The organism is Aeromonas sp. RU39B (genome assembly GCF_900156095.1).
In the GTDB taxonomy this organism is placed as follows: Bacteria; Pseudomonadota; Gammaproteobacteria; order Enterobacterales; family Aeromonadaceae; genus Aeromonas.
The window spans coordinates 1-57671 of the sequence record NZ_FTMJ01000001.1 but is presented as its reverse complement, the minus strand read 5'-3'; the positions used below and the strand labels follow the sequence as shown (position 1 = coordinate 57671).

Genomic DNA, 57671 nt, shown 5'->3' with positions numbered 1-57671 from the left:
CTCGATGACGACGAGACGGCGCTCAACATCGAACCGCGTAATATCCTCAAATGGCAGTGGGAGTCCTTGCTAAGCTGCGGGATCCGCCCCGTGATCGCCGTCGAGCTGGAGTTCTATCTCATCGACCGGGAGCGTGATGAAAACGGCCGGATTCAGCCACCCTGCTCACCGGTCACCCAGCGCCGTGATGTTGGTGCCCAAGTCTATTCGGTGGACAACCTCAACGATTTCGATGACTTCCTGCAAGAGGTCAACGCGGTGGCGGAGCTGCAAGGCTTACCGCTCGAAGGGGCGGTGGCAGAAGCGGCGCCCGGCCAGTTTGAGATCAATTTGCTGCATACCAGTGACGTGCTGGCCGCCTGCGATCAGGCTCTCTCGCTCAAGCGGCTGATCCACGGCGTCGCCGAGCGCCACGGGATGGAGGCCACATTCATGGCCAAGCCCTATCCCGACGAGGCCGGCAGTGGTATGCACATTCATATCAGCATCGTCGATGAGGCGGGCAACAACCTCTTCTCTGACGGGGATGGCGGCGACTCACCGCTGCTACTCAATGCCGTGGCGGGGATGATTGACCTGCTCCCCTCCTCCATTGCACTGCTGGCACCTAACGTCAACTCCTATCGCCGCTTCCAGCCGGGTATGTATGTCCCGCTGCACGCATCATGGGGCCATAACAACCGCACCGTGGCCCTGCGCATCCCGCGTAGCGAAACCCAGGATCACCGCATCGAGCACCGGGTGGCCGGCGCCGACGCCAACCCTTATCTGGTGGTCTCTGCCATTCTGGCCGGTCTGCAGCACGGTCTGGATCACCAGCTACAACCGCCACCACCGGTGGTGGGCAACGGCCTTATCGTAGAAGGCGACAGCTTCCCGTTTCGCATGAGCGATGCGCTAACCGCATTTGAAGAGTGCGACGTGCTGAAACGCTATCTGGGTGAGGAGTTTTGCCAACTCTATTACGTCTGCAAGAACGATGAGCTCTTGCAGTTTGAACGCCATGTTACCGAGCTTGAGCTCAACTGGATTTTGAAAACTACCTGAGGTTCTCCATGTCACAACCCTCTCTGATCAAATCGCAGGCTTATATTGACGGTCGCTGGTGCGATGCGGTGTCCGGGCGCCACTTCGAGGTGCGCAATCCGGCCAACGGAGTGCTTATCACCCAGGTTCCGGACATGGATGCCGCCGACACCCGCCGCGCCATCGAAGCGGCCAAAGCGGCGCAACCAGCATGGGCGGCGCTCACCGCCAAAGAGCGCAGCAACCGCCTCTATGCCTGGTATCAGGCGATCATGGATAACAGCGACGAGCTGGCGCGGATCATGACCTGCGAGCAGGGCAAACCACTGGCCGAAGCCAAGGGCGAGGTGGTCTATGGCGCCAGCTTTATCCAGTGGTTCGCCGAAGAGGCCAAGCGCGCCTATGGCCGAACCATACCGGGCTTCTCCGGTGATCGCCGGTTGACCACCATCAAGCAGCCGGTGGGAGTGGTCGCCGCCATCACTCCGTGGAACTTCCCGATTGCCATGATCACCCGCAAAGCCGGCCCGGCGCTGGCCGCCGGTTGCAGTATCGTGATTAAGCCTGCCGCCGAGACGCCGCTGTGCGCACTGGCGCTGGCAGCGCTGGCCGAGCAGGCCGGCATTCCGGCTGGCATCATCAATATGGTGACGTCGCTGCAAGCCGCGGAAGTGGGCGGCGAGCTCACCGGCAACCCGCTGGTGCGCAAGCTCTCATTCACCGGCTCGACCCGTATCGGCAAGCTGCTGATGCGCCAAAGCGCCGACTCGGTCAAGCGCCTGTCGCTGGAGCTTGGTGGTAATGCCCCCTTTATCGTCTTTGATGATGCGGATCTCGATGCCGCCATTGCCGGCGCCATCGCCTCGAAATTCCGTAATGCCGGCCAGACCTGCGTCTGTGCCAACCGCTTTCTGGTGCAAGAGGGCATCCACGATGCGTTTGTCAGCCGTTTTGCCAAGGCCATTGCCGCCCTCAAGGTGGCCGATGGTCTGACCGACGGCGCCCAAATTGGACCGCTGATCACCCCGGCCGCCGTCAACAAGGTGGAAGGGCTGGTTGCCGCCGCCGTTGCTGCGGGTGCCGAGGTGGTGTGTGGCGCCACTCGCCACGAGGCGGGCGCGCAGTTCTACAGCCCAACCCTGCTGACCGGCGTTAAGGAAGGCAACCCGATCCTCGCTGAAGAGATCTTCGGCCCGGTGGCTCCGGTGGTGCGCTTTAGCAGCGAAGAGGACGCCATTCGTCTGGCTAACGACACCCCCTACGGCCTTGCCAGCTACTTCTATGGCCGCGATATCGCCCGGGTATGGCGGGTGGCCGAGCAGCTGGAATATGGCATGGTCGGTATCAACGAGGGTCTGATCTCTACCGAACTGGCGCCGTTTGGCGGCATCAAGGAGTCGGGACTTGGCCGCGAAGGGGCCGCCGAGGGGATGGAAGAGTACCTCGAAACCAAATATCTCTGTTTTGGCGGCATTCGCTGATGTCAGCGATGCCACCCGTATCCGTCTTTAACATTGGAAACCAGGGCGTAGTGTGCCCTTCATGGAGGAAGAGATGAACAATCAGTCTTGGCAGGCCCGTCGTGAAGCCGCAGTGGTTCAAGGGGTGGGCACCTTGCTGCCGGCCTTTATCGAGCGGGCGTCCAACGCCGAGCTGTGGGATATTGAAGGCAAGCGTTATATCGACTTTGCCTCCGGCATTGCGGTACTTAACACCGGCCACAACCATCCCAAAGTCATTGAGGCCGTGCGGGCCCAGCTGGAAAAATTCAGCCACACCTGCTTTCAGGTGACCCCGTACGCCGACTACATCGAGCTGGCCGAGAAGCTCAACGCGCTGGTGCCTGGCCCGACGCCCAAGCGTGCCCTGCTGCTCTCAAGCGGCGCCGAAGCGGTGGAAAACGCCATCAAGATCGCCCGCGCCCACACCGGTCGCTCCGGCGTTATTGCCTTTAAGGGGGGCTTTCACGGTCGCACCATGATGACCATGGCGCTGACCGGCAAAGTCGTGCCTTACAAGGTTGGCTTTGGTCCCTTCCCGGGCGAGGTTTATCACGTTCCTTACCCGGCCGAGTACCTCGGTGTGAGCGAAGATAGCTGCTTCAAGGCCATTGAAGCCCTGTTTGCCGCCGATATCGATCCGGCTCGCGTGGCCGCCATCATTATCGAGCCGGTACAAGGGGAAGGCGGTTTCTACCCGGCACCGCCCAGCTTCCTGCAGGCGCTGCGCCGGTTGTGCGACCAATATGGCATCGTGCTGATCTGCGACGAAATTCAGAGCGGATTCTGCCGCACCGGCAAGACCTTCGCCGTCGAATACGCCGGTATCGAGCCGGACATCATGACCCTGGCCAAGAGTCTGGCCGGTGGCTTCCCGCTCTCAGCCGTGGTCGGTAAGGCAGAGATCATGAACGCTGCCAAACCGGGCGGTCTGGGCGGCACCTATGCCGGCTCGCCGATTGCCTGCGCCGCCGCGCTTGCCGTGCTCAAGCTTATCGATGACGAGCAGCTCAACCAAAAAGCGCAGGCTCAAGGCGAGCTGCTCAAGAGCAGCCTGCAACGTCTGGCCCAGCGCTTTGACTGCATCGGCCAGATCCGCGGCCCAGGCGCCATGGTCGCCATGGAGCTGGTGAAGGGGGGGGATGCCAGCCAACCCGACCCGGATTTGACCAAACGTCTGGTGGCCGAAGCCGGCAAGCGCGGCTTGATCCTGCTCTCGTGCGGGGTGCGCGCCAACGTGATTCGCTTCCTGGCGCCGCTGACCGCACCGACGGCGATCATTGAGGAGGGGCTGACCCTGTTGGAAGCGTCACTCGAAGCCGCCATCGGCTAACGCCAGCTTAGTCGCCTGCGCTGCAAAAATTTGCACATTTGCCTGCTCTGACCTCTTGTCAGAGAAAGCGGACAAATGCACAATGCGCGCCATTGAAAGGACCGATGTTGACTGCAGCATCGGTCCTCTCTTTTGAACGTCAAAAAATCCATAACCGAGGCCGGAATCCCTCCGGAAAAGATAGCGAGATTGGCAGCAATCTCCCGACATTAAGAGGAAGCCAAATGGGGCATCTCCCTGCTTTCATGCCGGTTTATACCGGTCAGCGCCCACTGTGCGCACCTGTAACCCGCTACGCTCTTTGCGTGGTGATCCCAAGGAGTGATCGCACGGCGATCACAGGTCAGGAGAAAGCGTGATGAGTGCTCAACCTGTCGGTCTCAAGAAAACCCTGCGGCTGTGGCAAGTCGTAGTGATGGGTCTTGCCTATCTCACGCCGATGGCCGTGTTCGATACTTTTGGTATCGTGACCGAGATTACCGACGGCCATGTGCCGACCTCCTATCTGATGGCACTGCTCGGTATCCTCTTTACTGCGCTCAGTTATGGTCATCTGGTGCGCCAGTTCCCCTCTGCCGGGTCGGCTTACACCTATGCCCAGAAGATTTTCCACCCCTACATCGGCTTTATGGTCGGCTGGTCTTCCCTGCTCGACTACCTGTTTATGCCGATGATCAACCTGCTGCTGGCCAAGATTTACCTCTCGGCCCTGCTGCCGGGCGTCGAGCCCTGGGTCTATATCCTAGCGCTCGCCAGTATCATGACCATTCTCAACCTGCGCGGCATCGATCTGGTGGCCAACTTCAATGGTCTGATCGTGGTCATCCAACTGGCGATTATCCTAGTCTTTATCGGCCTCATCGCCTGGGGCGTCAGCCATGGTGAGGGGCTGGGCGATGTCACCAGCAGCCGTCCGTTTGTCTCGGATTCGGCCCACATGCTGCCGCTGCTGACCGGCGCCACCATCCTCTGTTTCTCGTTCCTTGGCTTTGATGCGTTAAGCTCACTGTGCGAAGAGACGCCGGATGCCAGCCGGGTGATCCCCAAAGCCATCGTGATGACGGCGCTGATCGGCGGGGTGATCTTTATTGTCACATCCTATTTCCTGCAGCTCTACTTCCCTGACATCTCCCGCTTCCAGCATCCGGATGCGGTCCTGCCGGAGATCGCCCTCTATGTCGGTGGCAAGCTGTTCCAATCGGTGGTGCTGGTCTGCACGACGGTGGCAGTGCTTGCCTCCGGGCTGGCCTCTCACGCCGGCGTGTCGCGCCTGCTCTACGTGATGGGCCGCGATCGGGTGTTGCCGGAGAAGGTGTTCTCTTATGTGCATCCGAAGTGGCGCACTCCGGCCATCAACGTGCTGCTGGTGGGTGCTTTGGCGCTGTCGGCGGTCTCGTTTGATCTCGACGTGGCGCTGGCGCTGGTCAACTTCGGCGCCCTGATTGCGTTCACCTTCGTCAATCTGTCAGTGATCGCCCACTTCTATATGAAGCTCGGTCACAACAAGACTCTGGCCGATAACCTGCGTTATCTGCTGCTGCCGCTGCTCGGCGCCGCCAGCATCGGCGTATTGTGGCTCAACCTCGAGCCCACCTCCCTGCAGCTTGGCCTGATCTGGGCAGGGATTGGTGCTCTTTACCTGTTCCTGCGACTGGCCCTGTTCCGGGTTCCACTTCGCCAATACGAAGAGATTCAAGCGCAGTAATCACTTACCTCCCGCCATCTGGCGGGAGGTGTCTTCGACACGGGGTCGTCACTGGCCGTGGGTTATGTCACCGGCCTCTTTTTTGCCTTGCCCGGCATGATGGTGGTGATGGCTCGCTAACCGCGTCAGGCAGGCTAGTGGCAGCTTGCAAAAATCGGGTCAAAATTGCATGAGACCGGGGCTGCGAGTACAATCTCGCACCCCTTATGTACCGCCATCAGGTGGCAGTGCCCTGATTTGCAATCAGACCAGAGAGAACCCCATGTTTAAGCCAGAATTGCTCTCCCCGGCCGGGACCCTGAAAAACATGCGTTACGCCTATGCCTATGGCGCCGACGCCGTCTATGCCGGTCAGCCCCGCTACAGCCTGCGGGTGCGCAACAACGAATTTGATCACGAAAACCTGCAGCTCGGCATCAACGAAGCCCATGCCCTTGGCAAGCAGTTTTATGTGGTCGCCAACATTCAGCCCCACAACTCCAAGCTCAAGACCTTCGTGCGCGACATGCGCCCGGTGGTGGAGATGAATCCGGACGCCCTGATCATGTCTGACCCCGGTCTTATCATGATGATGCGCGAAGCCTTCCCGGATATGCCCATTCACCTCTCGGTGCAGGCCAATGCGGTAAACTGGGCCACGGTAAAATTCTGGCATCAGATGGGACTGACCCGCGCCATCCTGTCGCGCGAGCTGTCGCTTGATGAGATTGAAGAGATCCGCATGCAGGTGCCGGAGATGGAGCTGGAAGTGTTCGTTCACGGCGCCCTGTGCATGGCCTATTCCGGCCGCTGCCTGCTCTCTGGTTACATCAACAAGCGCGATCCGAACCAGGGTACCTGCACCAACGCCTGCCGTTGGGAGTACAAGGTTCACGAAGGTAAAGAGAATGACGTGGGCCAGATCGTCCACCGTCAGGAGCCGATTGCCGTGCAAAAGGTCGATCCGACCCTCGGCCTTGGCAAGCCCTCCGATGCGCTGGTGCTGCTGGAAGAGTCCAATCGTCCGGGCGAATTCATGACCGCCTTTGAAGACGAGCATGGCACCTACATCATGAACTCCAAGGATCTGCGCGCCATCCAGCACGTAGAGCGCCTGACCAAGATGGGCGTGCATTCACTGAAAATCGAGGGGCGTACCAAGTCCTTCTACTATTGCGCCCGTACGGCTCAGGTCTATCGCAAGGCCATCGACGATGCGGTCGCCGGCCGGCCGTTCGATCCGACCTTGATGAGCACCCTCGAAAACCTGGCCCACCGTGGTTATACCGAAGGTTTTCTGCGCCGCCATACTCACAGCGAATACCAGAACTACGACTATGGCTACTCGGTCTCCGATACCCAGCAGTTTGTCGGCGAGATCACCGCCCGTGACGGCGAACTGGTGGAAGTCGAGGTCAAGAACAAGTTCCTGGTCGGCGACAGTCTGGAGCTGATGACCCCGCAAGGTAACCTGCGCTTTAATCTGGAGCAGCTGCAAAACCGCAAAGGCGAGCAAATTGATACCGCGCCGGGCAACGGTCACGTGGTCTATCTGCCGGTGCCCAAAGAGGTGGATATCAACTACGGCATCCTGCTGCGCAATCTGGGCGAGCGTCAGGATACCCGTAACCCGCACTCAGTGAGCTAATTGATGGCACTGCTCATCACCGACAAGTGCATCAACTGCGACATGTGCGATCCGGAGTGCCCCAATCAGGCGATCAGCTTCGGGCAGAAGGTCTACGAGATCGACCCTCATCGCTGTACCGAATGTGTCGGCCACTACGAGCAACCGACCTGTGTCAGCGTCTGCCCGATCGACTGCATCATCAAAGACCCGGCCCACATCGAGAGCGAAGCGCAGTTACTGGAAAAGTTTGTCAGACTGCACGGTTAAACCACGCCGTTATGCCAATGAGGGGCGCAACCATGTTGCGTCCCTCTTGCTTGATGTCTAGCTGCTCACCGTGGCCAGCATGATGCGCTGGGCCGCAGAGACCCCGCCCCGGAACCGAATACGGATGCGGTACTGCCCATCGGCAATTTCCTGGCCGGCGCGCAGTTGCTCGCGGCCGCCAATCATCTGCACATCGGCCCACACTGGCAGTGAGGCCACCCACTCATCGCGCGGCTGACCAATCTCATTGCGAACGGTAGTGCGAGTCAGCAGCCTGATGCGATCACGTAATCGACCTGCAGGCATGAGTCCTCCGACAATAAAAAACCCCGCCGAAGCAGGGTTATGAATAAAGAGCGGTGATCGCTGTGAACAGCGATGGCGCTTGCCTTACGTTAAAAAACGCCGCCCAACAATGCGACCCCGATGAGAGATGAGAGCAGACCAATTACACGCGCGGCAGGCTGCTTCCAGCGGGCATTCAGCAAGCCATAACCGATAGCAAGACCACCAACGTGGATCAGCGCAGTGGCAATCACCATTCCCGATAAGGCGGAGAAGGCGTGGGTCAATTCACTGCCATGCGCGACACCGTGGAAGAAAGCCATCGCGGCAACAATCAATGCACCATGCAGGGGTTGCAGCTTCATCTGCAATGCAACCATCACCCCAACCACGAGTAACGACGAGGCTACGAGATATTCTGTTGCAGGCACGACCAAGCCACTCATGCCAACCAACGCCCCCAACAGCAGCACAGAGGCAAACGAGAGCGGCGCAATCCACCAACGGCGTGTATTCATCGCACTCCAGATACCGACCAGCAGCATGGCGCAAAGGTGATCAACGCCACTGAAGGGGTGCACTAACCCCTGGATAAAGCCAAGATGATGAATACCGGCGTCATGACCAACGTGTGCAAACGCAGCTGAAGGAAGCAATCCGAGCAGGATCAACAGGGGATTGATACTTTTTTTCATATTAATAGGGCTCACATTATGAATAAGCGGGGTGGCGGTCACCACGCTACGTGTTGTAGCACCCATTTGAGGATGTGTGTATTGCGCCAAATCAACAGAAAAATTGGTCATCGAATAGACACCCAAACAGTGACTGTACTATCAAACAATCACCGGGGTGTGGGGTGTCAGTAACAAAGCAGCCAGCTTGATATCCTCTTGATAGGGCTGACTGCCGGCAGGCACCGCGTCGGCCGGAGCGTACCAATGCGGTGCTCAATATGGCGCACAGCCGCTTTGATATAGACATCGAGAAGCGGATCATCGTCATCGGCGTGCAGCTCTAGCCGGCACAGCCTGCTGCGCCATCAGGCGCTCGGTGCTCTACTGGCGGGCAACAGTAGCTCTGGTCTGGTCAGCTTTCTGCTCAAGATCAGCAAACTGAGGGGAGCAACCATGTTGCGCCCCTCTTGCTTGTGGCATCTTCTTGTTATCTTCCCTTGAGCGCGCTGCCATGAGATTCCTTGCTGTCCTGCTGTTGCTGCTGACCCACACCGCACTGGCCGATGTCATCTGGCTGAAAAATGGCGATCGCCTCACCGGTGAGGTACACGCCGATGAGAAGAGTCTTACCCTGACCTTTGCGTTTGGCGGCAGTGTGACCGTGCCACGCAGTGAAGTCGCCCGCTGGCGCGCCCAGTTAGCCCCAGCGCCCACCTTGAGTAAAAAAGGGGTGACCCTTGCCAGCGACACGGCAGAGCATGGCTGGCATCTGACCGGTAGCGGCGATCTGAACATGAAGCTCAAGCAGAACACCAGCCAGACCAACAGCCTCGGCGCCAAAGGAAAATTGGGGCTGGAGAATCCCGATTGGCGCAATACGCTCAGCGCCAGCTATGACTATGACACGACTAATGGTCAAACCACCGAGCACAAATATCACATCGAGCCCAGCATCGACTATTTCCTGTCGGATCGCTGGTTTTGGCGCAACCGCATCGACTATCAGTACGACATGCTGGCACTTGGCTATCTGGAGGTGGATATCAACAGTGGCGCCGGTTATCGCGTCTGGAAGGAAAAGCAGCGCCAACTGGAATTTCTGCTGCTAGGCGGTGCGCGCCAGGCTTACTGGCGTCCCGATCCCCGCATCCAGATGCTATTTGGCAGCAACCAAGCAACCTATCCCATCATCAGCGCCGGCTGGGACTATCGCCAGCGCATCATGGATAGCCGGCTTGAGATCTACAGCGAAGGACAGTACATCGACTATCTGGACCAGCCCTCCCCTTATCTGGTTTTTGACAAGACGGTCGATACAGAGGTGGGCCTGCGCTACTACCTGAGCGATCACCTACGCCTCTCCTGGAGCTCGCAACTGGAGTGGGATGATGCTTATCTGATGTGGCAAGGGCAAAAATATCCTATCGACAGCAAAGAGTGGCGCCATTCCTTGAGCCTCGGTGCCAGCTTCTAGGTCCTGTTATAGCCAAAGCACACCAAGCAAGCCGTGCAATATGTTGGCACGTCAGTCCTTGTCCCATTGCTGGCAATAAAAAAGGCGCTATTGGGTCCGAATTTGTGATGACAACCCGTTGAAAAACCAGCGCTAAACGATTCCCTCGCGCTGGGGAAGAAACAAGCAGTCCATGCTCTGACTGCTGGCCCGGCGCTCGGCGGCTGCTACCCTGCCAGCATGAAATGTCCCATCACGCTGGCGCTGTTTGCTAGCTTGCTCCTGCTCAACGCCCACCCCGCCCGGTGTGACGTGATCTGGCTGAAAAATGGCGATCGCCTGACTGGCGAGATTGTCGCTACCCACGATGCATTGACGTTAAGCTTTCCGTTTGGCGGCAGTGTGACCGTTCCGCGCAGCGCCATCAAACGCTGGCGAACCCAACCTGATGAAGCACCGGCGCTGAGCAGTGAAGGCGTCGATCTGGCGCTGCTCGGTATCGAGCAAGAGAAGTGGCACCTATCGGGCAGCAGTGACGTTAACCTGCGCATCAAACAAAACACCCAACGCAGCAACAGCATCGGCATCAATGGCAAGGTGCAGATGGAAAATCCGAGCTGGCGTAACGGGTTGGAGTCGGAATATGAGTACGACACCGCCAGCGGCGCGACCACCGATCACTACTACCGCGTCAATCCACGTATCGACTATTTTCTGGGTGATCGCGGCTTTTGGCGCAGCACGGTCGATTTTCGCTATGACATGCTGACGTCGGGCTATCAGGAGATCGACTACAACACCGGGTTTGGCTATCGCTTCTGGAAAGAGAAGAACAAACGGCTGGAATTTCTGCTGCTCGGCGGGCTGCGCGAGATCAATTGGTATCAAGACCCGGATAACTGCCCGCTCTATCAATCCGGTGGTGCCAGCTACCCGACCCTGACCTTCGGCTGGGACTATCAACATCGCCTAGAACAAAGTCGGCTGGAATTCTTCAGTGAAGGCAAATATTTACACTATCTAAACCAGAGTAACCCCCATCTGGTATTACGCCGCAGCGTCGATGGCAACATTGGTCTTCACTACTACTTAAGCGACCATATGCGGCTCTCGTGGGCCACCGAGTTGGTATGGGACGATGGATATTATGATGATGGCGGTCGGCGCGACGCCCTTGGTAACAAGGAGTGGCGTCAGAAACTCAGTATCGGTGCCAGCTTTTGAGCGGTCACGCTCTGACGTGATCACCCTATTTCCTCCCCCTTTCGCCACCCGAGTCTGTCCAAACTATTGCCAAATTGACCCGTTTCGGCTCAGATCACCATCTTTGTCGCCATGTGGCCAAGACTCGCTCCTACCGGATACGTGAATATCATGAAGAAGTTGATGGCGCACTGGCGCCTGCTGCTCTGCCTGCTGCTGATCGCCGGGTTGCTCACTTGGTGGTTCTGGCCGCAGACCCCGCCTCCGAGCTATCTGACTGCCAAAGTCAGCCGGCAGGATATCGAACAGTCGGTGCAAGCCAGCGGCGTGTTGCAAGCACGCGAACAGCTGGATGTGGGCGCTCAGGTCACCGGTCAGGTGGTGCGTCTGCTGGTCGATGAAGGAGAGCGGGTCAAGAAGGGTCAACTGCTGGCCGAAATTGATCCCACCGTGGCACAGAACAAACTGCAGCGCTCCGAAGCCGATCTGGCACGCGCGCGCGCCGATCTGGAGATGAAGCAGGCGCTGCTGCGCCAGCATGAGCTGGGGCTGAAACGCCAGCAGGAGATGATTCGTGATCAAGCCACCTCGCGGGCCGATCTCGAACAGGCGCAGGCGCAGCTTGCCACCAGTAAGGCAGAAGTGGCCAACGCCCGCACCGCTATCACCACCGCCCAGATTGATGTGGCCACGGCCCGCACCGAGCTTGGCTACAACCGCATTGTGGCACCGATGGATGGTACCGTGCTGTCGCTGGTGACCCGGGTGGGCCAGACACTGGTCTCCTCGCAAGTGGTTCCGACCCTGCTAAAGCTGGCCGACCTCGATACCATGACGGTCAAGGCGCAGATCTCCGAAGCCGACGTGGTCAAGATCCAGCCCGGCATGCCGGTCTATTTCACCCTGATTGGCGACCCGGATACCCGCTATGATGCCAAGCTGCGCAGCGTGCAGCTGGCCCCGACCAGCATCAATGATAGTGGCGCCGCGACCAACAGCGCGGTGTACTACTACGCCATGTTCGATGTGGCCAACCCCGAGCACAAGCTACGGGTCGCCATGACCGCGCAGGTCAGTATCGTGCTGGGCCAGCGCAAGCAGGTGCTCACTATTCCGCTCACCGCCCTCGGCAGCAATCTTGGCAAACATCAGGCGCAGGTTGATCTGCTCGACGACAAGAAGCAGAAGGTAAGCCGGACCATTACCACCGGCCTGCGCGATGAGGTGAATATCGAAGTGGTCGACGGTCTCAAGGAAGGGGATGAAGTGATCCTTGGTAGCAGCACCGCCTCCACACCCAGCCCTTGGTGATAGCATGACCTCTCTTATCGAGTTGCAAGGTGTCAGCCGTCGTTTTATGAGTGGCGAGCAGGAGGTCACCGTCCTGCATCCCCTTGATCTCACTATTGATGCCGGTGAGATGGTGGCGATTGTCGGGGCCTCCGGCTCCGGTAAATCCACCCTGATGAACCTGCTGGGCTGTCTGGACCACCCGAGCGAGGGTCGCTATCTGTTTCGCGGTCAGGATACGGCAGCGCTCGATACCCTGGCCCAGGCACGCCTGCGTAGCGAGCACTTCGGTTTTATCTTCCAGCGCTATCACCTGCTGCCGCATCTCGATGCCTGCGCCAATGTGGAAGTGCCCGCCATTTATGCCGGTCACGCCCGTCAGGAACGCCACCAGCGCGCCCGGGAGTTGCTGCTGCGCTTAGGGCTCGATCAGCGCGAGCACCACACACCCAATCAGCTCTCCGGCGGCCAGCAACAACGGGTCAGTATTGCCCGCGCGCTGGTCAATGGCGCTGAGGTCATTCTGGCCGACGAACCCACCGGGGCACTGGATAGCCAGAGCGGTCAGGAGGTGCTGGCCATCCTCAAAGAGCTGCACCAGCTCGGCCACACCATCATTCTGGTGACCCACGACCCAGAGATTGCGGCTCATGCCGAGCGGATTATCGAGCTTAAAGATGGCCGGGTGATCCGCGATCAGGGGCGAGTCACCCGCCCTGCGGTCTCCCCTCGCTCCCCGCAAGCGCATCAAGCCAATCTGTGGGAGCGGATGGATCGCCTGCGTGAAGCATTCCAGATGGCCTGGCACGCCATGAAGGCGCACCGGATGCGCACATTTCTCACCATGCTTGGCATCATCATCGGTATTGCCGCCGTGGTGAGCGTGGTGGCACTGGGTCAGGGAGCGCGGCAGAAAGTGATCAGTGACATCAGCGCCATGGGTACCAACACGGTCGACATCTTCCCCGGCAAGGGGTGGGGCGATGAGAAGGCCAGCACTATCCACACCCTTAACGAGGGGGATCTGCAGGCCCTGACCGGTCAGCCCTATCTGGCTGGAGCAACGCCCTCGGTGAGCAGCTCGGCGCAGGTTCGCTGGCGCAATCGCAGCCTCTCCGGCAGCCTCACCGGAGTGAGCCCCGCCTTTTTCGAGGTGAAGGGACTGACGCTGCAGCAAGGGCGCCTGCTCAATGATGAGGATCTGCGTAGCCGCTCGGCGGTTGCCGTGATTGATGCCACCTCCATGACCAGCCTGTTTGGCAGCCAGAATCCTATCGGACAAGTGGTGTTTGCCGGCTCGGTGCCGGTGCGGATCGTTGGTGTGGCCGAGCAGAAGAGCCGCTGGGGCGGCGGTCAGGGGGTCTCGTTATGGCTGCCTTACAGCGCTCTGATGAGCCGAATTCTGGTGCAGGATCACTTCGACCAGATCACGGTGCGATTAGCGCCCAATATTGATGCTGCCATTGCGGCACGCGGAGTCACCTCACTACTTGAACAGCGCCACGACACCCAGGATTTCTTCACCCAGAGCAATGACATGTTCTTGCAATCGGTCGAGAAAACCACCGGCACCATGACCCTGCTGGTCTCATCCATTGCGGTTATCTCGCTGATCGTCGGCGGTGTCGGCGTAATGAACATCATGCTGGTGTCAGTGGTTGAGCGGACCCGCGAAATTGGCATCCGCGTTGCCGTAGGCGCACGGCGCAGTGACATCATGCAGCAGTTTTTGATTGAGGCGGTGATGGTGACACTGGTCGGCGGGGTGATCGGCGTGCTGTTGTCACTATTGATTGGCGCGGTATTTGGCATGCTGGTAGAGAGCATGCAGATGCACTTCTCACTGTTCTCGCTGGTGATGGCGTTTGGTTGCTCCAGCCTGATTGGCATCCTGTTTGGTTATCTGCCGGCACGCAATGCGGCCCGGCTCGATCCTGTAGAGGCACTGGCCCGCGAATGAGTATCCGTTTTCTGGTGGTGGCCATGGGCTGCGCCACCTTGCTGGGCTGCGGCCTGCATAGCGACTATCAACGTCCCGAGCTGGATCTGCCGGCGACGTTTTCCAGTCAGGCACAAGTTCCCTTGCAAGATAAGTGGTGGCAGGCGTTTAACGATCCGGCGCTGAACAGACTGGTCGACGACGTACTCACCGCCAACCCCGACATGGCGCTGGCCGGCATCAAACTCAAACAGGCCGGGCTTGGACTTGAGCTGGCGCAGGGCAATCAGCGTCCGGGGATCAATGCCGGGCTGGGTGCTAACACCCAGCGTCCGCTTGATAGACACTTCGATACCCGTTGGACCGGCAATGCCCAGCTTGGGCTCAATTACGAGCTGGATGTATGGGGCCGACTCTCATCGGCTACCAATGCGGCTCGTTGGGAGGCCGATGCCACCGCCGAGGATCGGGATGCCACTCGCCTGATGATCATCGGCAAGACGCTGGAGAGCTACTGGCAACTGGCCTATCTGCATCAGGCCATCGCCAGTGGTGAGCAAGACCTCGCCAATCAGCGTGACGTGCTGGCGATCACCGAGCGCCGCCTTGTCGCAGGTGCGGTAAGCCGCCTTGACCTGCTGCAGGCCAAGCAGAGCCTGGCTGGCAAACAGGCCAGTCAGCTTGAGCTAATGAACCTGCAAGAGGCAGCCCGTAATACTCTGCTGCTCTTGCTAGGCCGCAGTCATGGGGAGCTGCCGGTCGCGCCGAGCAGTCTGCCCGATACCCTGCCCGATCCGGCGCCCGGCTTGCCAGCCGAAGTGTTGTCACGTCGCCCCGACATGCGCGCCGCCGAGTCACGTTTGCGCGGGCAGTTGGCTGAAGCGGACAGCACCCGGGCTTCGTTCTACCCCACGCTCAGCCTCACTGGCAGCGTCGGCTCGAGTAGCAATGCACTGGCGACCCTGCTGCAAAACCCGGTGGGTTCTCTTGGCGCCTCGCTGACGCTGCCGTTTCTGGAGTGGAACAAGCGCCAGCAGACCATAGATCGAGCGAATCTGGATTACGATGCCGCAGTGATCAATTTTCGCAAACAGCTCTACCAGTCGCTGGTCGAGGTGGATAACGCATTAAGCGATGTGCGTATCGGTCGTGAGCGCGAGCAGCGCCTGCAAGAGCAACTGACGCTGGAGCGTGAAAGTGCCCGCCTGGCGCGCAGTCGCTATCTGGCGGGCGCCACCGGCGTGCAAAACTGGCTGGATGAGCAGGCGCGCCTGCGCAGTGCCGAGCTGGCCTGGCTGGAGCAGCGGCGCAGCCTGCTGGTGGCCCAGAGCCGACTGTGCCAAGCCCTCGGTGGCGGTCTGCACCCCTGAAAGGTTAAACAGTAGCCGGTCCTGACACGGCCGGTTGCCGGCCACTTAACCAGGCCCGATACATCGACCAGGCAGTGTAAAGCACCACGATCCCGACCAGCCACTTGAGCATGGCCAGATCGAGCGAGCGCACCAAAAACGCCGCTAATACCACACCAATGGGGCCAAAGATGGCCACCGCCAGCACGGCCTGAGCATCAAAGGCGCCACGGCGAATAAAGGTGCTGGCCGAGAAGACGCTCAGCACCGCCGTGGAGCCCATCATGATGGGAAACGCCGCGATCGGGTGCATGCCGAGCAGATAGATCAGCGTCATGCAGGGGGCAAACAGGCCAATTCCGACGTTCATCAGTACGCCAAACAGGAAATTACCCACCAGCGCAATGGCGAGTTTTGTGCCCGACAGCCCCATCGCTTCACCGCCAAGCGGGAACAGCCCCAGTAAACCGCAGAAGATCAGCGCCGCCACCACCAAGAGCGAACCGGCCATCACCACCCGCACTTTCTGCCGATCAAAGGCGGCCACATGGCGCGCCCCGATGGCCGCCCCCAGCGCCGCAGCCACCATCATGCTAACCAGCGTGACGGGATCCACATCAACCATGCCGACAAAGATCAGCGACTGCACGGCCGTTGGCAGCACACATTGACCATTGAGGGTCCCCGGCAGGACTCGGTCATCAATCAGACCAAAATGCTTATAGCAGGCGGTCTTCACCGCAAAGCTGCCAATACCGAGGGTATCGAGGAAATTGGCCACAAAGCCGATGGCGGCCACTTTGCCAAACGGGGTCGATTCAAGCTCCCCGCGTTGGCGGCGCTGCCACCAGGCACGGAGCAGCAACATCAGAAAAAACAGGGCGCCGGCAATAAATACCAGTCGCAGCAAGATCATTAACATGGGGACTCTCCAGTAACGGGGCGCGATTGTAGTCCCGTGCAGGCAGAGTGCAACCTGATCCGCAGCAAAATAATCTGCGGTTGAAACGCATTTTTTGCGAAGTTAGCAAACGAATCGTCTATTACTTATAGCAGGGTGGGCAGCGCTCACCCGAGTCCATCGGTGTTGTCTATGGTCTTTCGCGACGACCTTAAGTAACCGATGGCCAGCAAAAGGCCGGGATTTCCCGGCCTTGTTTATCTGTGAATTCACCTGTTGGTTACAACCAGCGCTGCAACCACGACTGGCGCAGTAGCCAAGCCGATAAACCGCTGACCACCTTGTCGCTGACCGGCGTGAGCAGCAGCCAGGGAATCACCAGAGTGACCACCGCAAGAGACCCCATATAGATATCGGTAAACCAGTGGGCGCCGACCATCATGCGCGGCAGGGTAAAGACCGGCACCATCAGACAGGCCAGCAGCCCCATCCAGCGCGGGGCAAAACGGAGCATAAACGCGGCAAACACCATCAGCATCATGCCGTGATCGCCGGGGAAACTGTCACTCGATGAGTCTTTGGTCGGAAAGTCGGTCAGTTCGGTCAAACGCAGTGCCCAAGAGAGCGAAAGAGTAGGACTGGGACGCTCAACCGGCAACAGGTGGCCAATACGGTTAAGCAGCAGTGCCACCAACATCATCCACAGACCAATCGCCACCCAGCGGGCACGTACCGGCCCATCGCCTTGCACAAAGCGGGATGCCAAAAGAGCCAGCATGCAGCCGAGTGAGACCAGATCAAACAGGCGATGGTTGGTGACCGCCATAAAGGTACGCCAGGGGCCCGGCTCGGCAATCAGGGCATTAAAGGTCTGGAAAATCGACACATCCCACCGCGCCCACAGACCGTGTCCGGGCAGAAAAATCCAGCTCAGCGCAACCACGGCGCCCAGCAAATTCCAGAGGAGAATGGTTGGTAACTTGTTCATGAGAAAAGAACCGGACTGAAACAAGGTTGCAGATGTTACGGATCCATGACCAAAAAACAAGCCACATGTGAATCCCAATCTGTACTAACATTTCTGTCAAACTAGGCGTCATGACAACCAACTGATACACAGTTAGTATGCTCTGATGATATTGGTGGAGTGAATAGAATGCGCAACTACCTGAGATTAATACTGTTTTCAATGGGGCTGCTGGCTGGCGTACAGATCCCCGGCTGGCTCGAACTCTATTATCAGCGGGTAGATGCCCGATTACAGCAAGCCGAAACGAGCCTTGCACCGTTTCAGGCTAACGCCGATGAACACTTTGGCGGTGCGCTGGATGCCCTGATAACCCATTACCGCAGCAACCCCGATCCGGTAGTTAACCGCGATGCCGATAGCATCCAGCAACTGGTGGCCCAGCGCGAGCGCTTGACCAGTGAGCAGGCATTGCACAGCGCGCTCTGGTTTAAGCAACTCACTCATCTGCTGTTGCGTGGTGATCGTGCGTTGATTGAGGATACCCTGACCCACTACAACTATGTGGTGCCACTGAATCAGGATGCCATGACCTGTGGCCTGCTGGTGGCTCTGCTGGCCGCATTGCTTGGTGATCTGTTTTTCTCGCTGCTGGCCTGGCCCTTCAAACCGTCACCCCGACGGCGCCCCGAGTTTCGTTAAACCGCCCGTTTCTCGATAGCCTCTCCATCAGGAGAGGCTATCGAGCGAATAGGGCAGGCGCTGCTCATCAACCAGGGCGATTAGCGCTTCGACCACCAGCGGATCAAATTGGTGGCCCGAGCGCTCTTTCAGATAATCGAGCACAGTGGGCAGCGGCCAGGGCTCTTTGTAAGGGCGTTTGCTCAGCAGCGCATCAAACACATCCACCACCGCCACAATACGTGCCGATAGGGGAATGTCGGTGCCTTTGAGCTGTTTGGGATAACCCTTGCCATCAAAATGCTCGTGGTGACAGCGGGCGATTTCCGCTCCCAGCGACAAGTAACTCATCCCCTCCACCATCTGGCCGGCGTCTTCCAAAATGGTGGCGCCGATGCTGGCATGCAGCTCCATCACCTGCCGCTCCTCTGGCGTAAAGCGGGCCGGTTTGTGCAGAATATTGTCCGGCGTGGCGACCTTGCCCACATCATGCAGAATCGACGCCATACCGATCATCTCCATAAAGCGCGGCGTCAATTCATCAAGGTAGCTGCCACGGCCATGCATCTCCTGGGTGATGGCATCCGATAATTTCTGCACCCGTTTGACATGCTCGCCGGTGTCACTGTCACGAAACTCGGCCAGCGCAGCCAATGCTACGACCGTTGCCTCTTGCGAACTCAGTAACTGGCGATTGAGATAGAGGTTGTCGTAGGCGGCCGAAATACGGTGGCAGAAGATACCCAGCAGATCCTGCTCGATAGGCTCGAGTGGCCAGGCGGGGGTCAGACAGAGCACAAATTCGCGGCCGTTGTGAGCCTGAAGATACACCGCCTCCTGCTGCTCATCCTGTACCCGGTAGCTGGCATTACTGGCCGAAGCCACCGCCGTCAGCAGGTGCGGAAAATGGCTCAGCGAATCCCCTTGCAGTAATGGCTCGTAGACACCGGTTGCCGCCAGCACCTGCAGCGGCCCATCGTGAGAGCGCCGCTCAGCGCAGACGATGCCTTCGGTACCCACATCAAGCAGGGCGCTGACTTGACGCAGCACCCCGGAGGCAAACTCCTTAAGAGAGCTCAGTTGATAGAGATCCCCGGCGCCATCGAGGATCCGCGCTAACCCTTGGCGGCTGCGCTCGATGGTCAACAAACTGTCGTAGGATCGCAGCGAGGCAATCACAGTGGTAAAGAGCTTTTGCGAGGTGAGGTCGGTCTTGGTCTTGTAATCATTGATGTCGTAATCAAGGATAACTTTTTTCTCGGGCGCCTGACCGGGTTGGCCGGTGCGAAGCACGATGCGCACCAGCTGGTTATCAAGCTCGCCACGGATGTATTCCACCACCCGCAAACCGGCGTCATCGCTCTCCATCACGACATCCAGCAGCACCAGCGCGATATCCGGCTCTGAGCGCAGCAACGCCATGGCTTCCCGGCCGCTATTGGCATTAAGCAGCTCAACGCCACGCCCCTTGAACTGGATATCTTTGATCGCCAGCCGCGTCGCCGCATGGATATCCGGCTCGTCATCCACCACCAAAATGATCCAGGGCTTCAGGGAACGGGGCAGCTCATCGTGCTGGTCCACGGGCTCATCATCTTCAATAAGCCACAGATCGTTGTCTTCATCCTGCTCTGACATGGCGTCCCTCCGTGAGTCCTTAAAACTATAACCGGACTTTCACAAGCTCGGCGGCCAAATGCTAACCGCTCGATTCAACAGGAAAAAAACAGCGTCAAACAGCGAAGTTCTGACAGGGGGCGCACACTTGTTTTCTATTACTCCACGCAGGATTGACTCGCAGCCACCTCATAGAGCTCGAGCGGCAATCCGTCAGGGTCAGCAAAGAAGGTAAAGCGGCAGCCGGTGAGCTCATCGACTCGCACCGGCTCGACAGCCACCCCATGCGACTCGAGATGGGCGATCACCGGCTCAAGGCGCTGCACCCGAAAGGCGAGATGACGCAGGCCGCACGCCTCGGGACGAGAGGGGCGCGCTGGTGGCGAAGGAAAGCTGAACAGCTCAATCTGGCCACCACCGGGCAGCGCCAGATCGAGTTTCCACGACTGGCGCTCTGCGCGCAGCGTCTCGGCAATGATCGGCAACCCCAGGGTCTCGTGATAAAACGCCCGTGAACGCTGATAGTCACTCACAATCAGCGCCACGTGGTGAATGGATCCCAGCAAAGCGCTGTCACGCCGGTTTTCGCTCATCGCCGCCCCTCTTGGGTTACATCATCAGTTAAAGAAGTTATTGAACCAGTTATCCAGCACATTTTGCGGTTGGGCTGCGCACGACACCGGCTCACCCAAGGTCGCCAGTTTGGCGGGCACCGACACACTGCCCGGACAATCATTCGCGACCCGGCTGCCACTTGTACGCGAGAAACTGGCCCAGCCAATCCCCTCAGGCAGGGTCAGCTGCAGGCTATTCACGCCGCGCTGCGCCATATAGCCCGAGAAGAGTTGCAACGCGCCGTTGGCGCCGGTCAAACCGGCCGGGGTGTTGTCATCACGCCCCACCCAGACACTGACCAGCTCGTTGTTGTCGATCCCGGCAAACCAGGAGTCACGCAATTCGTTGGTGGTACCGGTCTTACCCGCCATGGTCAGCCCCGGGAAACGGGCACTGAGCGAGCGGGCCGTGCCTTCACTCACGGTCTTGGTCATGGCAAACAGGGTCAACCAGCTCGCCTGGGCATCCACCGTCTGCTTGGCCACGGCATTTTGCTTATACATCACCTTGCCATCGCCATCGACCACGGCGCGAATCGCCGCCAGCGGCTGAGTCAGGCCACGGTTGGCAATCGGCAGATACATCTGATTGACCTCAAGCGGACTTAAGGCAATGGCCCCCAGCACCAGCGACGGATAGGCCTGAATGCTCTGCTGCACACCCAGTTTGTGCAGCGTATCCACCACCTTATCGAGCCCCACCTGCAGGCCAAGATTGACCGTCGGCACGTTACGCGAATCGGCCAAGGCGTTCATCAGCATCACGTTTTGCAGGAACTTGCGATCGTAGTTTTGCGGCGTCCACAACTGACCATCCTGACCGCGGATCCGGATAGGTTGATCTTTAAGCGGTGTTGCCAAGGTCATGCCGTTGGAAAGACCAGTCAGATAGACCGAGGGTTTGACCAAAGAGCCAATCTGACGGCGTGCATCGAGCGCCCGGTTAAAGCCGGCGTAGCGTGGATCGCGTCCGCCCACCACCGCCACTATCTCCCCTTTGTGCCAGTCGGAGATGATCATGGCCGCTTCCAGATTCTTTTTACGCAGGGTCTTCTCGATGTTATCAAGGCCCGACTGCACTGCCTGCTCGGCCGCATGCTGGGCAATCGGATCAAGACTGGTGAAGATCTTCACGCCCGATTGCTTGAGCAAATCAGGGCCAAATTGCGCCTGAATTTCACGCTTGAGCAGACTCATGAAAGCCGGGGTACGGCCATAGGTCATCTGGCCGCGCGGGATCACCCCAAGCGGCTGCTGGCTGGCCAGCTGATACTCATCGGCAGTGAGACTGCCCTGATCCGACAGCAGTTTTAGCACCAGATTACGGCGGGTCAGCGCCCGATCCGGATAGCGCCACGGATCATAGAAGGAAGGCCCTTTGACCAACCCCACCAACAGCGCCATCTGGTCGATATCCAACTCATTGACCGGCACCCCGAAATAGAAATAGGAGGCCAAACCAAAGCCATACACGCCTTGAGAGAAGTTCTGGCCGAGATAGACCTCGTTGAGATAAGCCTCAAGAATCTCATCCTTGCTGTAGCGATAGTCGATGATCACCGCCATGTAGGCTTCCTGCAGCTTTCGCCACATGCTGCGTTCGCGGCTTAAGAAGAAATTCTTGGCCAGCTGCTGAGTCAGAGTGCTGCCCCCCTGCACCGTATGACCGGCCAGCAGGTTAGCGACCATGGCACGCAGAATCGCCAGCGGCGAAACACCGCCGTGCTGATAAAAATCGCGATCTTCGGTAGTCAGCAAGGTGACCAGTAAGCCATCCGGCACTTCGGAGAGTCGTACCAGCAAACGGTCTTCTCGATCCTCGGTATTAAGGCGATCAAGCAGCACCGGGTCCATCTGGGCAAAGCCCATCGCCCGGCCATTATCCAGCGACTGAATCGCGCCCAGCCGCGCACCGTTAAAGGTCAGACGCAGGCCACGCGCACTGTCAGCCCCATCAAAAAAGGCAAAGGGGCGGCGAATGATATCGATGCCTTGCGTGGTCACCGTGTACTCGCCCGGCTGATGAGGCTGACGCACCGCTTTGTAGTTAAGCATCTTGAGCTCGCGCAGCATCTGCTCCTGAGACAGGCGCTGACCCGGATAGAGCTCAAGTGGGCGGCTGTATACCATGACCGGCAGTTGCCACTTTTCACCGTCGAAGCGCTCGCGGACCTTGGTATCGAGATAGATGCCAAAGACCACCAAAAAGGCAGCGCCCACCAGCGACAATTTGACCCCGAGCCAAAACAGGGTGCGCCACAGCGGGCGACGGGATGAACTCTTCTTGCTAACCGGTCGTTTCTTACGTGTTGTTGCCATGCAGTACTGTTTCCACTAACCCCGAAAAAATGTGCCCTGCGGGCAATCCATTCAGATTGTTGTTATTTATCCTGATCCATCCGCTTTTTGGTCAGCCGGGTCGGCATCGCCTCCAGCGGATTGTCCGGCCAGTAGTGGCGCGGATAACGTCCTTTCATCTCTTTTTTGACCTGCTCATAAGAGCCGGCCCAAAACGCGGCCAGATCGGCGGTGATCTGTAGCGGCCGCTGCGCCGGAGAGAGCAACTCGACCAACAGCGGTATTCGTCCTTCGGCCACGCGTGGCGTCGCAGCAAGGCCAAACATCTCCTGAATCCGCACCGGAATCGCCGGCGCCTGCCCCGGCACATAGCGGATGCGCACCCGTGTCCCGGTCGGTGCGCTAAAGTACACCGGCAACTGCTCATCCAGTATGCCCGGCAGCGGCCAAGAGAGTTGAGCGCGCAGGGCAGCGGTCAGATCCACTTTTTTCAACTGCTCGAGCCGGGTCATACCGAGCACGCTCGGCAGCAGCCACTGCTCAAGACTCTCCAGCAAGTCATCATCGCTGCAGGCAGGCCAAGGGTGCTGCGACAACCAGTCGGCGGCGCAGCGAAGCCGCGCCAGCAATCCTTCACTGGCCTCATCCCACGGCAGGCAGTGCAGCCCCTTGCGGCGCACCCCATCGAGCAGGCAGCGCCCTTTTTGCTCATCAGAGAGCGTGGTCAGAGGCTCGCTGGCAAGCACCAGCTCACCCAGCGTGCGCTGACGCTCGGCGCGCACCCGGTCTTGCTGCTCATCCCAGGCAAAGTGGTCGCGCTCGCTGACAAGCTCCGGCAGCCAGCGCACCAGCTCGTCAAGCTCCAGCGGCTCGGCCACGAAAATACGAATGCCGCGATCACTTTGGCCCATATTGACCGCCACCAGCGCCGCTTGTCCGCTGCACGGATGATCATCGGCCAGATCGGCACTGCTGCCCCCCGCCAGTTGATAGCGACTGCCACTGCGCAGACGGCCGATGCGATCGGGCCAGGCCAGCGCACAGAGCACGCCAAGCCACTGCCCAGAGGCAGCAGAGGTGCTGGCATTAAGTCGCGCCAACCAACGCCCTGCCTGGGGGCGCAGCGCACCTTGCCGCCGGCCAAACAGGACCGAGAGACGCTCCGAGCCTCGCAGATCCTCCTCCAGCAGAGCAACAAGATAACAGGCGTCGGCGACAATTCCTGTCAGGCCCTCTTGCTCCAGCTCGGCAGCGCGCAGCAACATGTGCGCCAGACGAGGATGGGTACCGAGCGTCGCCATGGCGCGGCCATGGGCAGTCAGCTGCATAGTCTCGTTGATAGCGCCGAGTCGGCGTAATAAGGCTTCTGCCGCCGCCAGGGCGCCAGCCGGCGGCGTGTCGAGCAGCGGCAGCGCGTCAATTTTGCTGCCCCACTGGGCGGCATCGAGCATCAGGCCGGTGAGCTCCTGGGTCAGCAGCTCGGGAGGGCTCTGCTCTTCCAGCCGGTCCTGCTGCTCCTGGCTCCAGAGCCGGTAACAGACACCGGGCGCCAGACGTCCGGCCCGCCCGGCGCGCTGCTCGGCCGAGGCCTTGGCAATCTGACGGGTTTCAAGACGCGTCACCCCGCTTTTAAGATCAAACAGGGCGCGCCGCTCCAGACCGCTGTCGATCACCACGGTGATCCCTTCAATCGTGAGCGAGGTCTCCGCCACATTAGTGGTCAGCACCAGCTTGCGTCGCCCGGCCGGTGCCGTGGCTATCGCCGCCTGCTGGGCGCGCATATCCAGGCGCCCATAGAGCGGGGCGATATCCACATCATCGGGCACCCGCTCGCGCAGCCACTCGGCCAGCCGCTCAATCTCGCCCTGCCCCGGCAAAAAGACCAGCGCGCTCCCAAGGTGAGAGGCGAGAGCTTCAAGCACCACGGCACCGAGTTGCGGCTCGAGGCGTTGCAGGCGATTCCAGGGGCGATAATGGCGCTCGACCGGATAACTGCGCCCTTCCGAGCGCAGCACCACCGCTTCGCTGAGCAGGCGCTCGAGGGGCAAGCCATCGAGGGTGGCAGACATCACCAGAATGTTGAGATCATCGCGCAAAGCCTGCTGGCTCTCGAGTGCAAAGGCGAGCGCGGTGTCAGCATGCAGGCTTCGCTCGTGGAACTCGTCGAAAATCAGCAAACCGACGCCCGAGAGCTCGGGGTCTTGCTGCAACATGCGCGTCAGCACCCCTTCGGTGACGATCTCAAGGCGGGTACGCGCGCTGATGCGGCTCTCACCACGCACTCGCAGGCCAACACGCTCACCCACTTTCTCACCCAGCTGAGAGGCCAGATAGGCGGCAATATTGCGCGCCGCCAGACGCCGTGGCTCAAGCAGGATAATGCGCCCTCGTACCCGCTCACGCACCAGCAGCTCAAGCGGCAGCAATGTTGACTTGCCGGCACCGGGAGGAGCCTGCAAAATCAGCTGGTTATGTTGTGACAGCGCCGTTTCAATGGCAGGCAACAGTGAGGCGATGGGAAGCGGGGACAAGCTACAGTTTCCGTTTGGCCAAAAACGCCGTCTATGATGCCACAGATTTGCCCTGTGGTAGCCAGAGAGCCGATTCACGATACCGGGGGAGCCTGTGGCCCGACTCTTTTTTGCCCTTCCTGCTGATAATCTGGCCGATGCCATCATTCGCTGGCGTGATGCGCGCCCCTGGCCCGGCCAAGCGGTGCCGGCTGCCAATCTGCATCTGACCCTGGCATTTCTCGGTGAGGCCGATGAAAAACAAACCCGCGAATTGATGCAGCAAGCCGCCAAATTGCACTGCCCGCCGCTGACAATTGAGCTCGATGCCTGCGGCTGGTTTGCCCGTGCCAAGGCGGCCTGGATTGGGCCCGAGCAGTGGCCCAACGAGCTATCGGTGTTTGCCCGCGAGTTGCAGCGCCTTGGCAGCCGTCTAGGGCTTGGTAATGGCGAGCAGCACTATCACCCCCATGTCACCTTGTCGCGTAAAGCCACTGAAGCGCCACAAGATAGCCCGGCGCCACGCTTTACCTTGCTGGCACGGGAGTTTTGTCTCTATCAATCGGTCAGCAGCGAGCAGGGGGTGCGCTATGAGCCGCTCGCCCGCTGGCCTCTTCGCAAACGGATTCATCCATGACGTTCGAACCTCCGCTGCAAAGCGGCATGCTGATTAGCCGCTATAAGCGCTTTCTCACCGACGTGGCCCTGCCAGATGGCAGCACGCTCACCGTGCACTGCGCCAATACCGGCGCCATGACCGGCTGCGCCGACCCCGGCACCCGGGTCTGGTACTCCACCTCGGACAACCCGAAACGCAAGCTGCCCAATAGTTGGGAGATAGCCGAAAGTCCGCGCGGCCACTTTATCTGCGTCAACACGGCGCGGGCCAACCAGATTGCCCGCGAGCTGATTGAGCAAGGCGAGCTGGCGCCGCTTGCCGGTTACCAGCGCCTGCGCACAGAAGTGAAATATGGCGAAGAGGGCAGCCGTATCGATCTGCTGCTGGAAGATGATCATCAACCGGCCTGCTATATCGAGGTCAAATCGGTCACCCTGCTCGATGCGACGCGTGATGATGGCATGGGCTATTTTCCCGATGCAGTGACCACCCGCGGCGCCAAGCATTTGCGTGAGCTGATGGCCATGAAGGCCGCCGGTCATCGGGCGGTGCTGTTGTTCATGGTGCTGCACTCTGGCATCGAGAAAATGCAGGCAGCATCACACATTGACCCGGACTATAGTCTGCTTATTGAGCAAGCAGTGCGGGCGGGGGTTGAAATCCTTGCCTACAGGCCCCATGTTGGGGTGAATGGCTTGTCCGCTCAAGGGTTTATACCGTTTGCAGGGGTCACAAGTCCGCTCATGGGAAGGGATGAAATCTCGGTGGGATAACAATAATGAAAAGGGCTGTTTGCCTGATCGTTACCCATCTGATATAGATACCGGCCTCAGATTTATGGATGGCACGGGCATCGTGCAGTATTAGGAGACAGGGCATGCCAACAGGCGAAAACAGGAAATCTCTGGGCCCCCTGGCCATTGCGGGTGTAGAGCCTTACCAGGTGCAACCGGGTGAGGAGTACATGAATGAGCGTCAGAAGACGCACTTTCGCAAAATTCTGGCGGCCTGGCGTAATCAGCTGATGCACGAAGTGGATCGCACCGTTGATTACATGAAGGACGAAGCTGCCAACTTCCCGGATCCGGTGGACCGTGCTGCGCAGGAAGAGGAGTTTGCCCTCGAACTGCGTACCCGCGATCGTGAGCGCAAGCTTATCAAGAAGATTGAAAAGACCCTGCAACTGCTGGAAGACGACGAGTTCGGCTACTGCGAGCACTGCGGGATCGAAATCGGTATCCGTCGTCTGGAAGCCCGTCCGACCGCCGATCTCTGCGTCGACTGCAAGACACTGGCCGAGATCAAGGAGAAGCAGATGGCCGGCTGATGCCACCATCTTGCACACCGTATTAAAGGAGGGAGCCCGAGGCTCCCTCTTTGCATTTCGACAGCTTCCCTCCCCGGTGGTAGAATCGCGCGGTTTTAATGACATGAAGAGCCGATGCCATGCCCTGGATACAAATTCGAATCAACGCCACTGCCAAAACAGCCGACAAAGTCAGCAACATGCTGATGGGACGTGGCGCCCAGGCGGTCACCTTCATGGATGCCAAGGATGTTCCCGTCTACGAACCAATGCCCGGTGAAACCCCGCTGTGGGGCGAGACCGAGGTGATGGGGCTGTTTGATGCCGAAGTGGATCCGGCGCCTATCGTCGCCTTTTTCCAGCAGATCTTCGGCGAACAGGTCGGCTACAAGGTCGAGCAGCTCGAAGACAAGGATTGGGTACGCGAGTGGATGGATCACTTCCACCCGATGCAATTTGGCGAACGCCTGTGGATCTGCCCGAGCTGGCGCGATGTGCCTGATCCCAGCGCCGTCAACGTGATGCTTGATCCGGGTCTGGCATTTGGTACCGGCACCCACCCCACGACCGCCTTGTGCCTCAAGTGGCTCGATGCGCAAGATTTGACAGGCAAGACCGTGGTCGATTTTGGCTGCGGCTCCGGGATCCTCGGCATCGCCGCACTCAAACTCGGTGCCGCCCGGGTGATCGGCATCGACATCGATCCGCAAGCCATTCAGGCCAGCCGCGATAACGCCGAACGTAACGGCGTGGCTGAGCATCTTGAGCTCTATCTGCCAGCCGAGCAGCCGCAAGGTCTCAAGGCCGACGTGGTGGTGGCTAACATTCTGGCCGGTCCGCTGCGCGAGCTGGCGCCGCTGATCGCCGATCTGGGCAAGCCCGCCAGCCTGATGGCCCTCTCCGGTGTGCTGGAGAGCCAGGCGCCCGAGCTTGAGACCATCTACGGCCAGTGGTTCAACATGGACCCAACCGCCGTACAGGAAGAGTGGTGCCGCCTCTCGGGCACCAAGCACAGCTGATAACACAAGGGCTCCACCGGGAGCCCTTGTTGTTTTGATAAAGACGGCTTAGCGGCCGATTCGCCCCCGATGCCAGGCCCGTCCGGCCAGCACGACCAGGGTGATGGCAGTGAGCGGCAACACAAACAGGGACATGGCCGAGGCAAAGGGAGCCTGCAGCGCGCTGTCGGTCGCATGCAAAATAAGCCACAGGGTATAAGCGACGTAGTAGGCCAAAAACAGCATCCCTTCCCAGCGCGCTATGGTGTAACCGGTAAAGAAGATCGGCAGACAGGCGAGCGCTACGGCGATCATCACCGGAATATCAAAAGCCAGTGCGGTGGCGGAGACCTCGATACCGCCCGGCACCACCAGAGCGCTCAGCCCCAGTACGCAGAAAATATTGAAGATATTGCTGCCCACCACGTTCCCCACCGCAATATCGCGCTCCCCACGCAGGGCCGCCACGATGGAGGTCACCACTTCCGGTAGCGAGGTACCAGCGGCCACTATGGTCAGACCGATGACCAATTCACTGACGCCAAAGTAACGGGCAATGGTAACGGCACTCTCGACCAGCAGCCGCGAGCCAAGCACCAGCAGCGCCAAACCCACCACGATCAGCAGCACATTGCGCAGCTGCGTTAACGGGGAATGTGGCTCATGAGCGCCATACTCCTGCTCATACTCGGCCTTGGCAGCCTGGCTCTCGCGCCGGCTCTGCATAATCAGAAACACGGTGTAAATGAGGATGCCGGCAAACAGCGCGCCCCCTTCCAGCGGCGCAATCCGGCCATCCCACCCCATGATCAGCACCAGCAGTGAGGCGGCGATCATCAACGGCACATCGAGGCGCACCAGTTGCATCGAGACCGTCAGCGGTACAATCAGGGCCGAGAGCCCCAGAATAAACAACACGTTGAAGATATTGCTGCCCACCACATTACCCACCGCAATCCCCGCCTGACCGGCCAGCGCAGACTGCACACTGACCGCCAGTTCGGGCGCGCTGGTACCAAAGGCCACCACCGTCAAGCCCACCACCAGCGGCGAGATCCCTAGCGCACTGGCAAGACGCGATGCCCCGCGCACCAGCACTTCTGCCCCAATCACCAAACACACCAAGCCCAGAACCAACCACACTGTCGTCATCATGAAGTCATCCTTGTCGCGGTCCGAATCATATGAGATGAGTTCTCATTTACACTCTAACAGAGCAACGCTAGTCTGATGAGCTCATTCTATTAACAGGAGTCATCCATGTCTCGTTTCCTGCTACTGGGCGCCAGTCGCGGTCTTGGCCACGCTATTTGCCACTCGCTGCTGCAACGCGGAGCCCATATCACCGCCCTGATCCGCGATGCTGAGCAGGCGCAGCGGCTGCGCCAGGCCGGCGTTGATGTGGTGGAAGGTGATGCACTTGACCCGCAGGCCATGCGCGCTGTGTGCGAGCAAGCCGGCACCGAGGCCCGGGTGATTTCGACCCTCGGCAGTTTTCGAGCCGCGCAGCCGGTCGATTTTGAGGGGCATCGCCTGCTGATCGACACTATGGAGGCCACCGGCCTGCGCCGTCTGCTGCTGGTCACATCGCTTGGTTGTGGCAACAGTTGGCAATATCTGCCTGCGCGGGCGCGTCATGCCTTCGGTTTCGAGGTGCGACTTAAAACCCTGGCAGAGAGTTGGCTGCAAACCAGCGCACTGGAGTGGACCATATTGCGCCCGGCCGGGTTGCAAGATGGGAAGGCCACCGGCAGCGCCCGGCTGGCGCCACCAGAAGAGGAGCTGCACGGCGTGGTGCGCCGCGCCGACGTGGCAACACTGGCTATCGAACTGGTGGCGCAGCGCGATACCATCGGCCAGATCCTGGCCTGTGTGGACGATACCTTGACCCGCTAAGCGCTATGGTGCCTGCACATCGTGTGATACGGGCCTGGGCTTTAGCAACGTGCGCTGGCGCCAGGCCAGCAGCCACCAAGCTAGCAGACCGTAGAGCACAGCCAGTCCCCATAACTGCATAAGTTGGGGGCTAATTTGCCCAATATCGGCCCCCATCTGATTGAGGCGCAGCGACCCCTGAATACCCGCCGTGGCCGGCACCCACTGGGACAACCAGCGTAGCGGTGCCGGCACCATCTCCAGCGGCCAGATAAAGCCGGCAACGAAGATCAGCGGCATGGAAGAGACCAGCACCACCTGACTTGGCAGGTCGCGGCGCACAAACAGCGCCCCCAGCACCACCCCCAGCCAGAGCGTGGCGAGCTCGAAGGGGAGCATCAGCAGCACCATCTGCAGGGCCGAGGCCTCGCGGGCGACCCCATAGTGATCGAGGCAAAATCCCAGCATGTAGAGCATCGGCAACAGATAACCAGCGCCAATCACCAGGGTGCGTGCCAGCAGCAGAGCCCCCGCAGGCGCACTCTGCCAATACCCCTCACCGCCTCGAACTGTGATCTGGTTTTGGGTCGCCCCCACCAGCGCCGCGCCCATCAGCAAGATCTGATGCAAAATCAGCACAAACACGCCGGGCACCACGTAATCGACATAACCCATGGTTGGGTTAAAGACCGGTACCAGATTAAGCGACACAGCACTCCAGCCCTGACTGGCCGCCGGTAAGGGCTCGCCGTGAGTGAGCAAACGCACCACCTTAATCTTGGCCGCCAGCGTACCGCTAGCAGCCGCCAGCCCCTGCGCCAATGCGCCATAGACCAGAAAATAGCTGGCATCGCCGCCATAACCGACCGTCACGCTGCGCCCCAGCATGATGTCGCGATAAAAATGGCGGGGAATGTGCAAAAGCCCGCTCGCTTGCCCGGCATTAACCAGCTGCTCAGCCTCGGCCAGCGTGGCGACCTGATCAGTCAGCCGCACCTCGGGCGTAGCATCGGCCATAAAGGCCAGTTGGCGCGATAACTGACTGCCATCTTCATCGACCAGCACTACCGGCAGCTCACGCGGCGTCTGGTTCAGATAGGGCTGTGGATAGAGAAACGAATAAAACAAAATGCCGCCAAACAGCGTCAGCAAGATGGCGCGATCGGCCAGCAGGCTACGCAGCTCAAGACGCAGCAGGTCGCGAAAACCTAGCATGCCGCCTCCTGGTCATAACGGCGCTTGACCAGTAGCAGCAAGAGCCAGAACGCGCTCATCATGACCAACTGCGGCCAGATGGTGGCCAGCCCCATACCGTGATTGGCCACCGCCACCTGCAGGTCGGCATAGTGAGAGAGCGGCAGCAAGGCGCGCCAGAAGCGGGCGAATGGCTCCATGGCCATGGTCGGGAAGGTGATGCCCATAAACGCAAGGCCCGGCGCCGTCAGTGAGCCCGCCAGCGAGATGGCGCGCGCCGCATCGCGCAACGCCGCGTAGTAGACCATACCGATGGCCACGCAGCCCCCCGAGGCCAGCGCCAATCCGAGCGCCAACCAAAGTGGATTCCCCTGCTGCGGATAGCCGAGTAGATGAAACAGGGCAAGGCTCCACGCCACGCCCCAACCCCACCCAATCAGAGTGTGCAGGGCAAATTTGCGCAGTAATGGACGCCACACCCCACCCTGGCACCACGGCAGTTGTAGCCGATCTTCCCGTGACAGAGCATTGAGGCCATAGAGGGTGAGTAAAATCTGCCACACCGCCGGGAACAGGGCGCCAAGCATAAACTGGGCATAGCTCGAGTTGAGGTTATACAGCGCCGTCACCTGACTGGTGAGCGGCAATGCCTGCCCCATGGCGCCGGGAAGCGCCCTGCCTTGGGCCAGCGCCGCGAGGAGGCCCACCTGACCGTTGAGCGTGCCCACCACCTGCGCCAGCGCTGCATTGACCACCTTGGCAATCAGCACAAACTGGCTGTTACTCCAGGCGGTAATGCGCGGCGCGGTGCCAAGCCTGGCATCGCGCTCCAGATGCAGCGGCATCACCACCAGCGCATAAATCTCGCCGCCACGCAGGGCGCGGCTGCCCTCCTCCACCGAGGCGTAGTCCGCACTTAAATGCAGCGAAGGGGACGCATCCAGATCACGGGCCAGCTGACGCGAGAGCGCACTGTGGTCAAGATCGACCAGCCCGATGGGCAGTTCGCGCACCAGCGCGCCGGAGAAGATCCACCACAGGCAGCCAAGCAGCATCAGCGGCAGCCACAGCGCCAGCCAGCGGCCCCAGGAGTCCTGCCAGAGCAGACGCAGCTCGCGGATCATTGCAGCTCAACCAACACGCTCATGCCCACCCGCAATCCGGCCAACGGCTCGACTGGCCGCGCCTCGACCTCAAAGGTGCGCATATCAAACCCTTGCCGAGTATCGGTGGCGCGCCATGTGGCAAAATCCCCCATCACAGCCACATGGGTCACACGAAACCGCCAGCGGTTATCGCCCAGCGCCGGGATGCGCGCATTGAACTCTGTGCCCATGGCAAAGCGCGGCAGCAAATCTTCACGCACATGCAACAGCGCCCACGCATCGTTCATATCGAGCAGGGTCACCACCGGAAAGCCCTGCGGAGCCAGCTCGCCGCTTTGCAGCAGCACCTGGCTCACTTCGCCATCGTGCGGGCTGGTGATACGGGTATCCGCCAGATAAGCCTCGACCTCTGCCACCGAGCCTGCGGCCATGCGCACCTTTTCACGGGCCGCCACCTTGGTCTCTTCCCGGGCCCCTTCCAGCGCCATCTGATATTGCTGCCACGCCATCCCTTCGCTGTAACGGGCGGCCTGCCAGGCGGTCCAGGCTTCATCACGCTTTTGCAGCGGCACCACGCCATCGCGATGCAAACTGGCAATCCGCTCATAGGTTTTACCGTGCAACTCGGCAGCGGCCTTGGCCTTTTGCCACTGATCGTTGGCAGCGGCAATCTGCTGGGCGCGGGCTCCTTTTTCCGCCTCACGGGCCAGCGCATCGGCAGCGGCTTCACCGGCCTTGGCCTGGGCCAGTTTGGCCTCCATCTCGGGGCTGGCCAGTGTAAACACCGGCGCGCCGGCTTTGAGCAGATCACCCTTGCGCACCAGCACCTGATCAATACGCCCCGGCACCTTGGAGGAGACCGAATATTGCTGCGCTTCAATCTGCCCTTGCAAGCGCACCGGCTCCGGGCGATAAGCCAGCCAGAAGCGCCACCCGAGCCAGAGGACCACCAGCAACATCACCCCCAGCACGATCAGGGGGCGTTTGGAATTCATGCTCTGCTTTAACTGGCTCATGGCGTGACCTCTATGCCCTCGGTTAACTGATAGGTTGCAAACTGTTCGAGCTGGCCAGATAGCGCCAACAACCGGGCTAGCGAGACCACGTATTGATAGGCCGCCGCCGCGCGCTGAGTCTTGATGCCGGCCAGCTGGTTCTGGGCATCGACCACATCGAGCGAGGTAGACAGCCCCTGGGCAAACGCCTTGTCGCGCAGTGAGACGTTCTCTTCAGCCAGCTGCTGGGTGGAGGCAAGCGCCTGATACTCTTCAAGCCCCTGCCCGGCTTCGCGCCAGGTTTTTTCAACCAGCAGCTCCAGATCGTGACGGGTCTTGGCCACCAGATAGTTAACCTCAAGCTCGGCGCTCTTGGCAGCGGTCACGGTCTCGGATCGGCCGTCGCGGCTGACCAGCGGCACGTTCACGCCCACCCCGACCAGCCAATCCGGCGTCATCTTGGCCGTCAGGGTATCTTGCTCATAGAGGTTGTAGTTGCCGTAGAGGAACACTTCGGGGGAGTACTTACCCTGCTCGACCCGAATCACCCCTTTGGCCTGTTCGCGCTTGGCATCCAGCACCTTGAGACCGGGGTGCACCGCCAGCGTTTTTTCAACCAGCGGTGCCAACGGCGGGGTATCGTTGTTCACAAACAGGCCGTTGCCGGGCTCCACCTCTTTGAGCTTGACCATCCGATCCAGCGCCAGCTCGGCAATTTCCAGACTGCGCCGCGCTTTTTGGGTATCGATACGGGCCTTGTCATAGGCCGACTGGGCCGAGAGCCGCTCGACCCGGGCAATCTGCCCCTGCGCTTCCAGCTTGTCGGCGTGTTGCAGATGACGGGCAAGGCCGGCCTCCATCTCTTGGCGGGTGGCGACCGCCTGACGGGCCAGCACCACACCGAAATAGGTTTGCGCCAGACTCTCGAAGCTCGACAGTTGACGCACCTGCAGCATCTCGCGCGCCTCACTGACCTGAGCGGCACGAATGTCCTGCGCCGCATCAATCTGGCCGCCGGTAAAAATGGGCCACAGCGCCTTGACCGAGCTGGTGACCACGTTTTGCTCGGTCAGGGGGGTGACAAAGTCGCCCGCGCCCAGATTAGTAGCGCCGAGCAGAGGTTGCAGTGCTTTGGCGAGCTCTGGATGGCTGGCGATGGGATTGAGATCGAGCATATCGAGCTCGACCGGTTTATCTAGGTGGGTATAGCTGGCGCCCACGTCCACTTTGGGCAGATAGAGCGATTTGGCAGCCTCACGTAGCGACTCGGCCCGGTCGATGCCGGCACGGTCGGCAGCCAATCCATCATCTTGCTCCAGCACCCGTCGCCAGGCATCGGCAAAGGTCAGCGGCGCCGCCTGTACCACTGCCACATTGGTCAATAAACCGATACCCACCACGATGGCAGTGATCCGTCCAGCCATGTTATCCCTGCTTTGATTGTTAATTTTTAGGGTGGAGCATTTGCTCCAATTAAGACATTTACTATAACCCGAACAGGCTGCTTTTTTGAAAAGGGCATTTTATACCAACTCATTCGGATCCGCCCACTCTCAATTGGCTGATATGCAAGCTATCCAGATTTTGCAAGCCTTCCACGCCATTTTTTTCCTAAAAAAAGTTGGCTGACGCTCAAATACTAACCTTTTCTCCTGCCTAAAAAATGCGTAATATACGCCGCCCTAAGCTGATGGTTACCGTGGTATGCAGATAGGCCCGCACACGCTGGACACACCCCTGATTGTCGCCCCCATGGCCGGTGTCACTGACCGACCGTTTCGCGAACTCTGTTTGCGATTGGGAGCTGGCATGGCGGTGTCCGAAATGCTGTTGGCCAATCCGGATGTGTGGGATTCCCAGAAGACCCGCATGCGGATGGATCACGCTGCAGAGACCGGTTTGCGATCAGTCCAGATTGCCGGCGCCGATCCCGAGATGATGGCGTATGCCGCCCGCTACAACTTGGAGCATGGCGCGCAGATTATCGACATCAACATGGGATGTCCGGCAAAGAAAGTGAACAAGAAGCTGGCAGGTTCTGCACTGCTTCGTTACCCCGATCAGGTCCGTGCGATCTGTCAGGCGGTGGTGAAGGCGGTGTCAATTCCTGTCACCTTGAAGATCCGCACAGGATGGGATCCGGATAACCGCAATGGCGTGGAGATCGCCCGAATCGCCGAAGATTGCGGTATCGCGGCCCTTGCCGTGCATGGTCGTACCAGAGCCTGCCTCTATCGAGGAGAGGCCGAGTACGACACGATCAGGGCGATTAAGCAGGCCGTATCGATTCCTGTCGTCGCCAATGGCGACATTAACAGCCCGGAAAAGGCCCGGTATGTGCTCGAATATACCGGTGCCGATGCCGTGATGATCGGCCGTGCAGCACAAGGACGACCCTGGATTTTCCGGGAAATCCGCCACTATCTGGCGACCGGTACCCTTCTTCCTCCGCCACCGCGTGCAGAGGTAAGAAGCCTGATGCATGAGCATGTAGCCAACCTGCACCGTTTCTACGGTGATTATCTGGGGCCGCGCATCGCTCGTAAGCATGTGGGATGGTATCTGGACAACGATGAGGCGGACCGAGAATTCCGTAGACGCTTCAACGCACTGGAATGTGCCCAGGCGCAACTGGCTGCGCTGGACGCGTATTTCGATGGATTAGGTTAACGCATAACATAAGAGCCGACCGAATATGTTCGAACAAACCCTGACTTCTGATGCATTGGTAACGACCACTCACAATCACGCTGCCGAGCCGACCCAGCGTCCTCTGCGTGACTCTGTGCAACAGGCGCTGCGTAACTACCTGGCCCAGTTGAACGGTCAGGAAGTGGTGGAACTGTACGATATGGTCCTCTCCGAGGTCGAAGCTCCCATGCTGGACGTGATCATGCAGTACACCCGCGGTAACCAAACCCGCGCCGCCGTGATGATGGGTATCAACCGTGGTACCCTGCGCAAGAAGCTCAAGCGCTACGGCATGAACTAAGCGCAATCCATTAAAGCTTTGAAAATAAAAGCACTTTCATTTTTTGAAAGTGCTTTTTTTATTTTGGGCCACTTATCAACCAGCTAGCGCGCCTGATTAACGCCCTGCATCTTACGATGTGAAGGCACCGGCTGGCCGCGACACCTCAGTGCAGACAACAGTGCTTGTACTTCTTGCCGCTACCACAGGGGCACGGCTCATCCATCCATACAGATTACCCCTTTTCCTCCTTTTCTAAGCTGCCTGTGCGGCAGCGAGGATCACCTTGATGTCGTAACGCATCTTGCCGAGTTTCTGAGCTGCCTGTGCGGCAGCGAGGGAAGTAGCGGCGCCGGAACAGCATCGCGTCGCTTTCTGAGCTGCCTGTGCGGCAGCGAGGTTGGATGTGGACTGCCCCAGCGCCACAAAGCCTTTCTGAGCTGCCTGTGCGGCAGCGAGGTCGTCGATCTGGTAGGCAATATCGCGGAGCACTTTCTGAGCTGCCTGTGCGGCAGCGAGGAGTTATGCCGAGTGGATCGGCATGGGTCGCATTTTCTGAGCTGCCTGTGCGGCAGCGAGTGCTCCAGCTAGCTGCTGCTTGGTCTGGGCAAATTTCTGGGCTGCCTGTGCGGCAGCGAGGCTAAACAGCTCGCCGTAGGTGGCCAACTGGATTTTCTGAGCTGCCTGTGCGGCAGCGAGGCCCAGAACTGCTTTGGCATCGTCCCGCTCAAGTTTCTGAGCTACCTGTGCGGCAGCGAGGTGTTTTTTGACAAACAACTCGGCGTCACCGTCTTTCTGAGCTGCCTGTGCGGCAGCGAGGCCTCCCAAGGCAACGGCTCCCCATGGCACATGTTTCTGAGCTGCCTGTGCGGCAGCGAGGCAAAGGGGTGCTCTGATGGCCATCTCGGTCGATTTCTGAGCTGCCTGTGCGGCAGCGAGGTGCCGGTGCGCGTGGATGCAGTGAGAAGCACATTTCTGAGCTGCCTGTGCGGCAGCGAGGGGCTGGCGCTTCTCCAGCATCCAGCTACAGGCTTTCTGAGCTGCCTGTGCGGCAGCGAGGTTCAATCTGGCGATGGACGCGCAGCCGGGGCTTTTCTGAGCTGCCTGTGCGGCAGCGAGGGCATGCTGCTGTCCGCAGCAATGGGACCATACTTTCTGAGCTGCCTGTGCGGCAGCGAGGCTCCGTTGGTGAGCAGGGTTCCCTGCCCGAAATTTCTGAGCTGCCTGTGCGGCAGCGAGGGTCAATGAGGGGCTCTATCGCCGCATCTGCCATTTCTGAGCTGCCTGTGCGGCAGCGAGGAAACGCGGCTTTAAAGCGGGGCATCTGCTCACTTTCTGAGCTGCCTGTGCGGCAGCGAGGTCGGCCTGCCGGCATCGGGGTTTGTTTTTCTGAGCTGCCTGTGCGGCAGCGAGGGGCAGCCAGCTGGGCGATGTGCGCGCCGAGGGTTTCTGAGCTGCCTGTGCGGCAGCGAGGAAGCAACTGCCGCCGCCGATGCGCGTTTGAGTTTTCTGAGCTGCCTGTGCGGCAGCGAGGACTTCACGGTCTGGCCCTTGTTCTTCGACTGCTTTCTGAGCTGCCTGTGCGGCAGCGAGGGCAATGCAGATTCGGAGGATTGTTCAGTATGATTTCTGAGCTGCCTGTGCGGCAGCGAGGGTGTTGATATCGGTGGGCGCCAGCTGATCGACTTTCTGAGCTGCCTGTGCGGCAGCGAGGAACCCATGAGCAAAGTCACCTTAGTCGTCGCCTTTCTGAGCTGCCTGTGCGGCAGCGAGGACTGCACGGAGGGTTACCCCACCATCGGGTTTTTTCTGAGCTGCCTGTGCGGCAGCGAGGGAACAGCTGGCCAAGCCGGTGCTGGGGTGCGTTTTCTGAGCTGCCTGTGCGGCAGCGAGGTTCAGCATCCGGCTGGCCATCGCTAGGTCATATTTCTGAGCTGCCTGTGCGGCAGCGAGGAGTTTGTTCCAGCCTTGCTTGAGGCGTTGGGTTTTCTGAGCTGCCTGTGCGGCAGCGAGGGTCGAGAACGTGCCTGGGATGCTCAAGTTTCCTTTCTGAGCTGCCTGTGCGGCAGCGAGGATGGCCACGATATCGCCCGGCTGGATCTGATATTTCTGAGCTGCCTGTGCGGCAGCGAGGTCATCGCGCAGTGCTTGTTCTTTACTGCTGCGTTTCTGAGCTGCCTGTGCGGCAGCGAGGGGTCTGGCCCTTATTCTTCGGCTGCGGCTTGGTTTCTGAGCTGCCTGTGCGGCAGCGAGGAGCATCGGGGTGCTGGAGAGCGGCGACTATCTTTTCTGAGCTGCCTGTGCGGCAGCGAGGGGCCCGAGCCGCCCAGGGTGCGGGGTACGCTCTTTCTGAGCTGCCTGTGCGGCAGCGAGGCTGATCATTGCCGCCTATATAGCCGGCCATGTTTTCTGAGCTGCCTGTGCGGCAGCGAGGAACGCCAGCATATTGCGACTGCTATTAATTCTTTTCTGAGCTGCCTGTGCGGCAGCGAGGTCCATGAAGCCGAAGGCTTCCGTCGCCACGCTTTTCTGAGCTGCCTGTGCGGCAGCGAGGGAGGATTACACCCTTTTGCGCCAGCCCCTCTCTTTCTGAGCTGCCTGTGCGGCAGCGAGGAAAGATTTTTACCCGGCGTTCCTGTTTTACGGTTTCTGAGCTGCCTGTGCGGCAGCGAGGATGTGCAGGGTGATGGTTTCAGCGTTGTCCATTTTCTGAGCTGCCTGTGCGGCAGCGAGGGCGTGGTGCAGACCATGCCGGGGGCTCGCCCCTTTCTGAGCTGCCTGTGCGGCAGCGAGGATGTTGGTGGCGGTGTCTGCCGTTAGCGTGCTTTTCTGAGCTGCCTGTGCGGCAGCGAGGCATTTATGCCTCCTGATATTGCAGACGGAACTTTTCTGAGCTGCCTGTGCGGCAGCGAGGTTTGCCCTGTCTGTCGCGATCGCCTTTTTGCGTTTCTGAGCTGCCTGTGCGGCAGCGAGGAGTACCAGCCCGAGTACACCCTAACCCGTGACTTTCTGAGCTGCCTGTGCGGCAGCGAGGTCGCAACGAGCTGTTCGCCCAGCTCATCGTCTTTTCTGAGCTGCCTGTGCGGCAGCGAGGCTCAACAGCCTGCCGAGGGTGGACGAGTCGCGTTTCTGAGCTGCCTGTGCGGCAGCGAGGGAACCCGAGCGCCCTAGCCACTTTGTGCATGTTTTCTGAGCTGCCTGTGCGGCAGCGAGGAACCGGCTGTGGTGGTACACGGTGGTCATTCTTTTCTGAGCTGCCTGTGCGGCAGCGAGGGAGCCCATGCAAGTCAAGCTGCTCGTATCATTTTTCTGAGCTGCCTGTGCGGCAGCGAGGTTGCCCTTAATCAGGGGCCAGTAGTTGGTCTTTTTCTGAGCTGCCTGTGCGGCAGCGAGGGCGAGGCCGCCCTTAAAGAAGAGGTCGCCTTGTTTCTGAGCTGCCTGTGCGGCAGCGAGGGACCCCACGGAGAAGCAGTACCTGATGCTGATTTTCTGAGCTGCCTGTGCGGCAGCGAGGACGATGGCGAGAAGAACCGCTTTGCGCTGTGGTTTCTGAGCTGCCTGTGCGGCAGCGAGGTGGTAAGTCAGCCTTTGACTGGGGGGATGGGTTTTCTGAGCTGCCTGTGCGGCAGCGAGGCTGTTCGCGCATGTAGGCGTCCAGCGCCTTGCTTTCTGAGCTGCCTGTGCGGCAGCGAGGCGTCTGTATCTGGAGCAGGCGAGACAGCACACTTTCTGAGCTGCCTGTGCGGCAGCGAGGCCCTCGCCTGCGTCCCCTGTACCATCCTTCGGTTTCTGAGCTGCCTGTGCGGCAGCGAGGGCTTCCACTTTGCCGGCTACCGCATCGAGCTTTTTCTGAGCTGCCTGTGCGGCAGCGAGGTCACTGGCAGGCAGCACACGGGGGATGCCGCTTTTCTGAGCTGCCTGTGCGGCAGCGAGGGTGATGTTCCTGACTCCCGTCCCTGCTGGTCTTTTCTGAGCTGCCTGTGCGGCAGCGAGGCCGCTGCATGTGCTGCGCAAACATGGCGATCATTTCTGAGCTGCCTGTGCGGCAGCGAGGAGCGTTTGCCGGGTATCGGCCAGCTCGTCATATTTCTGAGCTGCCTGTGCGGCAGCGAGGTAATCGATTTGCCACGTGCCAGCGGCCACAGTTTTCTGAGCTGCCTGTGCGGCAGCGAGGTGCGCCACACCGGCAATCAGCATCCAGCTGCCTTTCTGAGCTGCCTGTGCGGCAGCGAGGGTGGAGAGTGAGCTGGAAAAGAGCGGGGCCAATTTCTGAGCTGCCTGTGCGGCAGCGAGGGAAGACGATGGTTACAGCCGAGCAACTGTCATTTTCTGAGCTGCCTGTGCGGCAGCGAGGCGCCCCGCCGCAGATTTCACCACTGAGCGAGTTTTCTGAGCTGCCTGTGCGGCAGCGAGGGCTAGTGACGTGCTACAAAAGCCGGCCAGCAGTTTCTGAGCTGCCTGTGCGGCAGCGAGGAACACCTCACGCTCGAGCCACTCCTGCATCTCTTTCTGAGCTGCCTGTGCGGCAGCGAGGAGCACCCCGATGCTGATGCCGTCCTCTTCACGTTTCTGAGCTGCCTGTGCGGCAGCGAGGGGCAAGATCGTTCGGCGCACTGACTACGTGATTTTCTGAGCTGCCTGTGCGGCAGCGAGGGAACAGCCAGACCTGCAAGCCTTGGCCAAGCATTTCTGAGCTGCCTGTGCGGCAGCGAGGGCAATCAGCTTGGCCCACGGGATAGTCCCCATTTTCTGAGCTGCCTGTGCGGCAGCGAGGCTTGGCCTTATCACGGGGGAGCTATCTGGACTTTTCTGAGCTGCCTGTGCGGCAGCGAGGCTTGGGGCACACCACGCTCAACCTTGGTCGGTTTTCTGAGCTGCCTGTGCGGCAGCGAGGTCGGCGTTGTACGCGGTGGTCATGCAGTAGCGTTTCTGAGCTGCCTGTGCGGCAGCGAGGATCTCGGGGTCACGCTCCAGCAGGCTCATGAGTTTCTGAGCTGCCTGTGCGGCAGCGAGGGCTTCGACCTGCTCTGTGGTCAGCTTGGCATTTTTCTGAGCTGCCTGTGCGGCAGCGAGGGAAGACGCCGCCACCTTCACCTTTAAGAGTGTTTTCTGAGCTGCCTGTGCGGCAGCGAGGACGGGCCTGCCAAGGGCGCTAGCCGAGGGGCTTTTCTGAGCTGCCTGTGCGGCAGCGAGGTCATAAGTTCTCCTAACAACCTCGATTGCCTTTTTCTGAGCTGCCTGTGCGGCAGCGAGGTCAAGGTCTGATTGCCGACGATGGCGCTATCGTTTCTGAGCTGCCTGTGCGGCAGCGAGGTTCTCGGGGTCACCCAAGCCTGACCCACCATTTTTCTGAGCTGCCTGTGCGGCAGCGAGGCAGATTATTGGGGTGATGGTCAAATCCAGACGTTTCTGAGCTGCCTGTGCGGCAGCGAGGAGCCAGGTAGCGCATCTGCATGGGGTGCAGAGTTTCTGAGCTGCCTGTGCGGCAGCGAGGGTCGAGAACGTGCCTGGGATGCTCAAGTTTCCTTTCTGAGCTGCCTGTGCGGCAGCGAGGCCAAGGGCTCCAGATTGTCTGCACAGCGTGCGTTTCTGAGCTGCCTGTGCGGCAGCGAGGGGTGTAATACTGCCACCACGTCTCCTTGATCATTTCTGAGCTGCCTGTGCGGCAGCGAGGTCATGGGCTTTGAATTACGCCTGCCCGTGGACTTTCTGAGCTGCCTGTGCGGCAGCGAGGATTTCGGTGGTGCCGGTGCTGGCCGGTTGGTCTTTCTGAGCTGCCTGTGCGGCAGCGAGGGCCATCAAGACCCTCGAAGCTCGCGTGGCCAATTTCTGAGCTGCCTGTGCGGCAGCGAGGAACACCACCCAGCCGGCCAGCTTTGACCGCGTTTTCTGAGCTGCCTGTGCGGCAGCGAGGGCCAAGACCCATGCCGGCAAGCCCCTTCTGGCTTTCTGAGCTGCCTGTGCGGCAGCGAGGAACACGGCGCCGACTTTCTCCCCCACCATTCATTTCTGAGCTGCCTGTGCGGCAGCGAGGGGCACCACCAGCATCAGGTGCTGCTCCTCCGTTTTCTGAGCTGCCTGTGCGGCAGCGAGGGGCCCCCATGTCGATGCTTAGGGTGCCGGACATTTCTGAGCTGCCTGTGCGGCAGCGAGGGCCTTGAAGTCACACTTGCCACTAACGCTGCCTTTCTGAGCTGCCTGTGCGGCAGCGAGGCCTTTTACGAGGGCCACATTACGGACGGGGCGTTTCTGAGCTGCCTGTGCGGCAGCGAGGGCTATGCGTTCCACTACGTTGTCCCGCTCTATTTTCTGAGCTGCCTGTGCGGCAGCGAGGGGGTACAGGAACCACCGACCAAGGTTGAGCGTTTTCTGAGCTGCCTGTGCGGCAGCGAGGCCTGTGCAAGGCGCTGATGCTCAAAGGCGGCTTTTTCTGAGCTGCCTGTGCGGCAGCGAGGTAGCGAAACCACCCCGAGCTGCGGCTCGGGATTTTCTGAGCTGCCTGTGCGGCAGCGAGGTTTGCGGGTGTCTTTGCGTCAGCTTGTGTCATTTTCTGAGCTGCCTGTGCGGCAGCGAGGAGAAGCCTGTGCGTACAAGCAAAGGCAGCAGTTTTCTGAGCTGCCTGTGCGGCAGCGAGGAACCGGCTCAGGGTGTCGAGCACGATGCACAGTTTCTGAGCTGCCTGTGCGGCAGCGAGGTGTTACATACTATCGCTATCTATCTGATTGTTAAAGAGCTTACCCTGATTTCTCGGTTAACCCCAATTGGAAAAGAGGGCGTAGAGCCCATCATAAAATCAATGAGTTAGCTACGCCCTGAAAAATAGGGTCAGAACCAGGGGATAGTTGCCGTCGCGCTTAATCCGTAGGCGTTGAATGTCCCAGCGACCGGTTTATCGAGCAAAGGGCCGTGCTCGATATAGAGGCGCATCCGGCTTGCGGTTGAGAGGCTATGCATCTCGGCATAAGGCAGGGTGATTGCCTTCTGTTGAGTGTCGGGGATGCGAGCCAGCGCCTCCTCTTCGCTCAACCAACCTTTGGCTATCGAGCGGCGGCGCTTGTTGTGAGCACTCTTGGCCTGCACCCTTCTTACCACGCGATAACTGACACGTTGGGGAACCTGAGTCGGTTCGCCAAGATGGATATAGTCCCGCATCCCTTGCAACCAGTTCGCCTCGGTGAGGTGAAGCAGTTCGGCTAAAGCGCCATGCAAACGCAGGCACTCGCCAAGAGTGCGTTTATGGCAGGGGAAGCTGACGCCCACCCGCCCTTGCGTCAGGGTGGGGAGCACCCGATGCAGCTTGGCATAGAGGGCATTGAGTAGCTCCACCTGACCAAACTCGGGGTCGGGCAGCACCCGAATGTCGAGGTAGTGATCCATAGGGGCTCCTTAGTCGGCCTCGCCGAAGACACCGCCCCGCACCAGGGTCGCCATCACATAGTGCTGCTGCTCCACGGCGGGCAAATTATCTTTGAGCATCCAGCCATCAAGCAGGTTATAGAAGTCGAGTTTCTCTTTGGGCTGGCGATATGCGGTACCGCGGCTGGTGACCGAGCCATAGGGCTCTACCGCGATGGGCCCGAGTTCCTCTGCCCCCGGGTACCAGGTATCGATGGTACGCAAAGCGTTGCCAATCTTTTGGGAGTGCATCGCCGCGATGCCATTGACTTGATAGAGATATTTGCTCTTTTTCCCCTCTTTGCCACCACTTTGATCCAGCACCAGCTCCTGAGAAGGAAATACCTCCTGGCCAGCGCCAAGACGGACAAATGCCTCGACCTTTAACAGTGCAAAGTCGCTGCCAAGCAGCCCCTGACGGATCACTTCACTGAGTTCAGCCAGTGGCCCTTGCGGCTTGGTAAAGGTGCGCAGGTTGAAACCCAGCGCATCAAAGACCCAGCTCTGCTTTGCCGAGCCCTGCTCCAGACGGCTAATACGCACTTCCACCGCTTCGGCCCCGACCCGGTTGCGCCAGAGGAAACGACCATTGGCCAGGTTCTCGGCATAGCGGGCCGCCAACTCGTGAAACTGGTGCTCGCGCACATAATCACCAATCTTCTCACCGAGCACAGCCTGATAATCCTGATCATTACAGGCTGAGGGCTGCGCCAGGTTGCCCAGCACACGCAGAGTAAAACCGACTCGCAAGGTGTCGGCATCAAAGGGCAGCGTCGCCACATCCACCCGCTGCGGATTGGGTTTCTGGATCTCGTTATCGAGCTTGGCGGGGTCATCGGCGGTCGCTTTTTTCAGGCGGTTGGAGATAGTGCCGCGCACTGCTTTCTCTTGCAGAGATATCGGATGCCAAGCGCCGGGATTATCCCGCTCTTGCCAGTTACCGGCGTAAAGCTGGGCGTCTGAATTAGCAAGCTTGCGCTCGAAGGCCAGAACGGAGGCGGTCTTGATCATTGCTTTTGCCATGATGTGATTCCTTATCTTCCAGTGATTAGCTGATAAATTCTTCATCGTCTTCTTCAACACTCAGAGAAGGTGCGATGTAGTGGTTTTCACAGAGGTAATAGGGTTCCTGATAGCGATAGCGCCATAACAGGGTGTCGAGATTCTGAACACGATGCAGACTGACCCACTGCCCTACGGTGTAGATAGACTCCACAAACCGAAAAGGCGTTGTCTGATCTCGGCTGCTGGGAATCGAGCCCGGTTCGTGGAGGGGGGAGATGCCTTGATAGCCTACGGCCAGTGGCACCAGATAGCCGGGCGCAGGCTTGTCCAGTGGTTGCCAACTCACAGCCCCAGCTTCATCTTGCTGCGACTGATGGCACAGAGTGACAAAATCGAGCAGGCTGTCGAGTAGTTCAGCGTCTGGCTCTTCGCTCAGTTGCTGTTGATGATGAGCCGTCAATAGGTCGTGGCGGCAGACCAGGGCAAAGCCCGGCAACAGGCTCATGCACAAGCGGCGCCGCTCGCGCTCTTCGTAATGCTCACGCCACTGCACCTGACCAAGACGAGTGATGGTGCCTCCGGCCAGACGCAGGGACGGCACGATACGCTCAAACCAGGCGTGCAATTCGTGGATACGCAGATCTAGCGATTCCCCTTTGGGCAACCGGTCAGCATCAAAGTTGCACTCAATCAGCAGGCTGATATCAAGGTGAACACGCCCCTCTTCATTAAAGGGGGCTGTCTTTCCCTCTTTGGTCAAGGGATTGCGGGTTAGTGCGAAAACCTGCTCACGGCGATTGCCAAGCGGCTGGCTCTGTAGCTCGGTGTGATGGGCGATGACGGCGCAGCCCCCGAGCGTCAGCCCGTAAGCCTGCTCGAGCCGGCGCGACAAGGCATGAGTAAAGCCGAGAAAATGGCTGATGGCAGGAAAACCGTAGGTTAGGCCGCTGATGGCATTGGCGTTTTCCACGCTAAGGTGGCGAAGTAACAGAGTCGATTTCATGCCCATTGCTCCAGATCCTGTTTCAGCAAGCGCAGTTGACGCGCCAACATGCGGCGCCAAACATGCCACTCGGCATCACCGATATGGGCCAACTGCTTTTGCAGCCGCTTGTTGAGCCAGCGTCCAAATTCCAGACCTATGCGGTTGGCCTGCTCATCAGAGAGTGCTTGGTCATTCACGGGATCAAGCCAGCAACAAAACACCTCGCTCATCGGCTCTGCCGTCTCGCGGCTCCAGCCCGAGGGCAAGGAGCGCAGCTCAGCAGCGTAGCTCAGTAGCGCCCCCATCAAATCGTCCACCAGTCCGGCGCGGCGCTGCTTGATGGCATCGTTGTTGTCTGCCTGCTGCACCGATTTGAGAAAACGCCCCAGCTCACGCAGGGTGGCTGCTACCCGATGCTCGTAGCGTTTCCAGAAGTGCTCTTCGCTTTCAGGCGCAGTGAGGCGGTCTTGCCATGCCGGAGGTTGGCAGCTCAACAGATAGGCACGACCATTACGTTTGCTATTTAACAGGGAAACATTCTGCTGGTTGGCTCCACCAAAGTGCTGCTCCGCCAGATGGGGAAAGTCCACGATGGCCACCTCAAAATGCTCGTTTTTACGGCGAGCATCGCGCGCAGCTTTCGCCTCATCCCCGAAGCGGGCTTGCTCAATGCGTTGATACAAGGCGTGACACAGCGAGCTGGCAAAGAGAGGGCTCAGCAGGTGATACCCACTATCGGCGGGGAAATAGGTCTGCTTGGCCAAGGCGTGGGTAACAACTTCATTACTTTTTAATGAGTTAGATAACCCATCAATCCAGCTATGCAATTGCTCTGTGCTTCGAGAGAAAACTTTTAACGGTTCACCATTTCCCTCAAGAAGGTAATCCATTAGGCGATGGCCATCTCCTTTGAGAAGCAGGAAATTTGCAACATCATGAGTTGCTGAATTACCAATAAAATCTGCAGTACATACGGCCAAAGCGGCCGTTGACACATACTGAGAACTGCTTATTCCCGCCACCAAATACCCGGAACTTTTAGAATCAGCATGAGTGTATTTCGGAGCGTGAGTCACCCATGTTATTTGCCATGCTCTCTTGGTGGCCTCATCAAGCCAATCCGCTTTAGTAGGCCATTTTCCTGGCTTGGCCTCCTGCCTTGCCGAGATATAGTCATCGATGGCCGATGACAGTGTTGTTTCACTCATTGCATCCCTCGTTACTCTTCTTTAATTCCCGATAAACCCCGAATAGCGGGTCATATTGCCAAGGCTTGGAACTCTGCCCGATGGTTGGCAGGCGGATCTCGGTAAAGGTGCGCGATAGTCTGGCGGCATCCCATTCCAGCTGCTCTCCCAAAACGGCCAATAGAGGCTCTGGCTCGTTGTCCAGCCAAGGGGTCACTCTCTTTGCGGGGGTGAAAGTCGGGCGCTCGAAGCAGCTTGCCTCCACCAGCTCCGGCTCTCCACGCTCTTCAAGCCGGTGAAAGCGCAGCGGCTCATCGTCATCGGCCTGATAGAGTACAAAGCACTCGTCGGGGCATGACTCCCGAAAGCGCGTTTGCCGCTGCATCTCGCCAGCCCAATCCAGTGGTGGATGCATCCACCACTGCTGCGCCGGTGGCGTATCCAATTTTTTGCTCCCCTTGCTGTAGCCAAACAGCCGGACGTGAAGATGAGCGTGCTCCAATGCATCAAGCCGGTCGTAATGGCCACTTAAGCTAATACCGGGCGGCATCTGGATTGCTGGTGATGCCGAGATCCACTCGTAACAACTAGAAGGCAGGCTGGCGCCCATGTCCGGGTTATCGAGTTGAAAGTGATTCGATTCAAACCCCGGCTGACAATAGGCTGGCGTTATGCCTCGCAACGCTTTGATATTTTTATTGAGGATCAAGAGGTTTGGATGTGTGGGCACCCTCTTGCGGTGGCGCTGGATGCGGCCGGCCAACTGGATCAGAGAGCGCATCGAACTTGGCTCGGCAATGGCCCAGTCATAGTCATGATCCCGACCCACTTCCGCCACCGGAGAGGCAAAGACGACAAACAGATGGTGCGTCTCGGGCTGCGCCAGTGCCAGCTGCACCTCGGAATGTGACCAAAACGCGTTGTCGTCATGGCGGCTGAGTAGGGCATCGAGGCGCTTTTCCATCGCTGATCGCACCAGCAGCGGATGATGGCTGTGGTAAATGCAGAAGTGGATACGAGTATCGGGCGGAGGCTCCTGGCTCAGCACCTGCTGAGCCACTGCGACCAGCGGATCGATATTGGCCATCCGCACCAGACCAACCGACATACACTTGCCTGCAGGGTGACGTTCATGATGCTCGCTGTGTAGCTGAAGCATGCCATCACGAACCGCACTCGCCATGGCTTGCACCACCTCATCGCTACTTTTCCCGCTTGAGATCACAGGCCAGAGTGCCCCCCGGCGCACAGAGGGCTGCTCAGCCAGCTTGCTCAGTCGTGCAGTGACAAATGCTTGGTGACACTCCTTAAAGGCAGCCTGTTCGGCCAGCTCTTGCTGGGCAACACCAAACTCATCAAACCAGGCGCAGCAAATCGGGGGCATGGCACCCGGCTCGCCACAGGCTTTGTGGTAATGAAACCTTCCTGCCTGATAGGCAGCAAACAGGGCGTTAATCAGGGCTGGCTGCAGCGTGGCCGATGAGAGTAACACCCGACTACCCAGCATCCCGGCCCAGTTGACCAGACGACACAGGGCGGGCAGATCGGACAGCCCAAAATCATCGGGCTCATCGAGCACCAGATCCGAGGTGAGCAGACGCAGCATGGGGGCAATCTGCTTGCCGCCACGAGTGCCTTCTGTCGCCGGGATCAGGTGATCAATGGTACTCACCAGCACCGGGGCACTGACCAATTGATACAAGGCTGATGACTGCTTCAACCAGCGACGCAGTGGGCCGTCGTCGAGGGCCCCGTCGTAGTGCACATGCACATTGGTATCGATTAGCGACGCGGCCGACTCGGAGCCACTCTTGGGCTCGGAACGTGCTTCTCGGGTGCGTAGCTCATGCAACTGCTGCACTGCCGCCGAGCCGATCAACACCGCCAGATCATCGGTATCGAGCGACAATCGTGCTCTCAAGGCATCACCGGTTTGCAAGGTCAGGGTGCGAAGACCCAGCGCCACGCTAAAACGGCAACCGAGCTTTTCATCGGCCAGCCCGTACATGATGCGGGCATTGGCAAAGGTTTTGCCGCAACCGGTCGAGGCCATATTGACCCCAAAGAAACCTTGCGACTGAGAGCGATGAGCTAGCATTTTGGCCAGATCAAATGCCTTGTCCTGCCAGCGAAATGCACTCTGTTGGCTGCGCTGTTTAAAGCCTTTATGACGAGTAATGGCCGGTAGATGTGGCCGCAGCTTTGGCAGATTCTTGGCAAGCAGATAGGCGTTATGGCCGACGCCGATATTGTGCTCATCGAGCGACTGCTTGAGCTTCCCCGTATCGCGGTCGGTATTGGCATAGACCTGGTATTTCCGGTCTTGCCACTTCTCGGTCGCATTGCCAGCAGAGTAGGCATGATCGGCCAGCATCAGGCACAGGCGCGCCAGATGGCTGGTTAAACGGTCAGATAGCCAATCCTCCCTTTGCCAAAGGGAATGGCACTGTAACGCCCGCTGCGCCAGACGATTGGCCTTACTGCACCACGTTGTGCTAGCCAGAGGTGTCCCATTGGGGAAGCGCCAAAGCTGTAACCATGCCTCCTTATCCCACTCTGGATCGCGGCATTGCGGGGAGTTCCAGCTGGCCTCAAAGCGCCCAGAATCAATCGTTAACGCATCCAGAGGAGGCACGCCGACAGCCTGCTCATGTTGGGTGTCAAATTGCGGTAAGCGGTGGTGTGAAACAATCAGCCAACCGATGATTCGGGCGATGGGGGGCAAGCCTTGGAAGGGATTGGCACCTATCGGCCGAGCCTTGCTTTCGGCCAGCTTGCCAAGGCCAGCTAATGCCGGTTTTTCATCACTTGGGGTCAGGTTAGAGAGCGAAGTCAGCCACTCTCTGTCATCGCGACCATCGACAAAGGCCTCAAAGATACGCAGCGAGACCCACTCATGGCGTAGTGGCTCACTCAGGATGTGGCGTTTACCCGTGAGCTTGTCTTGAAAGAGCCGGTTGGCTTTACCTACGTCATGAAACAGTCCGGCGATGGCTGCCAGCAGCGCCATGGCCTCACCGGCATGCCATCGGTTTTCATCCTGACTGCGCAAGATATTGCGCCCGGTCGTGTTGGTGGGGACTGAGCCTTGTTCATTAAAGCGTTGGGCATTGCCAACAATCCAGCAAAGCTCCGGGCCAGTGCTTTTGAGCCAGTGGCAAGCGACCGCAGTGTTGCGACGGGCTGTTTTACGCAGCAATTTACGCAAGGTATCGAGGCCATCTTGGGTGATCACTGTCGCCCAGGTCCTCTCTCCTTTACGTTCAGCAAACTGATCCAGTATGCGCCGCGTTTCATCCAAGGCTCGCTTGCTGCATTGGGAGACCAAAAGGACATTCATCGCCCGACCTCACTCAATTCGGCGGCCACCGACTGCAAGGTTTCGATCATCTGATCCAGTGCGCCATGTTGATTAAAGCTACTGATGATCCGCTGGCGAAATGCCTGTTCTTCTTCTCCAGCCATGGCGGCGATAAAAGCCTGGGGCAAGATAAGCGCATCCTTGATGAGATCAGCCACATCAAACACCAAACCGCCGCGGCGGGTTTTACCGTGCAGCACTGAGAGACCATGGGGTAAACCAATCACCCAGCAAGCCGTTGCAGCAATGCCATAGGCAAGATAATTGCCATGATCGAGAAAGCGATTGGCCATATCGATACCGCTGCCATGCTTGGCTCGGGTAAATTCACCGTAGCAAACGGCATTGCCAGCCAACTTGTAGAGCGCTTTGGTTAGACTGGCCTCCTGAGCCAACACATCATTACTGCTATGGCACTGCGCAAGCTGAGATTCGAAACGCAGCAATACGCTGTTGAGCGCTGCCTCATCAAGAGCAAATGTCCGCTCGCGTTTCATGACTGCGCCTAGCCACACCTTTCGGATCTGGCTGATTCGTACATGTTGAAAAGCAATGGCAGCCCGCAGCCTTGCTGTATCACAAAACCAGAAACTAACCCACTGCTGCAGGTATTCCGTCGGCCTGTATTCGCTCTGGGAGCAGAGCCAACTCACACTGACCTCGACCTCATTGGCGGCAAAAAGCGGTGTGCCCCCACCGCCGCAAAAACCAACCAACACCCCCGCTTTTGCCAGCTCCCGCATGGCAGCTTGGGTGATGGACGTTCCGGTTCCCAGCAGAATGCAGGTGGTATTAGCGATAGGGATATTCCAATAGAGCGACTCTTTTCCCTCATCGGTGACATACTCAACCCGGCCGCCATTGACCAAGACCCGGCAATACTCCAGGTAGTAAAGATTGGCCCGTTTGGAATGGAGAATCGTCTTCAAATCAGATGGCGTTAGCTCTTCCATGTCAGCTCCTCGAGATTACTGCTGGCCACTCTTCTCCCCTCTCCAGCCCGGTTAAATGCACCTTTAGCCAATACCCTAGTAACCAAAGCTCGCGAGGTCTCGATCGCATAAAGCAGAGGCTAATTTGCCTGTAGTGGGACGAACACATAATTAATCAAACAAGTAATATCAATGAGGCTATCACGCCACTTATCACAAAAACCAATTGAGTCTCACACCAATCGCATGCCATCCCTCGGCATGTCACCCAGCACCCTGTTACGTGGATACCGTGAACGCAAAAGGCGCCCGGTATTGCTACCGGGCGCCTTTGCTTTATGCTGCAGGTCTCATTTCTCGATGATGTTTCCCATGAACCGCACACCGCTGCTGCTGATGTTCTTTACCACCCTGCTGGCCGGTGCCGGCTGGCTATTTTCCAAAGAGGCGATTCAGGGGTTGCCGCCGGCCGCGTTTATCGGCAGCCGCTTTCTGTTGGCCGCCCTGTTGTTGCTGCCGCTGGCTTGGCTGCGTGAACCGGCGCCGAACCGGGGTCAGGTTATCCGCGCTGCCGGGTGCGGTATTCTGCTCGGTACCAGCCTGCTGCTGTGGGTCACGGCCATCAGCCAGAGTAATGCGCTGGGCAGTGGCGCGTTTATCATGAGCGTGGCCACCCTGATGGCGCCGCTCGCGGCCTGGGCCGCCTTTAAAGCGCGCCCGGGTCGTCACTACTGGATGACCCTACCACTGGCGATTGCCGGCCTGCTGCTGCTCTCTTTGAGCACCCACTGGGGCGTCTCGCTCTCGCTGCTGTGGTTCCTCGCTTCAGCCGCGACATCGGGCTGCCAACTGGCGGTGCATCGCCACTTTGCCCAGACGATTGCGCCGACCTGGCTGACCTGCATCCAGCTGGCGGTCACCGGCGTGCTGGGCTGCGGATTGTCGCTATTGACCGAGCAGTGGCCGCAGAGCGTCAGTATCAATATCTGGGGCTGGTTTGCCGCCAGCGTGCTGATTGCCACCACCTTGCGCTATCTGCTGCTGACGCTCTCTTTAAGCCGACTGACCACTGCGCACGCGGCGCTGTTGATGCTGCTCGAACCGGTCTGGACTCTGGTGTTTAGCACCATCTTCTATCACGAGCCGATTGGCGGTGCGAAACTGGCCGGTGTGTGTCTGATCCTCGGCGCGCTGGTGCTCTATCAGTTGCCACTGCTGCTGCGTGGCGCGCGCATTCGGCCCCGTTAAGCCGGCGCCAAAATGAAAAAAAGCCTGAACAGAGCGACCTGTCCAGGCTTGATCCCCACAGGGTTGAGGGACCTAGTGCACTACGGAAGTGTCTACCTGCGTTTTCGGACGCGGCGCCAGCCAGATGGCAAACGCGGCCACGAAAAACAGCACGGCAATAATCATAAAAATCTTGTTGGTGGCTACCATCACGCTCTGCCCTTGCAGCAGCCACTCCAGGGTGCCTTTGCTCTGCGCCCCGGCGCCGGCCATCTGCATCGCCTGGGTGGCATCCCCCGCCCGGTCCGTCAATCCGGCCAGCTCGGCCCGCACATAGCGGGTTTCATGCTCCCAGCCGGTGTTGACCATGGAGGTGGCAAACGCGCCGGAGAGGGTTCGGATAAAGTTCATCAGACCGGCGGCAGACTCCATTTCACGGGCGAGCACGCTGCCAAGCGCAATACCGGTGAGCGGCACAAAGAACAGCGGCATGCCGATCCCCTGGAAAAACATCGGGAGGCTTATCTGCCAGAAGGTCATGTCCATGTTGGCGTGGCTGCGATAAAGGGTCCAACCGCCCAGCCAGAGCACACCGATAAACACCATGGGCCGCGGATCGATCTTGGTCGCCAGATTGGCAATCAAGGGCGCCAGGAACACCGCCAAAATCCCCATCATGGCCGTTGAATAACCGGCGATGGTGGCGGTGTAGCCCATGTAGATCTGCAGCCACAGCGGGGTCAGTACCGTGATGCCGAAGAAGGCGCCAAAACCGAGCGACAGGGTCAGCATACTGGTGCGATAGCCTTGGTGGCGGAACACTCGTAAATCGACCACCGGGTTGCGCTCGGTCAGCTCCCAAATCAGGAAGGCGACAAAGCCGATGGCCGCGATGATCGCCAGGGTCACAATCCGGGTCGATTCAAACCAGTCATGATCCTTACCCTCATCGAGCATGATCTGCAGCGCTGCCACCCAGACGATCAGCAACACCAGCCCCACCTTGTCGATAGGCAGCTTAAGGGTCTTTGATTCGAACGGCTGCAACAGCTTCCAGCACATCACCCCGGCCAGCAGGGCAAACGGTGCCTTCACATAGAAGATGTAGGGCCAGCTGTACTGATCACACAATATCCCACCCAGAATCGGCCCCATGATGGGCGCAACCAGGGTGGTCATACTCCAGATCCCGATCGCTGCGTGCGCCTTCTCTTTGGGGAAAATACGCATCATCAGGGTCTGCGACAGGGGCATCAGCGGACCACCGCACAGCCCGAGGAAAACCCGAAACAGCACCAGCATGTTCATACTGGTGGCCATGCCGCACAGCAGCGAGAACAGGCCAAACAGGATAAAACAGGTAGCAAACACCCGGATCGGGCCAAAGCGCGACGCCAGCCAGCCGGTCAGCGGTACCGAGATCGCCTCGGCCACCGCATAAGAGGTGATGACGTAGGTGCCCTGACTGGTCGAGGTGCCCAGACTACCGGCGATGTTGGAGACCGACACGTTGGCGATGGTGGTGTCGAGCACCGCCAGAAAGTTGGCCATCGCCAGGATGCCAGCGCCTAAGGCCAGCTGTGCCCCGCGCAGCGGAGCCGGCTCAGCGACGTGTTGCATCACGCGTCTCCTCAGCCCTGCTTGCTGTCATCGGTGTGGCTACGCTCGGCCAGTGCCGGACCACTCGCCTCGGTACGGGTATCAATAGTGGCAATCATCGACAAGCCCACCTGCAGCGGACGCTTGGCAAGCTCAGCAGGATCGAGCTCGATACGAACTGGCAGACGCTGCACCACCTTAATCCAGTTGCCGGTGGCATTCTGGGCCGGGATCATGGCAAACGCCGAGCCGGTACCGCCGGAGAAACCGCTCACTGTGCCGTGATAAACCACTTCGGTACCATAGAGATCGGCAGTGATCTCGACCGGCTGGCCAACCTTGACGCTACGCAGTTCCACCTCTTTGAAGTTGGCATCCACATGCACGGTATGCAGGGGAACCACGCTCATCAGTGGCGCGCCAATCTGTACGCGCTGACCCACCTGCACCTGACGCTTGGCGATCACACCATCGACGTTGGCAAAAATACGGGTGCGCGACAGATCAACCTTGGCTTGCTCAAGGCGGGCCTTGGCCAGCAGCACTTCAGGGTTTGTATCCACCGTGGTGTCCTGAATAAGTGCCGCATTGGCTTTCTTCGAGCCGATGGTCGAGTGGACGTTGGCCACACTCTGCGCTGAGGCTGCGCGGGCTGCACTCAGATTGGCCTGGGCCTGGATCAAGCCATTACGGGCATTGGTCAGCTCTTCACCCGAGACCGAGCCAGAGGCCTTGAGCGCGGCGCGGCGATCAAAGTCCACTTTCGCCCGCTCCAGATCTGCCTCGGCAGCCTTAAGCTGAGCCTGGGCACGCAGTTCATCGGCTTCACGCGCCTTCACCTGCGCCGCCAACCCTTCATCATTGGCCTGGTAGCTGTGAACCCGGCGCTTGGCCAGCGCCAAGTCGGCTTCAGCCTGTGCCAATGCCAAGCGGGCATCGGTGTCATCGATTTCTACCAGCAGATCACCCTTACGTACGTGCTGGGTATCGACCACCTGAATACTCTTGATGATCCCGCCCACCGCCGGGGTCACCTCGGCCAGTTCGACAGCCGTGTAGGCGTTGTCGGTTGAGACATAACGCGAGCCGACAAAATACCAGTAGGCGCCATAACCACCGGCTGCGACTGCGACGGCAGCAGCCAGACCGATAAAGCCGCGACGACGCTTGGCATTGGCCTCACGGGCATCAAACGCCTGCTCTACAGTGGCGTCAGCTAGTTGAACTTGTTGCGACATACGATTGAATTTCCTGTCTTTCATCAAGAGTGGGTGACGCTGTAACCCGCACCCAGTGCGTGGACCAGCGAAACATCAATGGAGAGAGCACGGGCCTGCATATTGACCAGCACCTGACGGCTCTGCAGCAAGGCCGCCTCGGCACTGAGCACATCCAGGTAGGTGGACAACCCGCCCTTGTAGCGGTTATTGGCAATCCGGTAGGCATCTTCGGCGGCATCGACCGCAGCCTGAGACTGGCTCAATCGCGCCTTGAGAGCATCCTGACTGGTGACCGCATCGGCCACCTGCTGCATGGCTTGGGTCAGGGTCTGGTTATATTGCGCAACGGCCTCTTGGTAACGACCACGGGCACTGTCGAGCTGACCTTCCAGCTTGCCACCGGTAAAGATCGGCAGATAGAGGGCACCGCCTACGCCTGCAGTTTGAGAGCCGGACTCGAGCAGCTTGTCGAGCCCCATCGATTGGTTACCAAAGAAGGCCGACAGCGAGACGTTCGGATAAAAGAGCGTTTCTGCAACACCAACCTCTTGCGCGGCTGCTTCAACGCGCCAGCGGGCTGCGGTCACATCCGGTCTGTGCCCAAGCAAGTCGATTCCGGCAGTATCGGGCAAACCAAACACCGAGGTCATGGCGAGCGTTGGACGCTGCAGAGTCAAGCCGCGATCCGGCCCTTTACCGAGCAAGGCGGCAATGGCGTGGCGCTGCAACACTATGGTCTCTTCCACACCCAGCAACTCTTGCTCGGCACTCGCCTTGAGCGACTCAACCTGGCGCACCGAACCTAAGGTTTCCAGACCGTTATTATAACGCTGCTGGAACAGGCTAACGGTTTCACTACGGATCTTCAGCGCTTCTGCGGCTGTATCGCGATTGGCATACAGTCGGGCCAGCTCGACATAAGACTGCATCAGAGCACTGACCAACACCCGCTCGGCATCGGCCTGCTCAGCTTCGCTGGCGGCCAGCGTCGAACGCGCGGCCTCTACCGTGGCGCGATTCTTGCCCCAAAAGTCGAATTCATAACTGAAGTTGGCCACTCCGCTGCCAAAGCTATTCCAACCGCGCGGAGGCAGTGAGCTGTAGTTGTAACTCATCCGTTGCCGAGTGAGATCACCACTCACAGACAGCTGCGGCATCTCACTGGCACCGGCTTGTCTTGCCATCCCCTCGGCACTGCGCAGACGCGCCTGTGCGATGGCCAGAGACGGGGCATCGTGCAGCGCCTCCTGGATCAACTGATCGAGCTGATCATCATGGTAACGCTGCCACCAGTTCGATTGCGGCCAGCTATCCTGACGCGTCGCCAGCAAGCTCTTGCTGTGTTCGAGGGTATCGGCACTGGCAAGCGTATCGCTGGGCAGGTCAGGTTGATGGGCACAACCACTGAGCAGGGCAAACAGGGACCAACAACAGACTCGCCAACCCTGCGAATGGTTGTCTGCAACGTCACGAGAGAGGAACCGCACATGCACTCCTGATAACTGAACTGTACGGTACAGTTATAGTTTGACAAAGCCCCTTCGTCAAGGAAAACTAGACTGATGAGTTCATTAATGACGGTTTGCCATGAGAGTAAAAAGTGAAGAGCGGCGACAGGTAATTATCGATGTTGCCTTAGAAGCATTTACCCAGCTCGGTTTTGAAAACACCACCATGTCGGAGGTCGCCAATCGGGCTGGTGGCTCCAAGGCGACGCTGTATAACTACTTCAGCTCAAAAGAAGAGTTGTTCGCTGCTGTCATTGAGGAGTTTGGCCGACAACGGATCGGCGAAGCCTTCATGTCCATGAATCCAGCCAAGCCGATTCGCGCTGAGATTACCCGTTTAGGTCTGAATTATTTAAACTTCATCCTTAATCCGGAAGTAATTTGTCTGAGGGCCGTGATTGTCCATGAGTCGGTGCGAACCAATATTGGCCGCGAATATTATCGCCTAGGGCCACAACGTGGTTGGCAATACATCAGCCAATACCTTGATGAACAATCGCGCAGCGGCCAACTTCGCCCAATAGATAACTGTTGGGCTGTGGCTATGCATCTGAAAGGTTTACTGGAAGCCGAGGTACTGGAGCCCATTTTACTGGGGGTCAGATCGAGCCCGGAGGAGAAAGAGATGGAGGCGATTGTGGAACGTGCCGTTAACGTCTTCATGCTGGCCTACGGTCCCAAGTAAATCGCATGGCTGCGTTAAACGCGCAGCCATATATTACCGAGCGATGCCGCCATCCTCTGATTACTCGAAATTGCCGCTGTTGCAGGAAAGATGAAAACGGTGATCAGGTGAAAAATATCAAACGCCGCGCCCCATGCGTGAAAAAGCAAAAAGCCCATCTCGTATGAGATGGGCTTTTTATTTCAATTGGGTGCCTGGCAGTGTCCTACTCTCACATGGCATCTGCCACACTACCATCGGCGCTACGGCGTTTCACTTCTGTGTTCGGCAAGGATACAGG

The 57671-nt window shown here is 59.1% G+C and carries 44 protein-coding genes and 1 CRISPR repeat array (1 of these 45 running past the window's edge); of the genes, 21 read left to right on the top strand and 23 right to left on the bottom strand.

Annotation, left to right across the window (positions count from 1 at the left end):
- From BW958_RS00220 to BW958_RS00195, 6 genes are all read left to right on the top strand, one after another.
- A protein-coding gene (locus BW958_RS00220; RefSeq protein WP_076573300.1) for a glutamine synthetase family protein crosses the window boundary here: on the top strand, positions 1–1047 show its 3' portion. It extends 342 nt beyond the left edge of the window; only the last 1047 of its 1389 coding nucleotides appear in the window; the start codon falls outside the window, past its left edge; its stop codon occupies positions 1045–1047.
- Positions 1048–1055: 8 nt separating this feature from the next.
- Positions 1056–2507, top strand: coding sequence for an NAD-dependent succinate-semialdehyde dehydrogenase (locus BW958_RS00215; RefSeq protein ID WP_076573299.1), 1452 nt, complete (start codon positions 1056–1058; stop codon positions 2505–2507).
- Between the two features lie 73 nt (positions 2508–2580).
- Positions 2581–3858 carry a 4-aminobutyrate--2-oxoglutarate transaminase gene (gene gabT / locus BW958_RS00210; RefSeq protein WP_372628671.1) on the top strand — a complete coding sequence of 426 codons (1278 nt, stop codon included), beginning with the start codon at positions 2581–2583 and terminating at the stop codon, positions 3856–3858.
- Between the two features lie 358 nt (positions 3859–4216).
- Positions 4217–5563, top strand: a complete 1347-nt coding sequence (locus BW958_RS00205) for an APC family permease (RefSeq protein WP_076573297.1) — start codon at positions 4217–4219, stop codon at positions 5561–5563.
- 262 nt (positions 5564–5825) lie between these two features.
- Positions 5826–7190: a prephenate-dependent tRNA uridine(34) hydroxylase TrhP gene (gene yegQ, locus BW958_RS00200; RefSeq protein ID WP_076573296.1), complete on the top strand. Its 1365-nt coding sequence runs from the start codon at positions 5826–5828 to the stop codon at positions 7188–7190.
- A gap of 3 nt (positions 7191–7193) precedes the next feature.
- Entirely contained in the window at positions 7194–7439 is a 246-nt protein-coding gene (locus BW958_RS00195) for a YfhL family 4Fe-4S dicluster ferredoxin (RefSeq protein WP_076573295.1), read from the top strand.
- Positions 7440–7496: 57 nt separating this feature from the next.
- Here BW958_RS00195 and BW958_RS00190 read toward each other — a convergent pair whose 3' ends face one another.
- The gene (locus BW958_RS00190; protein ID WP_076573294.1) at positions 7497–7745 is read right to left on the bottom strand and encodes a phage head closure protein; all 249 of its coding nucleotides are present in this window, start codon (positions 7743–7745) and stop codon (positions 7497–7499) included.
- A gap of 89 nt (positions 7746–7834) precedes the next feature.
- Positions 7835–8530 (bottom strand): HupE/UreJ family protein, encoded by a 696-nt coding sequence (locus BW958_RS00185; protein ID WP_218641719.1) that lies wholly within the window; start codon positions 8528–8530, stop codon positions 7835–7837.
- 382 nt (positions 8531–8912) lie between these two features.
- Here BW958_RS00185 and BW958_RS00180 point away from each other — a divergent pair, with 382 nt between their 5' ends.
- The 5 genes from BW958_RS00180 to BW958_RS00160 all read left to right on the top strand — a co-directional run bounded on the left by BW958_RS00180 (position 8913) and on the right by BW958_RS00160 (position 15656).
- On the top strand, positions 8913–9875 hold the full coding sequence (locus tag BW958_RS00180) for a DUF481 domain-containing protein (RefSeq protein ID WP_076573293.1): 963 nt from the start codon (positions 8913–8915) through the stop codon (positions 9873–9875).
- A 219-nt stretch (positions 9876–10094) separates the two neighbouring features.
- Positions 10095–11078: a DUF481 domain-containing protein gene (locus BW958_RS00175; protein WP_076573292.1), complete on the top strand. Its 984-nt coding sequence runs from the start codon at positions 10095–10097 to the stop codon at positions 11076–11078.
- A gap of 150 nt (positions 11079–11228) precedes the next feature.
- Entirely contained in the window at positions 11229–12368 is a 1140-nt protein-coding gene (gene macA / locus BW958_RS00170; protein ID WP_076573291.1) for a macrolide transporter subunit MacA, read from the top strand.
- Positions 12369–12372: 4 nt separating this feature from the next.
- Positions 12373–14307: a MacB family efflux pump subunit gene (locus BW958_RS00165; RefSeq protein ID WP_076573290.1), complete on the top strand. Its 1935-nt coding sequence runs from the start codon at positions 12373–12375 to the stop codon at positions 14305–14307.
- Positions 14304–15656 (top strand): efflux transporter outer membrane subunit, encoded by a 1353-nt coding sequence (locus BW958_RS00160; protein WP_076573289.1) that lies wholly within the window; start codon positions 14304–14306, stop codon positions 15654–15656. The genes BW958_RS00165 and BW958_RS00160 overlap by 4 nt, the downstream gene beginning before the upstream one ends.
- Before the next feature lie 4 nt (positions 15657–15660).
- On the opposite strand, the gene BW958_RS00155 is transcribed toward BW958_RS00160, so the two are convergent.
- Positions 15661–16557, bottom strand: a complete 897-nt coding sequence (locus BW958_RS00155) for a sulfite exporter TauE/SafE family protein (RefSeq protein ID WP_076573288.1) — start codon at positions 16555–16557, stop codon at positions 15661–15663.
- 259 nt (positions 16558–16816) lie between these two features.
- Complete coding sequence (locus tag BW958_RS00150) at positions 16817–17524, bottom strand: phosphatase PAP2 family protein (protein ID WP_076573287.1); 708 nt, start codon at positions 17522–17524, stop codon at positions 16817–16819.
- A 168-nt stretch (positions 17525–17692) separates the two neighbouring features.
- Between BW958_RS00150 and BW958_RS00145 the strand changes: the two genes are divergently transcribed.
- Positions 17693–18205 (top strand): DUF2937 family protein, encoded by a 513-nt coding sequence (locus BW958_RS00145; RefSeq protein ID WP_143232977.1) that lies wholly within the window; start codon positions 17693–17695, stop codon positions 18203–18205.
- A 27-nt stretch (positions 18206–18232) separates the two neighbouring features.
- On the opposite strand, the gene BW958_RS00140 is transcribed toward BW958_RS00145, so the two are convergent.
- From BW958_RS00140 to hrpB, 4 genes are all read right to left on the bottom strand, one after another.
- Positions 18233–19822 carry a response regulator gene (locus BW958_RS00140; protein WP_076573285.1) on the bottom strand — a complete coding sequence of 530 codons (1590 nt, stop codon included), beginning with the start codon at positions 19820–19822 and terminating at the stop codon, positions 18233–18235.
- Between the two features lie 137 nt (positions 19823–19959).
- On the bottom strand, positions 19960–20394 hold the full coding sequence (locus BW958_RS00135; RefSeq protein WP_076573284.1) for an SMU1112c/YaeR family gloxylase I-like metalloprotein: 435 nt from the start codon (positions 20392–20394) through the stop codon (positions 19960–19962).
- 24 nt (positions 20395–20418) lie between these two features.
- Entirely contained in the window at positions 20419–22734 is a 2316-nt protein-coding gene (gene mrcB, locus BW958_RS00130; RefSeq protein WP_076573283.1) for a penicillin-binding protein 1B, read from the bottom strand.
- Positions 22735–22796: 62 nt separating this feature from the next.
- Positions 22797–25244, bottom strand: a complete 2448-nt coding sequence (gene hrpB, locus BW958_RS00125) for an ATP-dependent helicase HrpB (RefSeq protein ID WP_076573282.1) — start codon at positions 25242–25244, stop codon at positions 22797–22799.
- 94 nt (positions 25245–25338) lie between these two features.
- Here hrpB and thpR point away from each other — a divergent pair, with 94 nt between their 5' ends.
- The 4 genes from thpR (at position 25339) to prmA (ending at position 28167) form a co-directional block, all read left to right on the top strand.
- Positions 25339–25860, top strand: coding sequence for an RNA 2',3'-cyclic phosphodiesterase (gene thpR / locus BW958_RS00120; RefSeq protein WP_076573281.1), 522 nt, complete (start codon positions 25339–25341; stop codon positions 25858–25860).
- The gene (sfsA, locus tag BW958_RS00115; protein WP_076573280.1) at positions 25857–26615 is read left to right on the top strand and encodes a DNA/RNA nuclease SfsA; all 759 of its coding nucleotides are present in this window, start codon (positions 25857–25859) and stop codon (positions 26613–26615) included. Before thpR ends, sfsA begins: the two co-directional genes overlap by 4 nt.
- Before the next feature lie 104 nt (positions 26616–26719).
- Positions 26720–27169, top strand: a complete 450-nt coding sequence (gene dksA, locus BW958_RS00110) for an RNA polymerase-binding protein DksA (RefSeq protein WP_076573279.1) — start codon at positions 26720–26722, stop codon at positions 27167–27169.
- Between the two features lie 119 nt (positions 27170–27288).
- On the top strand, positions 27289–28167 hold the full coding sequence (gene prmA / locus BW958_RS00105) for a 50S ribosomal protein L11 methyltransferase (RefSeq protein WP_076573278.1): 879 nt from the start codon (positions 27289–27291) through the stop codon (positions 28165–28167).
- Between the two features lie 48 nt (positions 28168–28215).
- Here the strand turns inward: prmA and BW958_RS00100 are convergent, their stop codons facing one another.
- Entirely contained in the window at positions 28216–29301 is a 1086-nt protein-coding gene (locus BW958_RS00100) for a calcium/sodium antiporter (protein WP_076573277.1), read from the bottom strand.
- 105 nt (positions 29302–29406) lie between these two features.
- Between BW958_RS00100 and BW958_RS00095 the strand changes: the two genes are divergently transcribed.
- Entirely contained in the window at positions 29407–30042 is a 636-nt protein-coding gene (locus BW958_RS00095) for an SDR family oxidoreductase (RefSeq protein WP_076573276.1), read from the top strand.
- Positions 30043–30045: 3 nt separating this feature from the next.
- Here the strand turns inward: BW958_RS00095 and BW958_RS00090 are convergent, their stop codons facing one another.
- The 4 genes from BW958_RS00090 to BW958_RS00075 are packed head-to-tail and all read right to left on the bottom strand — an operon-like array spanning position 30046 to position 34740.
- Entirely contained in the window at positions 30046–31236 is a 1191-nt protein-coding gene (locus BW958_RS00090; RefSeq protein ID WP_076573275.1) for an ABC transporter permease, read from the bottom strand.
- Complete coding sequence (locus BW958_RS00085; protein WP_076573274.1) at positions 31230–32339, bottom strand: ABC transporter permease; 1110 nt, start codon at positions 32337–32339, stop codon at positions 31230–31232. Before BW958_RS00085 ends, BW958_RS00090 begins: the two co-directional genes overlap by 7 nt.
- The gene (locus BW958_RS00080; RefSeq protein WP_076574043.1) at positions 32336–33316 is read right to left on the bottom strand and encodes an HlyD family secretion protein; all 981 of its coding nucleotides are present in this window, start codon (positions 33314–33316) and stop codon (positions 32336–32338) included. The genes BW958_RS00085 and BW958_RS00080 overlap by 4 nt, the downstream gene beginning before the upstream one ends.
- A 17-nt stretch (positions 33317–33333) precedes the next feature.
- Entirely contained in the window at positions 33334–34740 is a 1407-nt protein-coding gene (locus BW958_RS00075) for a TolC family protein (protein WP_083687196.1), read from the bottom strand.
- A 280-nt stretch (positions 34741–35020) separates the two neighbouring features.
- Here BW958_RS00075 and dusB point away from each other — a divergent pair, with 280 nt between their 5' ends.
- Together dusB and fis are read left to right on the top strand one after the other, a co-directional pair.
- A complete protein-coding gene (dusB, locus tag BW958_RS00070; RefSeq protein ID WP_076573273.1) occupies positions 35021–35986 on the top strand; it encodes a tRNA dihydrouridine synthase DusB in 966 nt (321 codons plus the stop codon).
- A gap of 25 nt (positions 35987–36011) precedes the next feature.
- Positions 36012–36308: a DNA-binding transcriptional regulator Fis gene (gene fis, locus BW958_RS00065; protein WP_076573272.1), complete on the top strand. Its 297-nt coding sequence runs from the start codon at positions 36012–36014 to the stop codon at positions 36306–36308.
- A gap of 145 nt (positions 36309–36453) precedes the next feature.
- On the opposite strand, the gene BW958_RS20770 is transcribed toward fis, so the two are convergent.
- The 7 genes from BW958_RS20770 to cas1f form a co-directional block, all read right to left on the bottom strand.
- Positions 36454–36513 (bottom strand): SEC-C metal-binding domain-containing protein, encoded by a 60-nt coding sequence (locus BW958_RS20770; protein ID WP_076574039.1) that lies wholly within the window; start codon positions 36511–36513, stop codon positions 36454–36456.
- Positions 36514–36539: 26 nt separating this feature from the next.
- Positions 36540–42982: direct repeats of the CRISPR family, unit length 28 nt; unit sequence TTTCTGAGCTGCCTGTGCGGCAGCGAGG.
- A gap of 130 nt (positions 42983–43112) precedes the next feature.
- A complete protein-coding gene (cas6f, locus tag BW958_RS00055; protein WP_076573271.1) occupies positions 43113–43664 on the bottom strand; it encodes a type I-F CRISPR-associated endoribonuclease Cas6/Csy4 in 552 nt (183 codons plus the stop codon).
- Positions 43665–43673: 9 nt separating this feature from the next.
- Positions 43674–44705 (bottom strand): type I-F CRISPR-associated protein Csy3, encoded by a 1032-nt coding sequence (gene csy3 / locus BW958_RS00050; RefSeq protein ID WP_076573270.1) that lies wholly within the window; start codon positions 44703–44705, stop codon positions 43674–43676.
- A 25-nt stretch (positions 44706–44730) separates the two neighbouring features.
- Complete coding sequence (csy2, locus tag BW958_RS00045; RefSeq protein WP_076574037.1) at positions 44731–45690, bottom strand: type I-F CRISPR-associated protein Csy2; 960 nt, start codon at positions 45688–45690, stop codon at positions 44731–44733.
- A complete protein-coding gene (gene csy1, locus BW958_RS00040; protein ID WP_076573269.1) occupies positions 45687–46880 on the bottom strand; it encodes a type I-F CRISPR-associated protein Csy1 in 1194 nt (397 codons plus the stop codon). Before csy1 ends, csy2 begins: the two co-directional genes overlap by 4 nt.
- Positions 46873–50199 carry a type I-F CRISPR-associated helicase Cas3f gene (gene cas3f, locus BW958_RS00035; RefSeq protein ID WP_076573268.1) on the bottom strand — a complete coding sequence of 1109 codons (3327 nt, stop codon included), beginning with the start codon at positions 50197–50199 and terminating at the stop codon, positions 46873–46875. The genes csy1 and cas3f overlap by 8 nt, the downstream gene beginning before the upstream one ends.
- The gene (gene cas1f, locus BW958_RS00030; protein WP_076573267.1) at positions 50196–51173 is read right to left on the bottom strand and encodes a type I-F CRISPR-associated endonuclease Cas1f; all 978 of its coding nucleotides are present in this window, start codon (positions 51171–51173) and stop codon (positions 50196–50198) included. The genes cas3f and cas1f overlap by 4 nt, the downstream gene beginning before the upstream one ends.
- Positions 51174–51524: 351 nt before the next feature.
- Between cas1f and BW958_RS00025 the strand changes: the two genes are divergently transcribed.
- Positions 51525–52400, top strand: coding sequence for a DMT family transporter (locus BW958_RS00025; RefSeq protein WP_076573266.1), 876 nt, complete (start codon positions 51525–51527; stop codon positions 52398–52400).
- Positions 52401–52472: 72 nt separating this feature from the next.
- On the opposite strand, the gene BW958_RS00020 is transcribed toward BW958_RS00025, so the two are convergent.
- The 3 genes from BW958_RS00020 to BW958_RS00010 are packed head-to-tail and all read right to left on the bottom strand — an operon-like array spanning position 52473 to position 56685.
- Positions 52473–53999 carry a DHA2 family efflux MFS transporter permease subunit gene (locus tag BW958_RS00020; RefSeq protein WP_076573265.1) on the bottom strand — a complete coding sequence of 509 codons (1527 nt, stop codon included), beginning with the start codon at positions 53997–53999 and terminating at the stop codon, positions 52473–52475.
- Between the two features lie 11 nt (positions 54000–54010).
- Positions 54011–55216 carry an HlyD family secretion protein gene (locus BW958_RS00015; RefSeq protein WP_076573264.1) on the bottom strand — a complete coding sequence of 402 codons (1206 nt, stop codon included), beginning with the start codon at positions 55214–55216 and terminating at the stop codon, positions 54011–54013.
- 23 nt (positions 55217–55239) lie between these two features.
- Complete coding sequence (locus tag BW958_RS00010; protein WP_143232976.1) at positions 55240–56685, bottom strand: efflux transporter outer membrane subunit; 1446 nt, start codon at positions 56683–56685, stop codon at positions 55240–55242.
- Positions 56686–56785: 100 nt separating this feature from the next.
- Between BW958_RS00010 and BW958_RS00005 the strand changes: the two genes are divergently transcribed.
- The gene (locus tag BW958_RS00005) at positions 56786–57391 is read left to right on the top strand and encodes a TetR/AcrR family transcriptional regulator (RefSeq protein ID WP_076573263.1); all 606 of its coding nucleotides are present in this window, start codon (positions 56786–56788) and stop codon (positions 57389–57391) included.
- Positions 57392–57671: the final 280 nt, after the last annotated feature.

What these genes read in the sequence shown, in the direction of transcription:
- BW958_RS00215 (WP_076573299.1), top strand. Translation starts at nt 1,056, where the DNA reads ATGTCACAACCCTCTCTGATCAAATCGCAGGCTTATATTGACGGTCGC.
- gabT (WP_372628671.1), top strand. Translation starts at nt 2,581, where the DNA reads ATGAACAATCAGTCTTGGCAGGCCCGTCGTGAAGCCGCAGTGGTTCAA.
- BW958_RS00205 (WP_076573297.1), top strand. Translation starts at nt 4,217, where the DNA reads ATGAGTGCTCAACCTGTCGGTCTCAAGAAAACCCTGCGGCTGTGGCAA.
- yegQ (WP_076573296.1), top strand. Translation starts at nt 5,826, where the DNA reads ATGTTTAAGCCAGAATTGCTCTCCCCGGCCGGGACCCTGAAAAACATG.
- BW958_RS00195 (WP_076573295.1), top strand. Translation starts at nt 7,194, where the DNA reads ATGGCACTGCTCATCACCGACAAGTGCATCAACTGCGACATGTGCGAT.
- BW958_RS00190 (WP_076573294.1), bottom strand. Translation starts at nt 7,745, where the DNA reads ATGCCTGCAGGTCGATTACGTGATCGCATCAGGCTGCTGACTCGCACT.
- BW958_RS00185 (WP_218641719.1), bottom strand. Translation starts at nt 8,530, where the DNA reads ATGACCAATTTTTCTGTTGATTTGGCGCAATACACACATCCTCAAATG.
- BW958_RS00180 (WP_076573293.1), top strand. Translation starts at nt 8,913, where the DNA reads ATGAGATTCCTTGCTGTCCTGCTGTTGCTGCTGACCCACACCGCACTG.
- BW958_RS00175 (WP_076573292.1), top strand. Translation starts at nt 10,095, where the DNA reads ATGAAATGTCCCATCACGCTGGCGCTGTTTGCTAGCTTGCTCCTGCTC.
- macA (WP_076573291.1), top strand. Translation starts at nt 11,229, where the DNA reads ATGAAGAAGTTGATGGCGCACTGGCGCCTGCTGCTCTGCCTGCTGCTG.
- BW958_RS00165 (WP_076573290.1), top strand. Translation starts at nt 12,373, where the DNA reads ATGACCTCTCTTATCGAGTTGCAAGGTGTCAGCCGTCGTTTTATGAGT.
- BW958_RS00160 (WP_076573289.1), top strand. Translation starts at nt 14,304, where the DNA reads ATGAGTATCCGTTTTCTGGTGGTGGCCATGGGCTGCGCCACCTTGCTG.
- BW958_RS00155 (WP_076573288.1), bottom strand. Translation starts at nt 16,557, where the DNA reads ATGTTAATGATCTTGCTGCGACTGGTATTTATTGCCGGCGCCCTGTTT.
- BW958_RS00150 (WP_076573287.1), bottom strand. Translation starts at nt 17,524, where the DNA reads ATGAACAAGTTACCAACCATTCTCCTCTGGAATTTGCTGGGCGCCGTG.
- BW958_RS00145 (WP_143232977.1), top strand. Translation starts at nt 17,693, where the DNA reads ATGCGCAACTACCTGAGATTAATACTGTTTTCAATGGGGCTGCTGGCT.
- BW958_RS00140 (WP_076573285.1), bottom strand. Translation starts at nt 19,822, where the DNA reads ATGTCAGAGCAGGATGAAGACAACGATCTGTGGCTTATTGAAGATGAT.
- BW958_RS00135 (WP_076573284.1), bottom strand. Translation starts at nt 20,394, where the DNA reads ATGAGCGAAAACCGGCGTGACAGCGCTTTGCTGGGATCCATTCACCAC.
- mrcB (WP_076573283.1), bottom strand. Translation starts at nt 22,734, where the DNA reads ATGGCAACAACACGTAAGAAACGACCGGTTAGCAAGAAGAGTTCATCC.
- sfsA (WP_076573280.1), top strand. Translation starts at nt 25,857, where the DNA reads ATGACGTTCGAACCTCCGCTGCAAAGCGGCATGCTGATTAGCCGCTAT.
- dksA (WP_076573279.1), top strand. Translation starts at nt 26,720, where the DNA reads ATGCCAACAGGCGAAAACAGGAAATCTCTGGGCCCCCTGGCCATTGCG.
- prmA (WP_076573278.1), top strand. Translation starts at nt 27,289, where the DNA reads ATGCCCTGGATACAAATTCGAATCAACGCCACTGCCAAAACAGCCGAC.
- BW958_RS00100 (WP_076573277.1), bottom strand. Translation starts at nt 29,301, where the DNA reads ATGATGACGACAGTGTGGTTGGTTCTGGGCTTGGTGTGTTTGGTGATT.
- BW958_RS00095 (WP_076573276.1), top strand. Translation starts at nt 29,407, where the DNA reads ATGTCTCGTTTCCTGCTACTGGGCGCCAGTCGCGGTCTTGGCCACGCT.
- BW958_RS00090 (WP_076573275.1), bottom strand. Translation starts at nt 31,236, where the DNA reads ATGCTAGGTTTTCGCGACCTGCTGCGTCTTGAGCTGCGTAGCCTGCTG.
- BW958_RS00085 (WP_076573274.1), bottom strand. Translation starts at nt 32,339, where the DNA reads ATGATCCGCGAGCTGCGTCTGCTCTGGCAGGACTCCTGGGGCCGCTGG.
- BW958_RS00080 (WP_076574043.1), bottom strand. Translation starts at nt 33,316, where the DNA reads ATGAATTCCAAACGCCCCCTGATCGTGCTGGGGGTGATGTTGCTGGTG.
- BW958_RS00075 (WP_083687196.1), bottom strand. Translation starts at nt 34,740, where the DNA reads ATGGCTGGACGGATCACTGCCATCGTGGTGGGTATCGGTTTATTGACC.
- dusB (WP_076573273.1), top strand. Translation starts at nt 35,021, where the DNA reads ATGCAGATAGGCCCGCACACGCTGGACACACCCCTGATTGTCGCCCCC.
- fis (WP_076573272.1), top strand. Translation starts at nt 36,012, where the DNA reads ATGTTCGAACAAACCCTGACTTCTGATGCATTGGTAACGACCACTCAC.
- cas6f (WP_076573271.1), bottom strand. Translation starts at nt 43,664, where the DNA reads ATGGATCACTACCTCGACATTCGGGTGCTGCCCGACCCCGAGTTTGGT.
- csy3 (WP_076573270.1), bottom strand. Translation starts at nt 44,705, where the DNA reads ATGGCAAAAGCAATGATCAAGACCGCCTCCGTTCTGGCCTTCGAGCGC.
- csy2 (WP_076574037.1), bottom strand. Translation starts at nt 45,690, where the DNA reads ATGAAATCGACTCTGTTACTTCGCCACCTTAGCGTGGAAAACGCCAAT.
- csy1 (WP_076573269.1), bottom strand. Translation starts at nt 46,880, where the DNA reads ATGAGTGAAACAACACTGTCATCGGCCATCGATGACTATATCTCGGCA.
- cas3f (WP_076573268.1), bottom strand. Translation starts at nt 50,199, where the DNA reads ATGAATGTCCTTTTGGTCTCCCAATGCAGCAAGCGAGCCTTGGATGAA.
- cas1f (WP_076573267.1), bottom strand. Translation starts at nt 51,173, where the DNA reads ATGGAAGAGCTAACGCCATCTGATTTGAAGACGATTCTCCATTCCAAA.
- BW958_RS00025 (WP_076573266.1), top strand. Translation starts at nt 51,525, where the DNA reads ATGAACCGCACACCGCTGCTGCTGATGTTCTTTACCACCCTGCTGGCC.
- BW958_RS00020 (WP_076573265.1), bottom strand. Translation starts at nt 53,999, where the DNA reads ATGCAACACGTCGCTGAGCCGGCTCCGCTGCGCGGGGCACAGCTGGCC.
- BW958_RS00015 (WP_076573264.1), bottom strand. Translation starts at nt 55,216, where the DNA reads ATGTCGCAACAAGTTCAACTAGCTGACGCCACTGTAGAGCAGGCGTTT.
- BW958_RS00005 (WP_076573263.1), top strand. Translation starts at nt 56,786, where the DNA reads ATGAGAGTAAAAAGTGAAGAGCGGCGACAGGTAATTATCGATGTTGCC.